General features: G+C 56.6%; 54 protein-coding genes and 1 pseudogene (2 of these 55 cut by a window edge). 26 read left to right on the top strand and 29 right to left on the bottom strand.

The window, feature by feature from the left end; translation table 11 throughout:
- The 4 genes in view from FN082_RS26005 to FN082_RS25990 are tightly spaced (at most 14 nt apart) and all read right to left on the bottom strand, a layout consistent with a single transcriptional unit that may run on beyond the window.
- Positions 1-514, bottom strand: the 5' portion of a protein-coding gene (locus FN082_RS26005; RefSeq protein WP_142982634.1) for an amino acid ABC transporter permease. It extends 170 nt beyond the left edge of the window; 514 of the gene's 684 nt are visible here — the first part of the coding sequence; the start codon lies at positions 512-514; its stop codon lies beyond the left edge, outside the window.
- Positions 504-1,256, bottom strand: a complete 753-nt coding sequence (locus FN082_RS26000) for an amino acid ABC transporter permease (RefSeq protein ID WP_185932162.1) — start codon at positions 1,254-1,256, stop codon at positions 504-506. The genes FN082_RS26005 and FN082_RS26000 overlap by 11 nt, the downstream gene beginning before the upstream one ends.
- Positions 1,253-2,071, bottom strand: coding sequence for an amino acid ABC transporter ATP-binding protein (locus FN082_RS25995; RefSeq protein WP_139541236.1), 819 nt, complete (start codon positions 2,069-2,071; stop codon positions 1,253-1,255). Before FN082_RS25995 ends, FN082_RS26000 begins: the two co-directional genes overlap by 4 nt.
- A gap of 14 nt (positions 2,072-2,085) precedes the next feature.
- A complete protein-coding gene (locus tag FN082_RS25990) occupies positions 2,086-2,895 on the bottom strand; it encodes an ABC transporter substrate-binding protein (protein ID WP_110273847.1) in 810 nt (269 codons plus the stop codon).
- A gap of 711 nt (positions 2,896-3,606) precedes the next feature.
- Here FN082_RS25990 and FN082_RS25985 point away from each other — a divergent pair.
- Entirely contained in the window at positions 3,607-3,783 is a 177-nt protein-coding gene (locus FN082_RS25985; RefSeq protein ID WP_142982633.1) for a hypothetical protein, read from the top strand.
- A 107-nt stretch (positions 3,784-3,890) separates the two neighbouring features.
- Here the strand turns inward: FN082_RS25985 and FN082_RS25980 are convergent, their stop codons facing one another.
- From FN082_RS25980 to FN082_RS25960, 5 genes are read right to left on the bottom strand one after another with little or no spacing between them, the layout of a single operon-like run.
- Positions 3,891-4,586, bottom strand: a complete 696-nt coding sequence (locus tag FN082_RS25980; RefSeq protein ID WP_139541237.1) for an ABC transporter ATP-binding protein — start codon at positions 4,584-4,586, stop codon at positions 3,891-3,893.
- On the bottom strand, positions 4,579-5,361 hold the full coding sequence (locus tag FN082_RS25975; protein WP_142464396.1) for an ABC transporter ATP-binding protein: 783 nt from the start codon (positions 5,359-5,361) through the stop codon (positions 4,579-4,581). Before FN082_RS25975 ends, FN082_RS25980 begins: the two co-directional genes overlap by 8 nt.
- Complete coding sequence (locus FN082_RS25970) at positions 5,348-6,397, bottom strand: branched-chain amino acid ABC transporter permease (protein WP_139541239.1); 1,050 nt, start codon at positions 6,395-6,397, stop codon at positions 5,348-5,350. The genes FN082_RS25975 and FN082_RS25970 overlap by 14 nt, the downstream gene beginning before the upstream one ends.
- Positions 6,397-7,296: a branched-chain amino acid ABC transporter permease gene (locus tag FN082_RS25965; protein WP_112214060.1), complete on the bottom strand. Its 900-nt coding sequence runs from the start codon at positions 7,294-7,296 to the stop codon at positions 6,397-6,399. Before FN082_RS25965 ends, FN082_RS25970 begins: the two co-directional genes overlap by 1 nt.
- 20 nt (positions 7,297-7,316) lie before the next feature.
- Positions 7,317-8,423: an ABC transporter substrate-binding protein gene (locus tag FN082_RS25960; protein WP_180349664.1), complete on the bottom strand. Its 1,107-nt coding sequence runs from the start codon at positions 8,421-8,423 to the stop codon at positions 7,317-7,319.
- A 180-nt stretch (positions 8,424-8,603) separates the two neighbouring features.
- On the opposite strand from FN082_RS25960, the pseudogene FN082_RS30285 reads away from it, so the two are divergent.
- Positions 8,604-8,684, top strand: a pseudogene (locus FN082_RS30285) (hypothetical protein); the annotation flags it as partial.
- 260 nt (positions 8,685-8,944) lie between these two features.
- Here the strand turns inward: FN082_RS30285 and eutC are convergent.
- The 4 genes from eutC to FN082_RS25935 form a co-directional block, all read right to left on the bottom strand.
- Positions 8,945-9,721: an ethanolamine ammonia-lyase subunit EutC gene (gene eutC / locus FN082_RS25950; protein WP_142982632.1), complete on the bottom strand. Its 777-nt coding sequence runs from the start codon at positions 9,719-9,721 to the stop codon at positions 8,945-8,947.
- The gene (locus FN082_RS25945) at positions 9,718-11,106 is read right to left on the bottom strand and encodes an ethanolamine ammonia-lyase subunit EutB (RefSeq protein ID WP_142982631.1); all 1,389 of its coding nucleotides are present in this window, start codon (positions 11,104-11,106) and stop codon (positions 9,718-9,720) included. Before FN082_RS25945 ends, eutC begins: the two co-directional genes overlap by 4 nt.
- Before the next feature lie 11 nt (positions 11,107-11,117).
- Positions 11,118-12,497, bottom strand: coding sequence for an ethanolamine permease (gene eat / locus FN082_RS25940; RefSeq protein ID WP_112214064.1), 1,380 nt, complete (start codon positions 12,495-12,497; stop codon positions 11,118-11,120).
- Positions 12,498-12,865: 368 nt separating this feature from the next.
- Positions 12,866-14,248 (bottom strand): glycoside hydrolase family 28 protein, encoded by a 1,383-nt coding sequence (locus FN082_RS25935; RefSeq protein ID WP_139541243.1) that lies wholly within the window; start codon positions 14,246-14,248, stop codon positions 12,866-12,868.
- A gap of 228 nt (positions 14,249-14,476) precedes the next feature.
- Between FN082_RS25935 and mmuP the strand changes: the two genes are divergently transcribed.
- Both mmuP and mmuM read left to right on the top strand, forming a co-directional pair.
- The gene (gene mmuP, locus FN082_RS25930) at positions 14,477-15,883 is read left to right on the top strand and encodes an S-methylmethionine permease (protein WP_142464425.1); all 1,407 of its coding nucleotides are present in this window, start codon (positions 14,477-14,479) and stop codon (positions 15,881-15,883) included.
- The gene (gene mmuM / locus FN082_RS25925; RefSeq protein WP_142466149.1) at positions 15,870-16,802 is read left to right on the top strand and encodes a homocysteine S-methyltransferase; all 933 of its coding nucleotides are present in this window, start codon (positions 15,870-15,872) and stop codon (positions 16,800-16,802) included. Before mmuP ends, mmuM begins: the two co-directional genes overlap by 14 nt.
- A gap of 505 nt (positions 16,803-17,307) precedes the next feature.
- Here mmuM and fbpC read toward each other — a convergent pair.
- The 6 genes from fbpC to FN082_RS25895 form a co-directional block, all read right to left on the bottom strand.
- Positions 17,308-18,345 (bottom strand): ferric ABC transporter ATP-binding protein, encoded by a 1,038-nt coding sequence (fbpC, locus tag FN082_RS25920; protein ID WP_142982630.1) that lies wholly within the window; start codon positions 18,343-18,345, stop codon positions 17,308-17,310.
- A gap of 11 nt (positions 18,346-18,356) precedes the next feature.
- Complete coding sequence (locus tag FN082_RS25915; protein WP_142464390.1) at positions 18,357-20,435, bottom strand: ABC transporter permease; 2,079 nt, start codon at positions 20,433-20,435, stop codon at positions 18,357-18,359.
- A 69-nt stretch (positions 20,436-20,504) separates the two neighbouring features.
- Positions 20,505-21,536, bottom strand: coding sequence for an ABC transporter substrate-binding protein (locus FN082_RS25910; RefSeq protein ID WP_139541247.1), 1,032 nt, complete (start codon positions 21,534-21,536; stop codon positions 20,505-20,507).
- Positions 21,536-22,861: an MFS transporter family glucose-6-phosphate receptor UhpC gene (gene uhpC / locus FN082_RS25905; protein WP_268887530.1), complete on the bottom strand. Its 1,326-nt coding sequence runs from the start codon at positions 22,859-22,861 to the stop codon at positions 21,536-21,538. Before uhpC ends, FN082_RS25910 begins: the two co-directional genes overlap by 1 nt.
- A 60-nt stretch (positions 22,862-22,921) precedes the next feature.
- The gene (locus FN082_RS25900) at positions 22,922-24,463 is read right to left on the bottom strand and encodes an MASE1 domain-containing sensor histidine kinase (protein ID WP_142464388.1); all 1,542 of its coding nucleotides are present in this window, start codon (positions 24,461-24,463) and stop codon (positions 22,922-22,924) included.
- Complete coding sequence (locus tag FN082_RS25895; protein WP_139541250.1) at positions 24,463-25,092, bottom strand: response regulator transcription factor; 630 nt, start codon at positions 25,090-25,092, stop codon at positions 24,463-24,465. Before FN082_RS25895 ends, FN082_RS25900 begins: the two co-directional genes overlap by 1 nt.
- A 252-nt stretch (positions 25,093-25,344) precedes the next feature.
- On the opposite strand from FN082_RS25895, the gene tauA reads away from it, so the two are divergent.
- The 4 genes from tauA to tauD are packed head-to-tail and all read left to right on the top strand — an operon-like array spanning position 25,345 to position 28,757.
- Positions 25,345-26,307, top strand: coding sequence for a taurine ABC transporter substrate-binding protein (gene tauA, locus FN082_RS25890; protein ID WP_142464386.1), 963 nt, complete (start codon positions 25,345-25,347; stop codon positions 26,305-26,307).
- Positions 26,308-26,317: 10 nt separating this feature from the next.
- Complete coding sequence (gene tauB, locus FN082_RS25885; RefSeq protein ID WP_139541446.1) at positions 26,318-27,085, top strand: taurine ABC transporter ATP-binding subunit; 768 nt, start codon at positions 26,318-26,320, stop codon at positions 27,083-27,085.
- Positions 27,082-27,909: a taurine ABC transporter permease TauC gene (gene tauC / locus FN082_RS25880; protein ID WP_142982628.1), complete on the top strand. Its 828-nt coding sequence runs from the start codon at positions 27,082-27,084 to the stop codon at positions 27,907-27,909. The genes tauB and tauC overlap by 4 nt, the downstream gene beginning before the upstream one ends.
- Entirely contained in the window at positions 27,906-28,757 is an 852-nt protein-coding gene (gene tauD / locus FN082_RS25875; RefSeq protein WP_142464385.1) for a taurine dioxygenase, read from the top strand. Before tauC ends, tauD begins: the two co-directional genes overlap by 4 nt.
- A gap of 171 nt (positions 28,758-28,928) precedes the next feature.
- Here tauD and FN082_RS25870 read toward each other — a convergent pair whose 3' ends face one another.
- Complete coding sequence (locus tag FN082_RS25870) at positions 28,929-30,647, bottom strand: lysophospholipid acyltransferase family protein (protein WP_142982627.1); 1,719 nt, start codon at positions 30,645-30,647, stop codon at positions 28,929-28,931.
- 261 nt (positions 30,648-30,908) lie between these two features.
- Between FN082_RS25870 and FN082_RS25865 the strand changes: the two genes are divergently transcribed.
- Positions 30,909-31,400 carry an REP-associated tyrosine transposase gene (locus FN082_RS25865; protein ID WP_142982626.1) on the top strand — a complete coding sequence of 164 codons (492 nt, stop codon included), beginning with the start codon at positions 30,909-30,911 and terminating at the stop codon, positions 31,398-31,400.
- An 85-nt stretch (positions 31,401-31,485) separates the two neighbouring features.
- On the opposite strand, the gene hemB is transcribed toward FN082_RS25865, so the two are convergent.
- A complete protein-coding gene (gene hemB / locus FN082_RS25860; protein ID WP_139541256.1) occupies positions 31,486-32,460 on the bottom strand; it encodes a porphobilinogen synthase in 975 nt (324 codons plus the stop codon).
- Between the two features lie 106 nt (positions 32,461-32,566).
- Positions 32,567-33,727, bottom strand: a complete 1,161-nt coding sequence (gene ampH, locus FN082_RS25855; RefSeq protein ID WP_142464383.1) for a D-alanyl-D-alanine-carboxypeptidase/endopeptidase AmpH — start codon at positions 33,725-33,727, stop codon at positions 32,567-32,569.
- 220 nt (positions 33,728-33,947) lie between these two features.
- Here ampH and FN082_RS25845 point away from each other — a divergent pair, with 220 nt between their 5' ends.
- From FN082_RS25845 to FN082_RS25835, 3 genes are all read left to right on the top strand, one after another.
- Positions 33,948-34,460: an isochorismatase family protein gene (locus FN082_RS25845; RefSeq protein WP_185932168.1), complete on the top strand. Its 513-nt coding sequence runs from the start codon at positions 33,948-33,950 to the stop codon at positions 34,458-34,460.
- A 117-nt stretch (positions 34,461-34,577) separates the two neighbouring features.
- Positions 34,578-35,798 (top strand): peptide antibiotic transporter SbmA, encoded by a 1,221-nt coding sequence (gene sbmA / locus FN082_RS25840; RefSeq protein ID WP_139541447.1) that lies wholly within the window; start codon positions 34,578-34,580, stop codon positions 35,796-35,798.
- Between the two features lie 18 nt (positions 35,799-35,816).
- A complete protein-coding gene (locus FN082_RS25835; protein ID WP_142982623.1) occupies positions 35,817-36,923 on the top strand; it encodes a DUF1615 domain-containing protein in 1,107 nt (368 codons plus the stop codon).
- Here the strand turns inward: FN082_RS25835 and FN082_RS25830 are convergent.
- Positions 36,920-37,222, bottom strand: a complete 303-nt coding sequence (locus tag FN082_RS25830) for a DUF2755 family protein (RefSeq protein ID WP_139541261.1) — start codon at positions 37,220-37,222, stop codon at positions 36,920-36,922. The genes FN082_RS25835 and FN082_RS25830 overlap by 4 nt on opposite strands.
- 381 nt (positions 37,223-37,603) lie before the next feature.
- Between FN082_RS25830 and FN082_RS25825 the strand changes: the two genes are divergently transcribed.
- Positions 37,604-37,807 carry a DUF2754 family protein gene (locus FN082_RS25825; protein WP_139541262.1) on the top strand — a complete coding sequence of 68 codons (204 nt, stop codon included), beginning with the start codon at positions 37,604-37,606 and terminating at the stop codon, positions 37,805-37,807.
- Between the two features lie 120 nt (positions 37,808-37,927).
- On the opposite strand, the gene ddlA is transcribed toward FN082_RS25825, so the two are convergent.
- Positions 37,928-39,025 (bottom strand): D-alanine--D-alanine ligase, encoded by a 1,098-nt coding sequence (ddlA, locus tag FN082_RS25820; RefSeq protein WP_142982622.1) that lies wholly within the window; start codon positions 39,023-39,025, stop codon positions 37,928-37,930.
- A gap of 335 nt (positions 39,026-39,360) precedes the next feature.
- Between ddlA and FN082_RS25815 the strand changes: the two genes are divergently transcribed.
- The 7 genes from FN082_RS25815 (at position 39,361) to psiF (ending at position 46,369) form a co-directional block, all read left to right on the top strand.
- Entirely contained in the window at positions 39,361-40,560 is a 1,200-nt protein-coding gene (locus tag FN082_RS25815; protein ID WP_142982621.1) for a multidrug efflux MFS transporter, read from the top strand.
- Positions 40,561-40,737: 177 nt separating this feature from the next.
- Positions 40,738-41,502, top strand: coding sequence for a gluconate 5-dehydrogenase (gene idnO, locus FN082_RS25810; RefSeq protein ID WP_061155606.1), 765 nt, complete (start codon positions 40,738-40,740; stop codon positions 41,500-41,502).
- Between the two features lie 96 nt (positions 41,503-41,598).
- The gene (locus tag FN082_RS25805; protein ID WP_139541266.1) at positions 41,599-42,888 is read left to right on the top strand and encodes an MFS transporter; all 1,290 of its coding nucleotides are present in this window, start codon (positions 41,599-41,601) and stop codon (positions 42,886-42,888) included.
- Positions 42,889-42,954: 66 nt separating this feature from the next.
- Positions 42,955-43,947: a DNA-binding transcriptional regulator IdnR gene (idnR, locus tag FN082_RS25800; protein ID WP_139541267.1), complete on the top strand. Its 993-nt coding sequence runs from the start codon at positions 42,955-42,957 to the stop codon at positions 43,945-43,947.
- Between the two features lie 230 nt (positions 43,948-44,177).
- Positions 44,178-44,438, top strand: a complete 261-nt coding sequence (gene iraP, locus FN082_RS25795; RefSeq protein ID WP_139541268.1) for an anti-adapter protein IraP — start codon at positions 44,178-44,180, stop codon at positions 44,436-44,438.
- Between the two features lie 88 nt (positions 44,439-44,526).
- The gene (phoA, locus tag FN082_RS25790) at positions 44,527-45,957 is read left to right on the top strand and encodes an alkaline phosphatase (protein ID WP_185932161.1); all 1,431 of its coding nucleotides are present in this window, start codon (positions 44,527-44,529) and stop codon (positions 45,955-45,957) included.
- A gap of 91 nt (positions 45,958-46,048) precedes the next feature.
- A complete protein-coding gene (gene psiF / locus FN082_RS25785) occupies positions 46,049-46,369 on the top strand; it encodes a phosphate starvation-inducible protein PsiF (protein WP_139541270.1) in 321 nt (106 codons plus the stop codon).
- 46 nt (positions 46,370-46,415) lie between these two features.
- Here psiF and proC read toward each other — a convergent pair whose 3' ends face one another.
- On the bottom strand, positions 46,416-47,225 hold the full coding sequence (gene proC, locus FN082_RS25780) for a pyrroline-5-carboxylate reductase (protein ID WP_139541271.1): 810 nt from the start codon (positions 47,223-47,225) through the stop codon (positions 46,416-46,418).
- Between the two features lie 117 nt (positions 47,226-47,342).
- Here proC and FN082_RS25775 point away from each other — a divergent pair, with 117 nt between their 5' ends.
- On the top strand, positions 47,343-47,801 hold the full coding sequence (locus tag FN082_RS25775; protein WP_139541272.1) for a YaiI/YqxD family protein: 459 nt from the start codon (positions 47,343-47,345) through the stop codon (positions 47,799-47,801).
- On the opposite strand, the gene FN082_RS25770 is transcribed toward FN082_RS25775, so the two are convergent.
- Positions 47,798-48,496, bottom strand: coding sequence for a DUF2076 domain-containing protein (locus FN082_RS25770; protein WP_142982619.1), 699 nt, complete (start codon positions 48,494-48,496; stop codon positions 47,798-47,800). The genes FN082_RS25775 and FN082_RS25770 overlap by 4 nt on opposite strands.
- 334 nt (positions 48,497-48,830) lie before the next feature.
- Here FN082_RS25770 and aroL point away from each other — a divergent pair, with 334 nt between their 5' ends.
- The 4 genes from aroL (at position 48,831) to ppnP (ending at position 50,926) form a co-directional block, all read left to right on the top strand.
- Positions 48,831-49,358 carry a shikimate kinase AroL gene (gene aroL, locus FN082_RS25765; protein ID WP_139541274.1) on the top strand — a complete coding sequence of 176 codons (528 nt, stop codon included), beginning with the start codon at positions 48,831-48,833 and terminating at the stop codon, positions 49,356-49,358.
- 70 nt (positions 49,359-49,428) lie between these two features.
- Positions 49,429-49,620 carry a YaiA family protein gene (locus tag FN082_RS25760; RefSeq protein ID WP_139541275.1) on the top strand — a complete coding sequence of 64 codons (192 nt, stop codon included), beginning with the start codon at positions 49,429-49,431 and terminating at the stop codon, positions 49,618-49,620.
- Positions 49,621-49,873: 253 nt separating this feature from the next.
- Positions 49,874-50,554 carry an AroM family protein gene (locus FN082_RS25755; RefSeq protein WP_180349667.1) on the top strand — a complete coding sequence of 227 codons (681 nt, stop codon included), beginning with the start codon at positions 49,874-49,876 and terminating at the stop codon, positions 50,552-50,554.
- Positions 50,555-50,641: 87 nt separating this feature from the next.
- Positions 50,642-50,926, top strand: coding sequence for a pyrimidine/purine nucleoside phosphorylase (ppnP, locus tag FN082_RS25750; RefSeq protein WP_112214097.1), 285 nt, complete (start codon positions 50,642-50,644; stop codon positions 50,924-50,926).
- Positions 50,927-50,968: 42 nt separating this feature from the next.
- Here the strand turns inward: ppnP and rdgC are convergent, their stop codons facing one another.
- Complete coding sequence (gene rdgC, locus FN082_RS25745) at positions 50,969-51,880, bottom strand: recombination-associated protein RdgC (RefSeq protein WP_142464378.1); 912 nt, start codon at positions 51,878-51,880, stop codon at positions 50,969-50,971.
- A 90-nt stretch (positions 51,881-51,970) separates the two neighbouring features.
- Here rdgC and mak point away from each other — a divergent pair, with 90 nt between their 5' ends.
- Positions 51,971-52,876, top strand: coding sequence for a fructokinase (gene mak / locus FN082_RS25740; RefSeq protein ID WP_142982618.1), 906 nt, complete (start codon positions 51,971-51,973; stop codon positions 52,874-52,876).
- A 48-nt stretch (positions 52,877-52,924) separates the two neighbouring features.
- Here the strand turns inward: mak and FN082_RS25735 are convergent, their stop codons facing one another.
- Both FN082_RS25735 and sbcC read right to left on the bottom strand, forming a co-directional pair.
- Positions 52,925-53,287, bottom strand: a complete 363-nt coding sequence (locus FN082_RS25735) for an NUDIX hydrolase (protein WP_139541278.1) — start codon at positions 53,285-53,287, stop codon at positions 52,925-52,927.
- Positions 53,288-53,553: 266 nt separating this feature from the next.
- A protein-coding gene (gene sbcC / locus FN082_RS25730; RefSeq protein ID WP_142982617.1) for an exonuclease subunit SbcC crosses the window boundary here: on the bottom strand, positions 53,554-56,209 show its 3' portion. It continues 479 nt past the right edge of the window; 2,656 of the gene's 3,135 nt are visible here — the last part of the coding sequence; the start codon falls outside the window, past its right edge; it ends in the stop codon at positions 53,554-53,556.

Here is a 56,209-nt window from a genome sequence, read left to right as displayed (position 1 = left end):
GCGAGGTGTCTTTGAGCAGGCCGATAAATATCCCGACCAGCGACGGCTGCACGTTGCGTAAAGCCTGCGGCAGTAAGATCAGGCGCAGCGTCTGTCCGGGTGCAAACCCCTGCGTCAGCGCGGCTTCATACTGCCCGTGAGGCAACGATTGCAGTCCCGCCAGCACCGAGTGCATCACCGAGGCGGCGGTAAACCACGCCAGCGCTACCGTGACGGTCACCGCCCCCGGCAGGTCGCTGCCGGTGAGCATCGGCAGCAGATACCACAGCCAGAAAATCACGAAAATCAGCGGGATGCCGCGAATAATCTCCGCCCACAGAAATAATAAGCGCCGCACGATCCCGCCGTAGCGCCAGGCGATACCCGCCAACAGCACCCCGCCGGGCAGCGCCAGCGCGGCGGCGCCGATAGCCATCAGCAGCGTCAGCACCACGCCGCCGGGAATACCGTCCGCCAGCCGTCCCCACAGCAGATAGTCGAGGTTATCGACAATCACCGCCAGATTAGCGTTCATACCCGGCTCTCCTTTGCTGATGTCTTCCCGGACCAAGGCGCGTCAGCGCCATTCCCATGACTACGCCAAGCGCCAGATACAGCACGGTGCCGACGGCAAAGGCCTCCAGCGCATGGGCGTTGTAGCTCTCGATTTGCCGTACCTGATAGGTGAGTTCGGCAAAACCGATGCCGCTTGCCAGCGAAGAGAGCTTCATCAGGTTCAAATACTGGCCAATAATCGGCTGCCAGGCGTTAGCCAGCCCCTGCGGCAGCAGAATGTGGCGCAGCTCCTGCCAGGGCGTGAACCCCTGCGACAGCGCCGCCTCCCGCTGACCGTGGCTGACGGCGCGCATCCCGGAGGCGATCTCCTCAATCAGAAACGCCGAGGTAAAGACCCCAAGCCCCCACATCGAGCAGAGAAACTCCGGCGTCAGCCACCACACGTTGCCTGGCAGAATCGACCAGCTATGATCATCGTTGATAAAATCCCGTGCCCCCAGCGGTAGCAGATTCCAGGCAGCGAAATACCAGAACAGTAGTTGGACCAGCAGCGGCGTATTGCGAAACAGCGAAACCCAGGCCGCCACCAGCCACCGTCCCGGTCGACCACCGCCGAGGCGCAGCGCCAGCAGCACGATAGCCAGCGCGGTTGCCAGAATCATCCCGGCGACGCTCACCCAGACGGTGGTGAGAAAACCGGAGATTATCCACTGCAGCGGCTGCCCGCTCAGCACGCCATGCCAGTCGAGATGCGGGATCACGCTTCACTCTCCTGGTGCAGCGGGTCGAGCACCTTTTGCAGAAAACGGCGGGTGCGGGCGTGCTGCGGTCGGGCGAAGAACTCGGCCGGCGGCGCGACTTCGAGAATATCGCCGCCGTCGATAAACACCACCCGGTCGGCAATCTCGCGGGCGAACTGCATTTCGTGCGTCACCACCACCATGGTGATCCCGCTATGGGCGAGGTTTTTCATGACCTGTAGTACTTCGCCGATCATCTCCGGATCGAGCGCCGACGTGGGTTCATCGAACAGGATGATCTGCGGCGAGGAGGCGAGGGCGCGGGCGATAGCTACCCGCTGCTGCTGACCGCCGGAGAGCTGCGCGGGCATCTGCTGCGCCTTATCTTCGAGACCAACCTGGCTGAGCAGCGCTAACGAGCGCTCGCGGGCGGCGCTTTTACCCCAGCCGTGCACCCGCTCCAGCGCGAGGGTAATATTCTCCTGCGCCGTCAGGTGGGCGTAGAGATTAAACTGCTGAAAAACAAAACCGACCCGGCTGCGCAGCTGGCGCAGGGCGCTGCCGGTGAGCTGGCGCGTCGGTTTGCCGTCGATCAAGATCTCGCCACCGCTGAGGGATTCAAGCTGGTTGATCAGGCGGATCAGGGTTGATTTGCCCGATCCTGAAGGGCCGAGGATTGCCACCACTTCGCCGGGGTCGACCTGTAAATTAACGCCGTTCAGTACCCGATGATCGCCATAGCTTTTGGCGACATCGCGGAACTCAATACTGGCGTGCTGCAGATGCGAAAAATCCGCGGACGATGCCGCGGAGCGTGAAAATAGAGCCGATAACATAATGGATTTTCTGCTTATTTAGCTTCGATAGTAAAGGCGCGCGGCTGCGGGGTTTTGGTGCTCGGGCCAAACCAGACGTCGTAAATTTTGGCCGCTTCGCCGGATTTCTCCAGGTTTACCAGCTCGTCGTTCACGGCTTTCAGCAGGGCCGGTTCGCCTTTCTTCACGCCAACGCCTATCTCTTCTTTGCTCAGCAGGTCGGGGATGATTTTGAAATTAGCTTTATCCGGCGCTTCCGCCAGCAGCCCGGCGAGAATGGTGCTGTCCTGGGTGATGGCCTGCACGTTACCGTTGCGCAGGGCGGTCAGCGCCAGCGGAATATCGTCATAAGAGAGCACGCGAGATTGCGGGAAACGCTGATGCAGCGCCTGCTCGCCGGTGGTGCCTTTTACCGCGCCGATGCGTGCTTTGCTGTAGTCGTCGAGTTTATCCGCTGATTTTGCCGGAACGAGGAACTGCTGGCCGGTCACAAAGTAAGGTGTTGAGAAATCAATGACCTGTGCACGTTCCGGAGTGATGGTGATGTCGGCGACGATCAGATCGGCTTTACCGGATTGCAGCAGCGGAATGCGGTTGGCCGGGTTAGTGGCGACCAGCTCCAGCTTAACGCCGAGAGATTTGGCCAGCGCTTCGGCGAAGTCCACGTCGTAGCCGACGATTTTATGCGTTTTCGGATCTACCGAGCCAAACGGCGGGTTGGCGTCGAAGGTGGCGACTTTGACCACCCCGGCGGCTTTGATATCGGCTAATTGATCGGCCTGAGCCTGCGCGGCGAGCACCAGAATGCCCAGCGCCAGCGCGATTTTTGTTTTTGCAATGCGCATAATTTATCCCCTGAATCCCTGTTTTGTTTTGTGTTAATCACGCTCCCACAAATTGACCGTCTGCGGCAAAGAAGAAAAAGTTCTTATCTATAACGAAAAAGAACTTAACAAAATTGTGGATATTGTTTATCCGGCTCTGTGCTACCAAACTGGGGACAAGTAGCCCGGACAGGTGCATAGCACCGCCTCCGGGAGATATTCCGTTAGCTATTGGTATCTTTCTGAAACCATAAGACTCGCAGCGATGCCCTGGAACCCGCTGAAATCGGCGAACCGGAGGTCGGAAGACAAGGGCTGGCCGCCAGGGATGGCGGACAGAGGCGAATCGAGACAGGCCGTCGAGTTGAGCCGACCGCAGGCTGAGGACCGGGAGGTGAGCGCAGTGCGCAGCACCGATTTCTTTGCGGGGCCGCGGGGATTGTAAAGGGGGAGGCGGTTTTCTCCCCCCTTTACCCGTTCACGTTCCACGGTGATGCATTTTCTGCTGATTGAGGATGAACGGAACTCTTGCGCATAGTCCCGGAGGCGGCGCTTGACGCGCCTGTCCGGGCTACTCAGCTGGGGACAAGTAGCCCGCACCGCCTCCGGGGAGATCCCCTCACCCCTAATATGCGTCCCACAGAATTACAAATCAGGAATTGATATTTCCCGCTCGCCGTCAACTGTGGTTGAAATAGACACAAGCAAAACGCTTCCCGACGGAGGAGAAAAATGAAAGTGGCACTATGGCAACGCATCACGGGCTGGCTGGCTTCTTTATCCAGCAGTGAAGCCGGGCAGCAGGATAGCCAACGGATCATGGAGGCAATATTACCGGTCGCCAGTCTCTACGGAATTGACCTCGGTAACGTGGAAACAAGGTGGTTTCGTCATGATAAAACATACTGAGCGGCGCAGGACGCGTGAAGCCTACTGGAATGAGGTGTGCTTTGTGTAGCGCGAGGCTGTTTGCGGTTGCGGCGACGCAGGAAGCGATGCCGCAGCCCTGAACAGCTTTATCCCCCCAGATACATCCGCTTAATTTCCGGATTCGCCAGCACCTCCGGGGCCGGGCCGGAGAGCATAATCTTCCCATTCTCCAGCACATAGGCGCGATCGGCGATAGTCAACGCCGCCGTGGCGTTCTGCTCTACCAGCAGCACGGTAATATTCTCCTCCCGCAGCTGCTTTATCGTCGCGAACAGCTCGCCGACAATTTTCGGCGCCAGCCCGAGGCTTGGTTCATCAAGCATCAGTAAAACCGGTTCGCTCATTAACGCTCTGGCGATAGCCAGCATCTGCTGTTCGCCGCCGCTCATGGTGCCCGCCATCTGATTACGCCGCTCTTTGAGGCGGGGAAACAGGCTGTACATGCGATCGCGCAGGCGGGTAAATCCGGCGAGATTGTTGTAAGCCCCCATGCGCAGATTTTCTTCGATGGTCAGATTGGTGAAGATGCGCCGCCCTTCGGGGACCAGCGCCAGCCCCTTGCGTACAATTTGATGTGTCTGGCTGCGGGAGATATCCTCGTTGAGAAAATTAACGCGCCCCGTGGAGCGCACGAGGTTGACGATGCCGTTGAGGGTTGAGGTTTTCCCCGCGCCATTGCTGCCGATTAAGGTTACGATCTCCCGGTCGTTGATATCAATATCAACGCCTTTCAGCCCCTGAATCACACCGTAAAACACTTTTAATTCGCGCGCGCTAAGCATAACGGACGTCCCCCAGGTAAGCGGAAATCACCTCCGGATCCTCAATGGCTTCGGACATCAGGCCGCTGAACAGCGGTTTGCCGTACTCCAGCACCATCACCCGCTCGCACAGCTTGTTGACGAACGGCATGTCGTGCTCAATCAGCAGCACGCTGAGCTGGTAGTCGTCACGCATACGGAAGATCAGGTCCGCCAGATCTTCCGTCTCTTTCGGGTTCATCCCGGCGGCGGGTTCGTCCAGCAGCAATAATTTAGGCGACGTCGCCAGCGCGCGGGCGATCTCGACCTTACGCTGGTTGCCGTAACTGAGGTTAGTGGCCTGCATCTCGGCGAAATGGGCGATGCCGATATCGTCCAGAATCGCCATTGCCCTGGCTTTCGCCGCTCGTTCAGCGGGGAAATAGCGGCCAATATGCAGCGCCGCTTCCAGCAGCGAATAGCGGCTGGCGCTATCAAGGCCGACCATCACGTTTTCTAATACCGTCATCGAGTTAAACAGGCGGATATTCTGAAAGGTGCGGGCGATCCCGGCGTTGACCACCCGGTTCGGCTTCAGCCCTTTCAACGACTTCCCCGCCAGGGTCACGCTGCCGCTGGTCGGTTTATAGTTGGCGGTGATGACGTTGAACATGGTGGTTTTCCCCGCGCCGTTGGGGCCAATCAGGCCAAAAATTTCCGCCTCGTCGACGTGGAAACTGACGTTGTCGATAGCCCGCAGGCCGCCGAACTGCATGGTGATGTCCTGCACCTGCAAAATGACCTTATTTTGCGCCATAGCTGCGGCTCCTTTTGCCCACCTGCCAAATCTCTTTTTTGCCTAGCAGACCTTCGCGGGCGAACAGCATGATGATCAGCAGCAGCAGCGAGAACACCACCATTCGCAGTCCCGGATACGCCCCGAGATCGTGACCGAAGAACTGGAGCGGCTGGTCGAGAAAGCGCAGCCACTCGCCGCTGCCGACTACCAGCACGGTACCGAGCAGCGCGCCGGTGGTGCTGCCCAGACCGCCGAGCACGATAATAATCAGCAACTGGAAGGTGAGCATAAAGTCGAACAGGTTCGGCGATATGGTGGTCAGCAACGATGCCAGCAGGCCGCCGCCGATCCCTTCAAAGAAGGCGCTGGTGGCAAAAGCACAGGTTTTAATCCGAAATGTATTTACGCCCATGGCGATGGCGGCGTCTTCATCGTCGCGCACGGCTTTCATCATTCGCCCGTATTTTGACCACACCAGCTGCAAAATCATCCCGGTCGCCAGCAGAGCGAACAGCCCGCACCAGAACAGCAGATGCGGCTGTTGGGGGATATCGTTGAGGCCAATCGCGCCGTTGGTGATCTGCGGATTATTAATGGCGAGGATTTTAATAATAAAGCCGAAGCCGAGGGTGACGATCGCCAGGTAGTCGCCGCGTACGCGGAATACCGGGAAGGCAAGGCACACCGCCAGCGCCGCCGCGCACAGGCCGCTGATAAGCAACGCGGGCAGGAAACTGGCGTGCAGCACGAGGATCCACGGGCTGGGGGCGGCCATCTCAAACATATCCAGTTTGCTGTCACTGGAAAGGATCAGCAGAGCGGTGACGTAAGCGCCAACCGCCACAAAGCCGTTGGGCTCCAGCGACAGCTGGCCGGTGACGCCGTTGATCAGGTTGTAGCTGACCGCGAGGATCATAAAGACAAAAATGGTGCTGATGACGCGAATAATATAGTCGTTGAAGACCACGTTGATCCCGGCCAGCAGCGCAATGCAGATAACAATAATGACCAGGTTGCGCAGCTGCGCCCCGGCGGTCGTTGTCGCGTTGAGCATCAGAAACGGCTCCTTTCCAGACGTTCATCGCCCATAATGCCAACCGGGCGGAATAAGAGGACCAGAATCAAGAACATAAAGGCGAAGGCGTCTTTGTAGCCGCCCAGTTCGGGGAATAGCGCAACCGCGACCACTTCGGTAAAACCGAGAATAAAACCACCTAATACCGCGCCGGTGACGCTGCCTATTCCGCCAAGCACCGCGGCGGCGAAGGCTTTCAGGCCAATCAGCACGCCCATCAGCGGGTCGATGGTCGGATAGCTAATCGAGTAGAACACCCCGCCCAGCGCCGCGAGGCTGCTGCCGAGAGCGAACACCAGTGAGATAATACGGTTGGCGTCGATGCCCATCAGACGCACGGTATTGACGTCGAAAGCCACCGCGCGGATCGCCATTCCGTAGCGAGTGCGGTACAGCAGCCAGAGGATCGCCAGCAGCAGCAGAACGGTAATCAGCGGTACGATCCACGCCACGTTGGTGATAATAACGTCGCCAAAGGCGCGAGTGTTGTTGAAGAATTCCGGCGCAGCGAAGAAGCGCGAGCTGCCGCCAAACAGCACGTTGAACAGGTTTTCGAGGAAGAAGCTGACGCCGATGGCGGTGATCAGCATCGAGATTTTTGATGCCTGGCGCAGCGGACGGTAGGCCACCCGGTCGATAAGCATCCCGAACAGGCCGCACAGCGCGAGGGTCAGGAAAACGGCTACCCCGAAGGGTAGCCCAATAGAAGAAAATAAAAACAGGGTGGTAAACGCCCCGACCATCATGACGTCCGCATGGGCGAAGTTGATCAGGCGCAGCACCCCATAAACCATCGTATAGCCGATGGCAATCAGGGCGTACATGCCCCCAAGGCTCATTCCGTTGACCACTTGCTGGAGAAAAATGGCACCATCCATCTGATATCCCTTATAAAAACTTAAGGATTGACTACGGTACGGAACGCCAGCTTGCCATCTTTCACTTCGTTGATGACCGCGCTGCGGATAGCGTCGCCGTTTTGCAACGTCAGGGTGCCGGTCACGCCCTGGAAGTCCTTGGTGGCGCGAATTTTTTCGTTAACACAAACCCGGTCATGCGGGTCGCTGCACTGGTTCATGGCGTTGATAATGACGTTATACGCATCCGCCGCCATTGCGCCCCAGGTATGGGTCGGCTGCTGGTATTTCGCTTCCCAGGCTTTGATAAACACCTCGCCCGCTGGCGTTTGCTCTTTGGCGTTCGGCGAGTAGTAATCGGTGGTCATATAGCCGTTGACCGCATCTTTGCCGACGTCAAAAAAGACCTGATCCGCCGCCAGACCGTCGCCGCCGACCACCGGTTTGCTCAGCCCCAGCTGTTTCGCCTGCACGGCGATAAGCGCCCCTTCGGTGTAGTAAATCGGCATATAAATCATGTCGACGTTCTTCGCCTTCACGCTGGCCAACTGGGCTTTAAAGTCTTTGCTGCCGCCGGGAGCCTGAACTTCGATAGGAATGGTGCCGCCGTTTTTCAGGAACTGAGTGCGGAAGGCCTTCGCCAGGCCGACGGAGTAGTCGTTGCTGCTGTCGAAGACGATGGCGGCGGTTTTGGCTTTCAGGTCGCGGGAGGCGAGGTTTGCGCCAACCACGCCCTGGAAGCTGTCGGAGAAACAGACCCGGCTAACGTAAGGGTGGTTGCGGGTGACGCGGTCGTTGGTGGCGGTCGAGGAGACCAGCGGCGTCTTGCTGTCGTCGGCGATTTTGGTCATCGCCAGGGTATTGGAGGAGGTGACTTCGCCGATCACCGCGTCGACTTTATCGCTGGAAACCAGGCGCTGCATGGCGTTAGCGGCTTCGACCTTGTCGCTCTTATCGTCAATCACGATAAGTTTGACGGTATCGCCATTTTTTAATGTCGGGGTAATGCTCTGAATAATATCCAGCCCTTTTTGTGATGGCTGCCCGTAGCCGCTCAGCGCGCCGCTCAGCGGTAATACCACGCCGATTTTAATTTCAGCCGCCTGTGCGCTATTCGCCCCGATCAACGCGGCAACCAGCGTGGCCATTAAAGACGCTTTCCCGGAAAACTTGTTCATTGTTACCTCACCGTCGGTCGATTATTTATACCCTTCATACTTCAAGTTGCATGTGCGTTGGCTTTCCTCGCTCACCCCAGTCACTTACTAGAGTAAGCTCCTGGGGATTCACTGCGTCGCCGCCTTCCTGCAACTCGAATTATTTTGGGTATATCTTTAACTATCAATGACTGCATAACATTGAGAAATAATTCGCCACATGAGTTGGCGAATTATTGGCTGTTATTTTGAATAGATAACGAGATATATTTGGTATGCAGATTTACCTTACAACGTTCGTTTCATTTTTACTCATGCAATATTCTTATTACCTACAGGGGAAGGATATGAGATTGATGACAAAACTATTTTGGCTACGGTGCTCGCATTTTGCCGGGTGGCGGCTGACGCCTTACCCGGCCTACAAAATTCGCAATTTCAGCACGTTCCATAATTTAATATTCAGCTGCGCCAGGAATATTAAAAATCTATTCTTCTGCTCGCGTGGCCAATTATTTTAATTGGCTCAAAGGTTTTATTTTTCCATGCAGCGCCGGGTTATCGCTTTCATCTTTCAGGCGCACCCCGGTTAGTCGCCGCAAAAATGCCTGCTCCAGTAGCCAGGCCAGCTTAAAGGCGGCGGCGTCATAGCTCAGCCCCTCCGGGCGAATATTGGAAATACAGTTGCGCTCCGACTCCAGCCGCTGACGATGTGGCTGCCAGGTCAAATAAACGCCAAGGCTATCCGGCGAAGAGAGCCCCGGCCGCTCGCCAATCAGAATCGCTACCGCTCTGGCCTTCAGCGTTTCGCCAATATCATCGCCCAGCGCGACCCGCGACTGGTGCGCGAGCACCACCGGAGCAAGGCTCAACCCAAGCGTTTCCAGATAGGGGAGAAGGGCGCGAATCAGCGGCAGCGCCTGGCGCTGCACGGCGTATGACGACAGTCCGTCGCCAATCACTATCAGCAAGTCGGCGGGACGCACGCCGCTGGCGTCCAGATCAGCGCGGCTCGCATCGTTCAGGCGTCGTCCCAGATCCGGGCGATTTAGATAAACATGCCGATCGCTGGCGGCGCTGTGGACGGTCAGCGAAGAGAGGCCCAAATCCGCCAGCGGTTGTTCTAGCTGGTCGCTGGCGAAAGGCTGGTGGATGGCGTCGCGCGCCCTGGCGTGGGCGAGGCCAAAATTGAGCACTTCTCGGGTCGGCAGGCTCGCGCCGCTACGGCCCAGCGCAATCCGCGCATCGGTAAATTCACGCAGCGGGTTCCAGGCGTCGGGAGGATTCATACCGGTTCTCCTTGCGGCAGGACGGAAAGTAGCGGATGGCGGGCATCGGTCAGACGCAGCGCGCCGTGGCGGTCAATAATCTGCATCTTCGCCAGCCAGTCGGCAAACTCCGGCGCATGTTTTAAACCCAGCAGACGGCGGGCGTAGAGGGCATCGTGAAACGAGGTGCTTTGATAGTTGAGCATAATATCGTCAGCCCCCGGTACGCCGATCAGGAAGGTCAGTCCGGCGGTGCACAACAGCGTCAGCAGGGTATCCATATCGTCCTGATCCGCTTCGGCATGGTTGGTGTAGCAGACGTCGCAGCCGATAGGTAGCCCCATCAGCTTGCCGCAGAAATGGTCTTCCAGCCCGGCGCGGATAATCTGCTTGCCATCGTAGAGATATTCCGGGCCGATAAAGCCCACTACCGTATTGACCAGCAGCGGCTCAAAATGGCGGGCAACGGCATAGGCGCGGGCTTCGCAGGTCTGCTGGTCAACGCCGTGATGGGCATTGGCGGAAAGACAGCTGCCCTGGCCGGTTTCAAAATACATCACGTTGTTGCCGAGCGTGCCGCGATTAAGGCTGAGCGCCGCTTCCCGGGCCTCCTGCAGCAGCGCCAGATTAATGCCGAAACCGCTATTGGCGGCCTCGGTCCCGGCCACCGACTGAAACACCAGATCCACCGGCGCGCCGCGTTCGATCAGCTGTAAGGTGTTGGTGACGTGGGTCAAAATGCACGACTGGGTGGGGATAGCGAAGCGCTGAATAATATCGTCGAGCATATGGTTAAGCTGCGCCAGAACCGGCAGGCTGTCGCTGGCCGGATTAATACCGATCACCGCATCCCCCGCGCCGTACAGCAGGCCGTCGAGCATACTGGCGGCGATCCCTTTCATATCATCGGTGGGGTGATTCGGCTGCAGGCGCACGCTGAGATGCCCCGGCAGGCCAATCGTGTTGCGAAAACGCGTGACGACCCGGCATTTGCTGGCGGCGAGGATCAGATCCTGGTTACGCATCAACTTGCTGACCGCCGCTGCCATCTCCGGGGTGATCGCCCTTGCGACCTGGCGCAGCGCTGCCTCGTCGGTGGCGTCGTCGAGCAGCCAGTCGCGAAAATCGCCGACCGTCAGATGGCGAATCGCCGCGAAGCCCAGGCTGTCGTGGGTATCGAGTATCAGTCGGGTCACTTCATCCTGCTCGTAGGGAATCAGCGGATTAGCGAGAATTTCCGTCAATGGCACCTCCGCCAGCGCCATTTTAGCCGCCATCCGCTCTTCGGCGGACTCGGCGATGACCCCTGCCAGCGCGTCACCGGAACGCGCCGGGGAGGCTTTCGCCATCAGTGTCTTCAGACTATCAAAACGCCATACCTGGCCCGATAGCGTGGTTTTATACATGTGTCGACTCCTCAGGAGACCGTGCGCAGTTGCGGATCCATCGCCGCGCGTTGGCGGGCACCTGCGGTCTTGCGAAACCACAGATAGCCGCCGAGCATCATGGCGGCGAAAATCAGCGCCAGCAGCGGGTTGTACCAGACCATCGCCACCAGGCAGAGTACCGCCATCGCCAGGGCAAAGGCGGGTGCCAAGGGATAGAGCGGCGCGCGGAACGGGCGAATCAGCTTCGGCTCGCTGCGGCGCAGTTTAAACAGCGCCGCCATCGAGGTGATATACATAACAATAGCGCCAAATACCGACATCGTGACGATACAAGCGGTCAGCGGCATCCCGCTAATGGTGATCAGCGAATCAGAGAAGATGGCGGCGATACCGACCACGCCGCCAGCGAGGATCGCCAGATGCGGGGTGCGGGTACGGCGGTTCAGCGTCGCCAGGCTGGCGGGAAGATAGCCCGCACGCGCCAGGGAGTAAATCTGCCGTGAGTAGCCCATGATAATCCCGTGGAACGACGCCACCAGGCCGAACAGCCCCAGCCACACCAGCATATGTAGCCAACCGCTGCTGTTGCCAACCACCATTTTCATCGCCTGCGGCAGCGGGTCGTTGATATTGGACAGCGTCCGCCAGTCGCCGACGCCCCCGGCAAAGACCATCACGCCAATCGCCAGTACGGTCAGGGTCAGAATGCCGCCACCCAGCGCCCGGGGAATGGTGCGCTGCGGGTCTTTAGCCTCTTCGGCGGCCATCGATGCGCCTTCAATCGCCAGAAAGAACCAGATAGCAAACGGGATCGCGGCAAACATGCCCGGCAGCGCCAGGCCGCTGAAGCTCTCCGCGCCCGCCCAGCCGTTAGCGGTAAAGTGGCTCCAGGAGAAGCCCGGCGCAACCACGCCCATAAACACCAGCAGCTCGAAGATGGCCAGCAGGGTGACCACCAGCTCAAAGGTGGCGGCAATGCCGACGCCGAGAATATTCAGCGTCATAAATATGAGGTAAGCGCCGCAGGCTACCCATTTCGGGTCCAGCGCCGGAAACTGCACGTTAAGGTAGGCGCCGATGGCCATGGCAATGGCGGGCGGGGCAAAGACAAACTCAATCAGGGTCGCAAAACCGGCAATAAAGCCGCCGGTCGGGCCAAAAGCGCGGTAGGCGTAGGCAAAAGGCCCGCCTGCATGTGGAATAGCGGTGGTCAGCTCGGTAAAGCTAAAAATAAAGGCGCAGTACATGGCGGCAATCGCCAGCGCGACAATCATAAAGCCCAGCGTCCCGGCCTGGGACCAGCCGTAGCTCCAGCCGAAATACTCCCCGGAAATAACCAGCCCAACGGCAATCCCCCATAAGCGGAAACTGCCGAGCGTTCTTTTTAGCGTTGTGGTTTGCTCTGTCATTGTCGATGCCTCGCCAGATAATGTTATCCAGATGACTGCAAAGAGAGTGCCAGGTCATACCACTTATAAACGCTGTGGTTTAAGAACCTATCCCATTAGGGCTATCTTATTTGCCAGTTTGGCCCTGGGCAGTGCTCAGACAACACTCACAGAGTGTTGAACGCCCTTCAGGGCGGCCCGCAGGGGGAGCGTAGCGAATCATCCTCACGTACTACGTGTACGCTCCGGTTCTTGCGCGCTGTCCGTGTCCAAACTGCCTGCAACGATTACGCCTACTGGGATAGGCTCTAAGCCAGTGACGATCAAAAAAAGGGCAGACCACACCCGGCGGGAGAGTCGCCGTGGTGCAGCTGCCCGCAAATGTGGCGTTACTGGTGAACGATGGCCCCCGCGTCTTTTTGAATCGCCGGGCCTTCTTTCACCTGCAGATTAAGCCCTTTGGTCTCCAGCTCGGCATTACGAATGCGCAGGCCGTGGGCGGCTTCGATATTGACGTTGGTAAAATGGAAACCGCTCAGCGGCGCTTCCGGGGTGCCGATAATGTAGGCTGCCGCTTTGCTGGCACCAGTCGAAGTTAAGTTCTCAACGGTGATATTGCTGAAGTGCGGGGTCTTGTATTTGTCGAACGGCTGTTTCGGATCGCTGTCCGGCGGATAGATCTGCTCGCCGAGGGTAAAACCGCCCGCCTGCAGCAGCTTATCGACTTCAGCCTGCACAATCGGCGCGGCTTTGTAATAGGCGGAGAAGACCAGCGGGACTTCGACGTTATGCATTTTGGTATTGCGATATACGATGTTTTTCACCTCGCCGCCCTTACCGCGCGGGCTTTTAATGCGGATGCCGTACATCGAACCTTCAAAGGTATTATTTTCCACCAGCACGTTGTTCACGCCACCGGCGCTCTCGCTGCCGATGGAGATCCCTCGCCCCTGCTTCAGGGTGTTATTGGCGATATAGATATTATCCACCACGCCGTTCGGGAAGCGTGAGTCGGCTTTCTCGGCCTTAATGGCGATATGGTCGTCGTTGCAGTCGATATAGTTATTGGTAATGCGGATATTCTGGCTATCGATAGGGTCGATGGCGTCGGTATTCGGCGCATGCCACGGTGAGAGTATGCGCGTTCCGTTGATATCGACATCGTGCGCGTAGCGGGTGACTACGTGGAAGCTGGGTGAATGGGTGAGGGTCACGCCGTCAATCAGCACGTTGCTGGAACGGGTGATGTAAATCAGCCGTGGCCGATCGGTGCCGCCTTTTTTGCCTGTCGCGCGGATATTCTCACGCCAGCGCTCCCACCACACCGCACCCTGACCGTCGATGGTACCTTCGCCGACGATAGCCACGTTTTGCGCATCAGCAATGCTGATAAACGGTAGCCAGCCGTTTTCCGCTTCGGCGTATTTAGTTTTGTCATCGCCACGGTAAGCGGTCACTTCGGTTGAGGCCACCAGGGTGGCGTCTTTCTCCAGCTTGAGCTGAATATTGCTCTTCAGGAACAGCGGGTTGGTCAGAAAGTTACCTTTCGGCACCAGTACCGTCCCGCCTCCGGCGGCGGCGCAGTCATCAATCGCCTTTTGAATCGCGTCGGTATTGAGCGCGATTTGTAGCCGATGGCCTTCAGCGCCGTACTGAGTAATGTTGCAGACTTTATCGGGAAACTTAACCGAGGTGGCGGCCTGCGCGGCGTGCAGCGGCAAAATGCCGACAGCTACAGCAGCGGCCCACAGAGGTAAGGTGCGGGTTGACATAGAATTATCCTTTTATGGTTTGTTGTTTTGTAAAATTAGCACCATTGTTTTGATTTTGTGGGTGCGGCGATCACGGTTTGCAATTTGTCGGTATTCTGCCCATACGCGGCATTGATGATTTGGGCGGATGCATAGATGGTGAATGAGGTCGCTTTGCAATTTGACGGTGGGCACGGTATAACGAACCTTCATTTGGATGTTTAGATGTCCATACGCTTAGAAGGTAATATGCAGACAACACAACAACAAGGTGGGCAGCTCAAGCGCACCATGAAGACTCGTCACCTGATTATGCTGTCGCTGGGTGGCGTTATTGGCACAGGGCTATTTTTTAATACCGGCTATATCATCTCCACCACCGGCGCGGCGGGGACGCTGCTGGCCTACCTGATTGGCGCGCTGGTGGTCTGGCTGGTGATGCAGTGTCTGGGCGAGCTCTCCGTAGCGATGCCGGAAACCGGCGCGTTTCACGTCTACGCTGCGCGTTATCTTGGCCCGGCAACGGGATATACCGTGGCGTGGCTGTACTGGCTAACGTGGACGGTGGCGCTGGGTTCCAGCTTTACCGCCGCCGGATTCTGTATGCAGTACTGGTTCCCGCAGGTGCCGGTATGGATCTGGTGCGTAGTGTTCTGCGTGGTGATTTTCGCCCTCAACGTGATTTCTACCCGCTTCTTTGCCGAAGGTGAATTCTGGTTCTCGCTGGTGAAAGTGGTCACCATCATCGCTTTTATTATTCTTGGTGGGGCGGCTATCTTCGGCATTATTCCGATGCAGGATGGTTCGCCTGCGCCTGGGCTTTCGAATATTACCGCCGAGGGCTGGTTCCCGCACGGCGGTCTGCCGATCCTGATGACCATGGTGGCGGTAAACTTTGCCTTCTCCGGCACCGAGCTTATCGGCATCGCGGCGGGGGAAACGGAAAATCCGCATAAAGTCATTCCGGTGGCTATTCGTACCACTATCGCCCGACTGATTATCTTTTTTATCGGCACCGTCTTCGTGCTGGCGGCGCTGATCCCGATGCAGCAGGCGGGAGTGGAGAAAAGCCCGTTTGTGCTGGTGTTTGAAAAAGTCGGCATTCCTTACGCCGCAGATATTTTTAACTTCGTGATCCTGACGGCGATTCTGTCGGCGGCTAACTCCGGGCTTTACGCCTCCGGGCGGATGCTGTGGTCGCTGTCTAATGAAAAAACGCTACCGGCCTGTTTTACCAAATTAACCAAAAACGGCGTACCGCTGACGGCGATTTCGGTGAGCATGCTCGGTGGAGTACTGGCACTGTTCTCCAGCGTCGTGGCCCCGGACACGGTGTTTGTCGCGCTGTCGGCGATCTCCGGTTTTGCGGTGGTGGCGGTATGGCTGAGCATCTGCGCCTCGCATTTTATGTTCCGCCGTCGCCACATTCAGCAGGGGAAAGCGCTAAGCGAGTTGCACTATCGCGCGCCGTGGTATCCGTTGGTGCCGGTGCTGGGATTTGTTCTGTGTCTGGTGGCCTGCGTGGGGCTGGCGTTTGACCCGAGTCAGAGGATTGCGCTGTGGTGCGGGATCCCGTTCGTGGCACTGTGTTATGGTGCGTATTATCTGACTCGTTCACGGAAACTCACCCAGGAGCCTCAACATGTCGCAGAATAATCCGTTAACCGCCATCCTTGACGTACAGCCCTTTGTCCTGCTGGACGGCGCAATGGCGACGGAGCTGGAAGCGCGCGGCTGTAACCTTGCCGATAGCCTGTGGTCGGCGAAAGTGCTGGTCGACAATCCGGAGCTTATCCGTGAGGTCCACCTCGACTACTTCCGCGCTGGCGCGCAGGTGGCGATCACCGCCAGCTATCAGGCCACTCCGGCGGGGTTTGCCGCCCGTGGGCTGGATGAAGCGCAGTCGAAAGCGCTGATTGGTAAAAGCGTAGAGCTGGCCCGCAAAGCACGTGAAGCGTATCTTGCCGAAAACCCGCTGGCGGGCACGCTGCTGGTGGCCGGTTCTGTTGGGCCGTACGGCGCATATCTGGCGGATGGTTCGGAGTATCGCGGCGATTACGTCCGCAGTCACGAAGCGTTTCAGGCGTTCCACCGTCCGCGCGTAGAAGCGCTGCTTGACGCCGGGGCCGATCTGCTGGCCTGTGAAACCCTGCCGAATTTTGCCGAAATCAAGGCGCTGGCTGAACTGCTAACCGCGTATCCACGCGCGCGGGCGTGGTTCTCGTTTACCCTGCGCGATGCGCAGCATCTCAGCGACGGCACGCCGCTGCGGGAAGTGGTTGCCGTGTTGGCAGACTACCCGCAGGTGGTGGCGATGGGAATTAACTGTATCGCCCTGGAAAATACCACCGCCGCGCTGGAGCATCTGCATAGCCTGACGGCGCTGCCGCTGGTGGTTTATCCGAACTCCGGCGAGCACTATGACCCAGAAACCAAGACCTGGCACCATCACGGCGAAGCGTGCGCCACGCTGGCGGGGTATTTACCCCAGTGGCTGGCGGCGGGCGCGAAGCTGATTGGCGGCTGCTGTCGGACGACGCCGAAGGATATTGCTGAACTGAACGCGCAGCGCTGAGGATTAACTCCCTCGCCCATTAGGAAGAGGGAGAAAACCGGCCTACCCAGCGCAGAGGAGCGATCCCCTCGCCCCTTTGGGGAGAGGGTCAGGGTGAGGGGAGTATGTGCGGCCTGATGCCCTCACCCCGGCCCTCTCCCACAGGGAGAGGGAGAAAACCGGCCTACCCAGCGCAGAGGAGCGATCCCCTCGCCCCTTTGGGGAGAGGGTTAGGGTGAGGGGAGCATGTGCGGGCTGATGCCCTCACCCCGGCCCTCTCCCACAGGGAGAGGGAGAAAACTGACCTGCCCAGCGCAGAGGATTGATCCCTTCGCCCTTTGGGGAGAGGGTTAGGGTGAGAGGGGAATGTGCGGGCTGATGCCCTCACCCCGGCCCTCTCCCACAGGGAGAGGGAGAAAACCGGCCTACCCAGCGCAAAGGATTGATCCCCTAGCCCCTTTGGGGAGAGGGAGCAAACACTAAAAAAGGCAGCTGAGCTGCCTTTTTGCTTTTACCTTACTTTTACCTAGGATAAAACAAACATCCCGTACGGGTGGATTTCGAGGTAATACTGCTCGCCGACATCCGGTTGCAGCCGCGTCGCATTCACCTGCAATAAGATTTCCTGTTCGTGCCACTCCACTGTCACCTCATACTGCGGCCCCATATAGGCCACGTGGCGAATCACGCAGCGCTGGCTCTCCTCGCCGCGATCGCTGAGCGTGATCGCCTCCGGACGTACGCCGACGGTGCCTTCGCCCTGGACGGCGAAATGCAGCGGTCTTGGCAGCCGATAGCCATAAATATCGACAAAATCCTCGCTGAAGGCGGCCGGGAACAGGTTGGCATCGCCCATAAAGCTCGCCATAAAGCGCGAGGCGGGCTGACGGTAAAGATCCTGCGGCGAGCCGATCTGCATGATATGCCCCTTGTTCATTACCAGCACGGTATCGGAAACCGCAAAGGCTTCGCTCTGATCGTGGGTGACGTACAGCGAGGTGATATCAAACTGCTTTTGCAGCTCGCGGATCTTATCGCGCATGCTACGCCGCAGGTTGGCGTCGAGGTTACTTAGCGGCTCATCAAACAGCAGCACCTTCGGCTTGAGGATCAGGGCGCGCGCCAGCGCCACGCGCTGCTGCTGGCCACCGGAGATCTGATCGACATAGCGGTCCTCGAATCCTTCCAGATCCACCATTGCCAGCGCTTCTTTCACCCGTGTCTTCACGTCGCTGCGCGACACGCCAAGCATCTTCAGGCCGTAGCCGACGTTGTCCCCCAGCGACATATGCGGGAACAGGGCGTAAGACTGAAACACCATGCAGATATCGCGCTGTTGAATAGAGCGATGAGTGACGTCTTCGCCATCAATGAAAATCTGTCCTTCGCTCGGTTTTTCCAGTCCGGCCACCAGGCGCAGAATGGTCGTCTTGCCGCAACCGGAAGGGCCGAGCAGGGTCACCATTTGCCCCTGCGGGATGGTGAGATTGATATTATCGATAACCGTATTGCTGCCGAATCGCTTAGTGACGTTGCGCAGCTCAACAAAATTTTTCTGGCTCATAGTGCGCTCCATTACGCCTGGTTTTTGGCTTTTGAACGGGAGATACGTGCTTCCCCGATCAGCCAGTCAAAGATGAAAATAATCGCCAGCATCACCACGATCAGAATCGAACCGTAGGCGATCGCCACGCCGTATTCGCCGTCTTCCACGCGGTTGAGGATGTAGGCCGTCGCTACGCGAGTATCCGGCGTGACGAGGAACACAATGGCGCTGACGGTGGTAATGGCGCGCACAAAGCTGTAGATCAGCGCCGAGAGGATCGCCGGGCGCAGCAGCGGCAGCAGAATATGCGTAATGGTGCGTAAGCTTCCGGCGCGCAGGCTGAGCGACGCTTCGTCCAGCGACTTGTCGATCTGCCCCAGACCGGCGATCCCGGCGCGAATGCCCACCGGTACGTTACGCATCACCATCGAGATAATGACGATGGCGGCGGTGCCGGTGAGGTACACCGGCGCGCTATTAAAGGCGAGGATGTACGACACGCCCGCCACGGTGCCCGGTACCGCGAAGCACAGCATGGTGGTGAACTCGATGGTCTTTTTACCTTTAAACTGCTGGCGCACCACGATCCACGCGATCAGTAGTCCGAACGCGGCGGTGATCGGCGCGGCAATCCCGGCGTACAGCAGGGTGTCGAGCAGCGAAGGCCACGCCCCGTCGCTCATTCCCTGGCCGAACAGCTTGATAAAGTTATCCAGCGTCAGGGTGTAATCCACGCCCCAGTTGACGGTGAAGCTGCCGTAGAAAATGCTGCCGTAGAGCAGGGCGTTAAAGGCGATCCACACCGCCAGAATAGCGATCACGCTCCATACCAGGGTCACCGGCAGCGGCTGGACGTCGCCGCGATAGGACTTACCGGAAACGGTGACGTAAGAGCGCTTGCCGATCCACATATACTGAATGCAGAACACCAGCAGCGAGAACAGCAGCAGGAACGCGCCGAGCGTGCTCGCCGCCTGATAATCGAGTTGCGAACCGGTGATGTAGAAGTAGATCTGCGTCGCCAGCACGTCAAAGTTGCCGCCGAGCACCAGCGGGTTGCTGAAGTCGGCCAGCGACTGGACGATGACGATTAAAAACGCGTTCGCCAGCGCGGGTTTCAGCAGCGGAACGAAGACGCCGTTAAAGGTCTGCCAGCGGCTGGCGCGCAGGGTGTACGATGCCTCTTCCAGCGACGGGTGAATAGTTTTGATCGCCCCGTCGAGGATCATAAACGCCATCGGGGTGAATGCCAGCACCTGCGCCAGCCAGATACCGGTAAACCCGTACAGCCAGTTGGTGTTGGTCAGCCCGAACCAGTCGACCATCAGTTCGGTAATGTAGCCGGAGCGCCCCATCATCAGCGTCACGCCCAGACCGACGACAAACGGCGGGGTCACAATCGGCAGAATGGAGAAGATGCGGCCAATAATCGCGCTGCGTTTAGCGATGCGGGTGGTGTAAATCGCCAGTACCAGACCAAAGAAGGTGCAGCCAACGCCCACCGCCATCGACAGGGCGATGGAGTTGAGGATCACCTGGACGATATGCGCCTGCGACAGCACGGCCATAAACGCCAGCGGGGCAAACTCGCCGGCGTCGTTGGTGAACATCGGGATGAAAATAGCGATGCTCGGCCAGACGATAAATACGCCGATTAACGCCACGATGGTGACCAGCGAACCAATGACAAAGCGGTCGCCGCCCAGCCATTCCAGGCGGGTGAGCGCCAGGGTCATGATGGCCCCCAGCGCCACAAATAGCACGATGGTGGCGTAGCCTAACCCGCGGCCTTCCACGGTGGCGCTGATGACGATAAACGCCATACACAAAAACGCCCAGCCAGCGTCGAGATAATGGCGGCTGCGCTGCTCGCGCCTGGCTTCCTGCCATGGACGAATCAGCAGCAGGCTCGGCAGCAAATACCACAACCAACTGATGTTGAACTGTGACCAGCCGTAGGCCGCGAGAATTTCATCGCTCGTGGACTCCAGCAGACCGTAATCAAGGCTCCAGCTCGGCAGCAGGGCGAATGCCAGCCAGCCGAACAAAACCCAAAGGAATATCGCATCCCGTTTTTTCACGGGATGGAGTGCAAGTGTGTGTGACATAGCGGTTCCGGTATTGTAGGCCGGGTAAGGCGTTGATGCCGCCACCCGGCAAATGAACGCAATGTGGGCTTATTTACCCATCTTCACTTCGCTAACCCATTTATTGATTAGCGCTTTACGCACATCGGTAGAGCCGTATTTATCCATGTCGTAATTGATGAGCTTCAGGTCGTCGAGCTTCAGCGAGTTCGGCGAGGTTTCGGCGGTGGTGTTAGTCAGGATCTGATAGGACTTGCCTTTCTTCCACGCCAGCTCCTGGGCATCTTTCGACAGCACCCAGTCGACAAACAGTTTGGCGTTGTCGAGGTTGCGTGCGCCTTTCAGGATGCTGACGCCGCCAATTTCATAGCCGGTGCCTTCGCACGGCGAGATCAGCTCCAGCGGCGCGCCCTGTTCTTTTTCCAGCGAGTAGTCGTGCAGGAAGCCGATACCAATAGCCGTTTCACCGCGCGCGGCGTTACGCGCCGGAGCGATGCCGGATTTGGTGTACTGGGAGACGTTAGCGTTGAGCTGCTTCAGATAATCAAAGGCCTGATCGTCCCCCCACAGCTGGGCGAAGGTGGCCAGCGCGGTGTAGGCGGTGCCGGAACTTTGCGGATCGGCAATCTGGATTTCGCCTTTATATTCCGGTTTGGTCAGATCTTTCCAGCATTTTGGCACCGGCAGATTCTTCTCTTTCAGGCGCTGGGTGTTCACGCCAAAGCCGAGGATGCCGACGTACACCGCCGAGGAGTAGTTGCCTTTCAGCTTCGCTGGATCGCGGAACTGCTCCATTACCTGCTCAAGGTTCGGTGATTTATAGGGTTGCAGCAGGCCCATTTCACCGGCCTGGGATTGCGGGTCGAGGGTACCGCCGTACCAGACGTCCGCCTGCGGGTTTTTCTTCTCCGCATCGACCTTCGCCAGCGTGCTGCCGGAGCCGTTGCGAATAAACGACGTTTTCACGTCATATTTTTCGCCGAAGGCTTTGGTTTCGGCTTCACACATTTCGTTGGTGGCGCTGCAGTAGACCACCAGTCGACCTTTGGCCTGCGCCGCGCCGCTTAACGTCGCCAGCGCAATGCCGGAAGCAATCAGGGTAGTGACCAGAGTTTTTTTCATTATTTGATCCTTTGAGCAGGAGAGGTAGTAATGCTCGCCATCAGCAGCGGCATCAGCAATAAACCCATCAGGACTGCGGCGACCGAGAGCAAACTGAACATACCCGACCAGCCGTAGCGTTCAATGACCAGCGACAGAGGCCAGCCCGCCAGCGCGGCCCCCAGATAGGCGAACAGGCCGAGAAAACCGGTGATTGAGCCCGCCGCCGCTTTGTGTCCGCACTCCACCGCCGCGAGGCCAATCAGCATTTGCGGGCCAAAAACGAAGAAGCCCACCGTAAAGAAACAGACCGCCAGTAGCGCGTAGTGATGCACCGGAGCGAGCCAGAGCGCGGCGACGGAAACCATCAGCCCTAGCGTGAACAGCAAAATCATCGGCGCCCGCTGGCCGCTGAACAGCAGATCCGAACCCCAACCGGCGAACAGCGCGCCGAGCAGGCCGCCCGCTTCAAATAGCATCACCGTGGCGTTGGCGCTGAGCAGATTCACGCCGTGGCTCTCCGTCAGCCAGATGTTGCCCCAGTCGTTAAGTGCGATGCGGATCAGATAGACCAGCACGTAAGAGATGGCCAGCAGCCAAATCATCGGGTTCTTCAGCATCGTGGTGCGTAGCATCTGCCACAGCCCCATCGGTGGGCTTTGCTGCTCCTGACGCAGCTCCAGCGGGTCGTTACGCCATGTGCCCACCGACGGCAATCCCTCTTCCTGGGGCGTTCCTTTCAGCTGTAGCGTTAACCAGATGCCTAATGCCATGCTGATAATCCCCGGTGCCAGCATCGCCGCCTGCCAGCCCCACCAGTGGGCGGCAAAGGCGCTAATCAGCGGGATAATCGCTCCGCCGATATTGATAGACATATTCCAGCAGCCCCACCAGAAGCCGCGTTCGTTGCGCGAATACCAATGGGTTAGCAACCGGGCGCAGGGAGGCCATCCCCAGCCCTGAAAAAATCCGTTCAGCGCCCAGACCGCCAGCAGCAGCGTCAGCGATTCGCCGAAGGCGAACACCACGTTTAACAGGCCGGTGGCGAACAGGCCAACGCCCATAAACCAGCGCTGTCCGTGGCTGTCGTGCCACAGTCCGGCAGTAAACTTCGACAGACCGTAGGTGAGGTAAAACAGCGACCCCAGCAGGCCGATATCGCCTTTATCCAGACCGAGATCCGTTTGCAGCGCTGGCAGCACGTAGTTGACGCTTTTGCGCGTCAGGTAAAACGCGGCATACCCGATGATCATGCACATCAGCAGTTGTGGACGTAGCGTCCGGTATTGTTGATTGATGTCGGTTGCTGAGCGTGCGTGCATAGCCGTCTCCGTTTTGCTGACTATAAGAAAGTGAAATCGAAAGGGGATGAGAGAAAGTCCGTAGTGGCTAAGACTTTTTCCTGGTTAGCAGGTTGTTTGTTGCAAATTTGTGGGCAGGTTAACAATTACCCGCGTCCCATGCTGCGACTCCAGCGTTAGCTCGCCGCCCAGGGCGCTGACGCGTTCGCGCATCCCCTGGATGCCAAATCCGGCAATTTTGTCGGCGCTGATACCGACGCCGTTATCCCTGACTTCCAGGCGCAACGACTTTCCCTGCTCAAGCAAGGTAATGGCAACCTCGCTGGCCTCGGCGTGCTTGCAAACGTTATTGAGCAGCTCCTGCAGCAGCCGATAGAGGGTAAAGCGTACCGTTTCGCTCTCCGGGGTGGCGCTAAGCTGATAGTCAAAGCGGCAGCAGATACCGCGCTCGGCGAAGGCAAATTCATTAAGCAGATGGTGCAGCGCCTCTTTAAACGACAGTTCATCGAGGGCCGGAGGGCGCAGCTGGCGCAGAAGCTGGCGGGTAGAGTGGTGAATACGGCGGGCGAGATCGTTAATCTGGCTGGCGGCGGCCTGGGTTTGCGCCGGATCGCGTGCGCGTTTTACTAACTGCGACTGGATCTGGATGGCGGTGATGTTCTGACCGATTTCATCATGCAGTTCGCGGGCGAGGCTTTTGCGCGTGTCCTCTTCGGTATGGATCAGCTTTTCGGTCAGCGCCCGACGCGCCGCCAGCTCCGCCTCCAGCCGCTGGCGATAGTGGTGCAGGTTTTGCGCCAGATGCTGCTGGCGGCTGATGGCAATCCCCAGACCGATGCCGAGCAGCGCCTGAGTTGCCAGAAAGATCTCCAGTTCAACCAGATTGTTGAACCCCACACCCACCTGGCGGGCAATAGTGATCATCATGCTACCCAGCAGGCCGGAGAGCACGCCGCCCTGCCAGCCAAACTTCCATGCCATCACCACGTTGGGCAGAAAGACGACGATCAGCAGCAGGCGTTCAATTTCCGGCGACAACACCATCTGGGTGCCGATACCGATAATAAAAAACAGGCTGCACCAGATAATTAGCGAGGTGCGCAGCGGCGGATTGGTCGTATCCAGACCCAGCAGATGATAGCGGTGCTGCTGGCGCAGGAATTCAAAAATCAGATAGACAAACGGCGTCAGCAGCACGCCGCCGGTAAACGAGGCCAGGCCGAGCATCATTGCCGGGCTTTTCACAAACGGCGAGAGCAGCGCGGTGTTGAGTAATGCGCTGACGCTGACCGTGGCCAGCAGCAGCGTCAGCCGCTGCCAGTAAAGAGGAAAACGGTGCCAGAACTGTTGCGCCAGACCGGCGGGGAGCAGGCTAATCAGCGGCGCGGCCAGCAAGGTATAACCGTTCAGCAACTGTTCGCTGTGCAGCCAGAACAGCATCAGCATGGGGGGGAGCACCAGCGCGGGCCAGTAGCGGCGGGAAAGCAGGATCAGCAGCGCCAGATAGACGCCGTGCGGCAGAAACAGCGCCGCCTGCTGGCCGTTATGGGTCAGGTAAAACCCAAGCGTCCACAGCATCAGCCAGCCGCTTCCCCAGGCCAGCACGATGAACAGCGAAATGACCCAATGACGAAGGCTGCGCGACATTAATGCCCTGCCAGCAGCTGGTGGTCGAGAGCGAAGTGCACCAGCTCAATCGTGCTCTGGCATTGCAGCTTGCCCAACACGTTGGCGCGATGGACGTGTACCGTCTTGTGGCTGAGGTCGAGCTTGAAGGCGATTTCCTTGACGCTGTCGCCTTTGACCAGCAAATCAAACACTTCGCGTTCACGCGGGGTGAGCACTTCCAGCACCTGCGCCGGTTTTGCGCCGCCGCGCAGCGCCCGTAGCGCATCGGCGCACAGGTAGTGTCCGCCCATCCCGACGGAACGTACCGCCTGCACCAGCTCTTCCGGGCCGCAGCGTTTAGTGAGATAACCGCTGGCCCCGGCATCGAGCGCGCTCTGCACAAAGGTGGGTGCGTCATAAATGCTCAGAATAATGGCGCGAAATTGCGGCTTTTGCGCGCGCAGGCGCTTGAGCAGGCTCAGGCCGTTTTCATCCGGCATGGCGATATCCATCACCGCCACGTTGACGTCATCGTGCAATAGCGTCGGCCAGGCTTCCGCCGCGCTGCTAAACTGGCCAACGACGTTGAGGTCTTCTTCGAGGCTGAGCAACTGTGCAAAACCGGAACGCACCACCACATGGTCATCGACCAGCACCACTCGAATCATGTTTCTACTCTCTTCGCGGATCATGGCCCTATGATGCCTGCCGCCGCTGCGCTGGCAATCGTTGGGGTGTGGATATGTAACGAATGTAACGAAATTGCAATAAAAGTGCGGTGGTGGTTTTTGTGAAGATTAACTAACTATTGCCGCTTTTTATCTAAAAACACTTTGTTCTTAGCAAGATGTTTTAATTCCTTTATCAAATTCAGGCGCAACGAAATACTGCCCCCATAACAAGACAGGGGAGCAGACAACATGGTTTTTTCATCGCGTATCACACTTATTGCCGCGCTGGCATTCACTGCATTCCAGGCGCAGGCGGTTAACGTCACCGTGGCATATCAGACCTCCGCTGAACCGGCGAAAGTCGCCCAGGCGGACAACACCTTTGCCAAAGAGAGCGGGGCCACCGTCGACTGGCGCAAGTTTGACAGCGGCGCGAGCATCGTGCGGGCGCTGGCTTCCGGTGACGTACAAATCGGCAACCTCGGCTCCAGCCCGCTGGCGGTCGCCGCCACTCAACAGGTACCGATTGAAGTCTTCCTGCTGGCCTCAAAACTCGGTAACTCCGAAGCGCTGGTGGTGAAGAAGAACATCACCAAACCAGAGGACCTGATCGGCAAACGTATCGCCGTCCCCTTTATCTCCACGACCCACTACAGCCTGCTGTCGGCGCTCAAGCACTGGGGTATCAAGCCGGGGCAGGTGCAGATCCTCAACCTGCAACCACCAGCGATCATTGCCGCCTGGCAGCGCGGCGATATTGACGGTGCCTACGTCTGGGCTCCGGCGGTTAACGCGCTGGAGAAAGACGGTACGGTGCTGACCGACTCGTCGCAGGTGGGGGAGTGGGGTGCGCCGACGCTGGATGTCTGGGTGGTACGTAAAGATTTTGCCGAAAAGCATCCTGACATTGTCAAAGCCTTCGCCAAAAGCGCCATCGACGCCCAGCAGCCCTATATCGCCAACCCTGACGAGTGGCTGAAGCAGCCGGAAAACATCAGCAAGCTGGCGCGCTTAAGCGGCGTACCGGAAGCCGACGTACCGGGTCTGGTCAAGGGCAATACCTACCTGACCGCTGCCCAGCAGGCGCAGGAGCTGAACGGTCCGGTCAATAAAGCCATTATCGATACCGCGAAGTTCCTGAAAGAGCAGGGCAAAGTACCTGCCGCCGGCAGCGACTATAGCCAGTATGTGACCGACCGTTTTGTGAAATAAGGAGGTCATGATGCTGCACATCTCGCACCTTTCTGCCGACTACGGCGGCAAACCGGCGCTGGCGGATATCAACCTGACGCTGGACAGCGGCGAACTGCTGGTGGTTCTTGGCCCTTCCGGCTGCGGTAAAACCACGCTGCTGAACCTGATTGCCGGATTCGTGCCTTATCAGCACGGCAGCATCACCCTTGAAGGACAGCGGGTTGAAGGGCCGGGGGCCGATCGCGGTGTGGTATTTCAGCACGAAGGGCTGCTGCCGTGGCGCAACGTGCAGGATAACGTCGCGCTCGGGTTGCAACTGGCGGGCGTCGACAAAACGCAGCGCCGGGCAACCGCTGCGCAGATGTTGAAAAAAGTCGGCCTTGAAGGAGCGGAAAAGCGCTTTATCTGGCAGCTCTCCGGCGGTCAGCGGCAGCGGGTAGGGATTGCCCGCGCGCTGGCGGCCAATCCGCAGCTGCTGCTTCTCGACGAGCCGTTTGGTGCGCTGGATGCCTTTACCCGCGAGCAGATGCAAACCCTGCTGCTCAATCTGTGGCATGAGAGCGGCAAGAAGGTGCTGCTGATTACTCACGATATCGAAGAAGCGGTGTTTATGGCCACCGAACTGGTGCTGCTCTCGCCGGGGCCTGGCCGCGTTCTTGAACGTCTGCCGCTCGATTTTGGCCGCCGCTTTGTTGCCGGAGAATCCTGCCGCAGCATCAAATCGGACCCGAAATTTATCGAACAGCGTGAATACGTCCTCAGCCGGGTATTTGAACAACGGGAGGCTTTCTCATGAGTATCGTCATTAACGACAAACCGCGTCAGCGGGCGCTGAAGTGGCGCTGGCCGTTCTCGCGCCAGTTCACCCTGAGCGTGGCAACCCTGGCGGTGCTGCTGGTTATCTGGTGGGCCGTCGCTGCTTTACAGCTGATTAGCCCGCTGTTTCTGCCGCCACCGGGGCAAGTATTGCAGAAGCTGATTACCATCGCCGGGCCGCAGGGCTTTATGGATGCCACTCTCTGGCAGCATCTGGCGGCGAGCCTGACGCGTATCGTGATCGCGCTGCTGGCGGCGGTGCTGCTCGGCGTGCCGGTAGGGATCGCCATGGGGCTGAGCCCAACGGTACGTGGGATCCTCGATCCGCTGATCGAGCTTTATCGTCCGGTACCGCCGCTGGCTTATTTACCGCTGATGGTTATCTGGTTTGGCATCGGCGAGACCTCAAAGATCCTGCTGATCTACCTGGCGATATTCGCGCCGGTGGCGATGTCGGCGCTGGCGGGTGTCAAAAGCGCCCAGCAGGTACGCATTCGCGCCGCGCAATCCTTAGGGGCCAGCAAAGCACAGGTGCTGTGGCTGGTGATCCTGCCCGGCGCGCTGCCGGAAATTCTGACCGGCCTGCGCATCGGGCTTGGCGTCGGCTGGTCAACGCTGGTGGCCGCAGAGCTGATTGCCGCTACCCGCGGCTTAGGTTTTATGGTGCAGTCCGCCGGTGAATTCCTCGCCACCGATGTGGTGCTGGCCGGGATCGCGGTGATTGCGATCATCGCCTTTTTACTGGAACTGGGCCTGCGCGCGCTGCAGCGTCGCCTGACCCCCTGGCATGGAGAAGTACAATGAGTGAACGTTTAAGCATTACCCCGCTGGGGCCATACATTGGCGCGCAGGTATCCGGCGTCGACATGACCCGCCCGCTGAGCGATAACCAGTTCGAGCAGCTGTATCACGCGGTGCTGCGCCATCAGGTGGTGTTCCTGCGCGAGCAGAATATTACCCCCGAGCAGCAGCGCAATCTCGCCCTGCGCTTTGGCGACCTGCATATTCACCCGGTCTATCCGCACGCTCCCGGCGTTGATGAAATTATCGTTCTTGATACCCACGACGATAATCCGCCGGATAACGATAACTGGCACACCGATGTTACCTTTATTGAAACGCCGCCCGCCGGGGCGATTCTGGCGGCAAAAGAGCTGCCGTCTACCGGCGGCGATACCCTGTGGACCAGCGGCATTGCCGCGTATGAGGCGCTCTCCGAACCTTTTCGTCAGTTGCTAAGCGGCCTGCGCGCGGAGCATGATTTTCGTAAATCGTTCCAGGAGTATAAATATCGCAAAACCGCAGAGGAGCATCAGCGCTGGCTTGAGGCGGTGGCGAAGAACCCACCGCTGCTGCATCCGGTGGTGCGAACCCATCCGGTAACCGGCAAGCAGGCGCTGTTTGTCAACGAGGGTTTTACCACCCGTATCGTCGATGTGACGGAGAAGGAGAGCGAGGCGCTGCTGAGCTTCCTGTTTGCCCACGTCACCAAACCGGAATTCCAGGTGCGCTGGCGCTGGCAGCCTAACGATGTGGCGATTTGGGATAACCGCGTTACCCAGCATTACGCCAACGCCGATTATCTGCCGCAGCGGCGAATTATGCACCGCGCAACGATCCTCGGGGATAAGCCGTATTACCGGGCGGGGTAATTCCTGTCGCCTGGCTAAGGCATCCGCCGCGAGCCGTAGAGAAAATCGGAAGCTGCATTGCGCGCGGCTTCCCGGAGGCGATGCTGCGCATCTGTCCGGGCTACCGGCCCGCAGAAAGCTGTAAACCCGTAGCCCGGACAGGCGCAGCGCGCCGCCTCCGGGAAAAGGTTTTTATGCCGATTTTTGCACGTCCAGATGCACGCCAATATAGCGCTGATATCGATTCGCCTTCAGATAGGTCAAATCTACCAGCACCAGACCATCGACGCAGTTATTGAAATCCGGGTCGCTGCCGAAATCGATAAACTGTACGCCGCCCGGTTCGCACACTTCCGAGTACTGCTTATACAGCGGCGGGATCGCGCAGCCGAGATTGCCAAGCAGGGACTTCAGTCGGGCCAGATCGTCGTTGTAATCCTCGCCGCCAAACTGCGCCAATACGTCCGGCAGCGAGGCCGGATAAGGACGACGCGACTCCGCCAGCGGATGCGTCGCCGGGAACCACAGCCGGTAAAATGCCACCAGCAGATCCCGCGCGGCAGGTGGTAACCCGCCGGAAATGGATACCGGACCGAACAGATAGCGATAGTGCGGATAGCGCGCCAGATACGCGCCGATGCCGGACCACAAATAGTCCAGACCGCGACGGCCCCAGTAGCGCGGCTGGATAAAGCTGCGCCCCAGCTCAATGCCGTGCTGAAGAATATCGTCCATGCGTTCGTCGTAATGGAACAGGCTGGAGCTGTAAATCCCTTCCAGTCCACGTTTTTCCAGCTGTATTGCCGTCGGCATAAAGCGGTATGCACCGACGATCTCGAGATCTTCTTCATCCCACAAAATCAGGTGCAGATAGTCATCGTCGTAACCGTCTACGTCGCGACGTTTACCGCTACCTTCACCGACCGCGCGAAAGGCAATTTCCCGCAGACGACCCAGTTCGCGCAGTACCGGGGCATCTTCCTGACCGTGGCGCTGCCAGAGATAAATCACTTTACCATCCGCCGTGCGCCCCAGCGTTTCTGCCTTGCTGAGCTCGCGCTTGAGCAGGGCGCGGTCTTCGGGGCGTGCGATAGCGCTTTCGGTTTTGAACACGCCCGGAAGTCCTTTTCCTAGCTGTTCCAGGTGATGGTAGCAGCGCTCGGTCAGCTCACGCGAAGAGCTTTGTGGATCGCACCAGGTTGACCAGGCTATCTGTTGGCCGATATTCACCGGCAGGCTGCTGTTGCGGCGGCGGAACATTTGCTGCATTAGCAGGAGCAGCGGAAGGTTGTCCGAAACCAGCGTGCTGGCGTAAAACAGCGCGCTGTTGTGTGCGCGGATCCATGCCGGGAGCAGCGGGGCGCGGTATTTGGCCGCTAGTTTAATAAATCCAGAGTGCCATTTTTTATCGCGGATCCCGCGGCGGGTCAGGCGTGACACCTCGCCCGCCGGGAAGAAAATCAGCACGCCGCCGTTTTGCAACTGCTGATCCATCTGCTGTAGGGCTGCTTTGGCGGTGCGGCCATTAATGTTATCGACCGGAATAAACAGCGAGCTCAGCGGCTCAAGGTGGGTCAGCATACGGTTGGTGACCACTTTGACATCGCGGCGCACGCGGGAGACGGCGTAGAGCAGCGCCAGACCGTCAAGCGTACCGGTAGGGTGGTTGGCAATAATGACCAGCGGGCCATGTTCGGGGATCTGTTCGAGATCGTGCGCCGGGATGGCACAGCGGATATTGAGATGTTCGAGCACCTGTTCGACCGTATCCAGTCCTTTCAGGTGATGATGACGTGCTGCAAACTGTTGAAACTCTTCCTCATGCAGGAGCTTTTTCAGCACCTTTTTCTGCCAGGGAGCTGGCTTTGCCTGAGGCCACAGGTCATCGAGTACATTATCGAGACTAAACATGGTGGCACCTCCTCCGTCCTGCCCAGACAGTAGAAGGCGCAGATGTCGCTCAGATTACAGTTGAGTGAAGATTTGGGGGGGGGCGAGCTGCGGGGGGCAGGAGCAGGTAGCCCGGACAGGCGCGCAGCGCCGCCTCCGGGAAGGCTATATGTGAAAAAGTTGCGAGCGCTTTTCCAGATTGATGTCCAGTTCATTGCCTTCTAACCTCGCCCTCTTTTAACCTGGTGGAACAGGCAAAAAATCTTTGGCAGGGGGCATCCGATGGTCGATTATCGTCGTCATTACATTAATGGAGGGACTTGGTTTTTCACCGTCAATTTACGCGACAGAGAGAGTCGGTTTCTGGTTCAGCGTATTGATGCATTACGCCAGGCGGTGGCAATAGTCCGCAAACAGAAACCTTTTCATATTGATGCCTGGGTTGTGCTCCCCGAACACCTTCATTGCGTCTGGACCTTACCTGGCAACGACAGCGATTTTCCATCGCGCTGGCGATCAATTAAAAAGCATTTTTCAGGTTTAACAGGCGCGCAAAACGTGTGGCAACCAAGGTATTGGGAACACGCCATTCGTAACCAAGAGGACTATCGTAGCCATGTTGATTACATTTATATCAATCCGGTTAAGCACGGGTGGGTAAGGCAGGTACGGGATTGGCCCTATTCAACCTTTCATCGCGATGTAAGTCGTAGTTTGTATCCTGTTGATTGGGGTGGGGAGGTGAAGGAATTATTATGCGGCGAGCGTCGTTAAGGTGACTTTCCCGGAGGCGGTGCTGCGCACCTGTCCGGGCTACGGGCTCACAGATAGCTGTGAGCCCGTAGCCCGGGGACCTGAATTAACGCAGGATTTTCTTTTCGGCCAGATCGAGAGCGAAGTAGCTGAAGATCAGATCCGCACCGGCGCGTTTGATAGCGCCAAGGCTTTCCAGCACTACTTTCTCTTCATCGATAGCACCGGCCTGGGCAGCGAATTTAATCATCGCATATTCACCACTCACCTGGTAAGCGCCCAGCGGCAAGTTGGTGCGCTCGCGCAGGTCGCGCAGAATATCGAGGTACGGACCGGCCGGTTTGACCATCAGGCAGTCGGCGCCCTGGGCTTCGTCCAGCAGCGATTCGCGAATCGCTTCACGGCGGTTCATCGGGCTCATCTGATAGGTTTTACGGTCGCCTTTCAGCGCGGTACCCGCGGCTTCACGGAACGGACCGTAGAACGAAGAAGCGAACTTGGTGGAGTAGGACATAATCGCCGTATCGGTAAATCCGGCAGCGTCCAGCGCCTGGCGAATCGCCTGTACCTGGCCGTCCATTGCGGCGGAAGGGGCGATAAAATCCGCGCCTGCGGCAGCGGCAACCACCGCCTGCTTGCCGAGGTTTTCCAGGGTTTTGTCGTTATCAACGCCGTGATCGCAAAGCACGCCGCAGTGGCCGTGTGAGGTGTATTCGCAGAAGCAGGTATCGGACATCACGATCATCTCCGGCACCGCTTGTTTGCAGATGCGGGACATGCGCGCCACCAGACCGTTTTCGTTCCAGGTATCGCTACCAACGGCATCGGTGTGATGAGAAATGCCGAAGGTCATCACCGAACGGATGCCGGCGTTGGCAATGCGCTCAATCTCGCGCGCCAGGTGTCTTTCCGGAATACGCATCACGCCGGGCATGGCTTCGATGGCTTTGTAATCGTCGATTTCTTCTTCAACAAAGATCGGCAACACCAGGTCGTTCAAACTCAGTGTTGTCTCTTCAAACATGGCACGTAGCGAAGCGGACTTGCGCAGGCGGCGTGGGCGAGTGATTAAATCTGTCATGGTTTGCCTGATTTTGTGAAATGAAAAAAGCTAGTTTACCTGAATTGGCGGCGGGATGTTTCGCCAAAACGATCCTTATCTATCATCGGCAAAACACCCCAAAAGCTTACTGGCTGGCGGTCTCAATCGCGGGACGAACGCCGCTTAATTCGCTGACCAGCTCGTTAATCCCATCGCTCATATTGTTGAAACGCGTCAACGGCGAGCGGGTCACCACCACAAAGGCGCCGACGTTAGCCTGCGGGTTCATCGCCATATAGGTGATAAAACCGCCGCCGCCGCCGGTCTTCTGAATAATACCCGGCTGGCCGTTTTTCGGCTTCATGTAGACCCAACCGAGGCCCAGCGCATCGGCTTTGCCCGGCACGTCCATCCCGATCACCTTCGTTAGCTGACTGCGCTGATAAATCAGCGTCTGCATCCGGTCCGCCTGCTGCCCGCGAGTGAAGAAATCGGAGGAGAGGAACTGCTGCATCCAGCGCATCATATCGCCTGGCGTTGAATACACGCCGCCGCTGCCGATAGCCGCGAGGGTATTGTTGCACGGGCTGGCCCCTTTCTCCGGGATCATCAGCCGTCGGCATTGATCGGGGGAAGGCGTAAAGGTGGTGTCTTTCATTCCCAGAGGACGGGTAATTTGCTCTTCAAACAGTTGCGGATAAGGCTTACCTGCAGCGGTAGAGAGGGCATCGGCCAGCAAATCGAACGCCAGATTAGAATAGGCTGCTTGCGAACCCGGTGCGGTTTTTAACGTCGCCGTGGATAGCCAGTTCCAGCGCTGCTGGCGCGTTGGCCAGACGAACACCGGACGATGCGCCGCGCCGCCGGGCTGTTCACGCGGCAGGGCGCTGGTATGGGTCGCCAGATTCACCAACGTGATGGGCGCCCCCTGGTAAGTGGGAACTCGAGCGCCCGGCGGGGCATATTTGCTCAGCGGGTCGTTAAGCTTAACGACGCCCTGGTCGAGAAGTTTTACCAGCATTTCGCTGGTCATCAGCTTGCTCAGGGAGGCAATACGAATCACCGAGTCGAGCTGCGGATGCTCATTATTGCCAGGGCGCGTTTCGCCGAAGCTGCGGAACACGCGCTGGTTACCATCGATAACCACTAGCGCCATGCCGGTCGCGCCGCTGCCATAGAAAATATGATTGGCGTAACGGTCGACAACATCAGCAGCAAATTCCGGGTCGACGCTCGGCTGCGCGGCCTGGACTGATGACCACGACGCTGCGCACAGCGCAGCAAAAATGAGCAGACTACGTTTCAACGGGGGCATCCATCATTGTGAAGAAAAATATAGAGCGTATTTATACTACGAAGCGACGCTGAGCAAAGCGGGAATAACGCGAATCTGTGCGGAAAAACGTAACCTGGCGTAAAAAATCCTTTTTTTGCTTTCGGATAGCGGCATTCGCCTGCGGGCGCGTATGATGATCGTTTTGGCTAATAGTGGGTAGTAAGAGACGATGGCAGCGAAACGTGTGGTCATGGTAGTGGATATGCAAAACGGCGTTTTCGCGACGCCGCGAATTGAGCGCGAGCGCTGCGCGGCGCAAATTAACCGCCTGATAAACGCTGCGGATACCGTAATCTTCATCCAGCACTGCGAAGCGGGCGGTCTGGAAGAGGGAAGCGAAGGTTTTGATTTGCTACCTGAACTTGAGCAACCCGCTGGCGCGCTGTACGTAACCAAGACCGCTTGCGATGCCTTTTACCACACTCGTCTGGAAGAGGTGCTGCGCGAACATCACATCACCCAGTTTGTAATTTGCGGCTGCGCTACCGACTACTGTGTCGATACCACCATTAAAAACGGCGCCAGCCGTGGCTATGCCATTACCGTCGCGGAAGATGCCCACACTACCGCCAACCGTCCAGCGGCACCGGCCGCCACGCTGATCGCCCACTACAACGATGTGTGGCGTACGCTGACGGTTCCCGGCAATCCTTTACACGTGAAACTCACAGAAACAATTCTTAGCGGATGGCAGGCGAACTAAGCTGCTGATATCCGGTCTCATCATCCGCCCACTTTGCTTCGCTGCGACGGCTTTGCGGCGGGCGTTTTTGTGGTACACAGCACAGCAAAATGAAAAAGAAGTTAGCAGGAGAGCATGATGTTTAAATCCTTTTTCCCCAAACCGGGGCCGTTTTTTATTTCTGCCTTTATCTGGTCGCTGCTGGCGGTGATCTTTTGGCAGGCGGGCGGCGGCGACTGGCTGCTGCGGATAACCGGCGCATCGCAGGATGTTGCCATCAGCGCGGCGCGTTTCTGGTCGCTCAACTATCTGGTGTTCTACGCCTACTATGCTCTATGCGTTGGCGTTTTCGCCGTGTTCTGGTTTATTTACAGCCCGCACCGCTGGCAGTACTGGTCGATCCTCGGCACCTCGCTGATTATTTTCGTGACCTGGTTTCTGGTGGAAGTGGGGGTCGCAATTAACGCCTGGTATGCGCCGTTTTACGATCTGATTCAGACCGCGCTGGCGACGCCGCATAAAGTCAGTATTAATCAGTTTTATCAGGAAATTGGCGTTTTCCTCGGTATCGCCATTATCGCGGTGCTGATCGGCGTGATGAACAATTTCTTTGTCAGCCATTATGTCTTCCGCTGGCGTACTGCGATGAACGAACACTATATGGCGCACTGGCAGCACCTGCGCCATATCGAAGGCGCCGCCCAGCGTGTGCAGGAAGATACCATGCGCTTTGCTTCAACGCTGGAGAGTATGGGGGTCAGCTTCCTCAACGCGGTGATGACGCTTATTGCTTTCCTGCCGGTGCTGGTGACGCTCTCCGCGCACGTACCTGATTTGCCGATTGTCGGTCATCTGCCGTATGGACTGGTGATTGCCGCAATCGTCTGGTCGTTAATGGGCACCGGCCTGCTGGCGGTGGTGGGGATTAAGCTGCCGGGGCTGGAGTTCAAAAACCAGCGCGTTGAGGCGGCCTATCGTAAGGAGCTGGTTTACGGCGAGGATGATGCTAACCGCGCCACGCCGCCGACGGTACGAGAGCTGTTCAGCGCCGTGCGCCGCAACTATTTCCGCCTCTATTTCCATTACATGTATTTCAACATCGCCCGAATTCTTTATCTGCAGGTGGATAACGTTTTCGGTTTGTTCCTGCTGTTTCCGTCGATTGTTGCCGGTACGATTACGCTGGGCCTGATGACCCAGATAACCAACGTCTTTAGCCAGGTTCGCGGGTCGTTCCAGTATCTGATTAGCTCCTGGACGACACTGGTTGAGCTTATGTCCATCTACAAACGTCTGCGCAGCTTTGAGCGCGAACTGGATGGCAAAGAGCTGTTGGAAGTTACCCAAACGCTAAGTTAACGATCGCAAGGAAGAAATATGGCTGTAGCATCATCCCGTTTTGTTTCGCTCTCCCTGATGCTGCTGGCCGGGATAGTCCTTAGCGCCTGTTCTAGCAAACCGGAACCGGTGCTGAAAGAGGGCGAAAAACCGATTGATGTTGCGGCCGTAGTGCGGCAGAAAATGCCCGCCAGCGTTAAAGACCGCGAAGCCTGGGCACAGGCTATTGCAAAAACCTTTGAAAGCCAGAAGCTGGCGCCGACGGAGGAGAATGTCTGTTCGGTGCTGGCGGTGGCGCAGCAGGAGTCCAACTATCAGGCGGACCCTGCGGTGCCTGGGCTGAACAAAATCGCCTGGCAGGAGATCGACCGCCGGGCGGAGAAAATGCACATTCCGGTTTTCCTGGTCCACACTGCGCTAAAAATCAAATCCCCCAACGGCAAAAGCTATAGCGAACGCCTGGATAGCGTAAAAACTGAGAAGCAGCTAAGCGCTATTTTCGATGACTTTATCGGCATGGTGCCGATGGGGCAGAAGCTTTTTGGCTCTCTGAATCCGGTGCATACCGGCGGTCCGATGCAGGTCAGCATTGCTTTTGCCGAGCAGCACACCGACGGCTATCCGTGGAAAATCGATGGTACCGTGCGCCAGGAGGTGTTCAGCCTGCGCGGCGGACTGTGGTTTGGCACGTATCACCTGCTGAACTACCCGGCGAACTACAGCGTACCGCTATATCGTTTTGCCGACTTCAACGCCGGATGGTACGCCAGCCGCAATGCAGCCTTCCAGAGTGCGGTTTCTAAGGCAACGGGCGTGAAGCTGGCGCTGGACGGCGATTTAATTCGCTACGATAGCGATGAGCCCGGAACCACCGAATTGGCAGTACGCCGTCTATCTTCCCAACTGGCAATGAGCGATGACGATATCCATCGTCAGTTGAAAAAGGGAGATACGTTGGCTTTTGAAAAGAGCGATCTCTACCAAAAGGTATTTCGCATTGCTGATAAGAAGACTGGTAAAACGCTACCGCGAGAAGTGCTGCCGGGAATTCAGCTTGAGAGCCCGAAAATTACTCGTAATCTGACCACCGCCTGGTTTGCTAAACGCGTCGACGACAGGCGCGCCAGCTGCATGGCGCGACGTTAGTGATGACGACGCCAGCGGAAAATCAGCCCTAATATTCCAATTAACACGCAGCCCGCCAGAAAGGGAATCAGGCCAAACAGGGTTCCGACCATCAGGCCAATCTCGACCCGCGGGTGGCTACTGTCCTGCATTTGAATCAGATGCTCAAAAACGCCGGGAGCGTGGATCAGCATGCTTAGCATTTGCGCGCCGGCCCAGAAGCAAAACAGCACAAACAGGGCGTAAGCGATGTTGCTGCTGGTGATAGAGAGCCTCTTTTTACCGCTGCTGGCGGACTTTGCAAAGGTGAACTCTGCCATATTTACCTCCGATACTTCGCTTTCCTGCCGATTTTTCAGCGATTTACATATACACAAAATCATTCAAGATGCATCGAGGCGGCAAGTCTGTGAATCCCCGGGAGCTTACTCAAGTAAGTGACTGGGGTGAGAAGACGTAGCCAACAAAGAGGCAGTTTGAAGGATGATGTGTATAGAGGCTATTCTGGCAACGAGGGGCGGTTTTCAATATAAGATTGCTGGTAATTTCCGTCCAGGAATGTTCCTGATTTCACCCGTTTGTGAGTTTGCTACAAATTTGTGAAATTTAGACCGATATCGCAATGTACGACAATTCTCAGCGTGGCTACAGACCCGCGATGGCGGCTATGCGAAGATGTTTTTTTTGTTGTCGGGGTGGTTATGAAGCTCACTGAAAAAATTCGGCGCGACTGGCACTACTATGCGGTTGCGCTGGGGTTAATTTTTATTATGAATGGCGTGGTCGGGCTGCTTGGCTTTGAAACCCAAGGCTGGCGCTCTTACGCGGTGGGGCTGGTAACGTGGGTGATTAGCTTCTGGATTGCTGGGTTTATTATCCGTCGCCGCCCGGTAGAGGAAGCGTGAGCCGCGTTGGATGTGGTTTCCCGGAGGCGATGCTGCGCATCTGTCCGGGCTACTGGCCCGCAGACGGCGGTAAGCACGTAGGCCCGGTAAGGCGCTAGCCGCCACCGGGCGATACCTTGATTAATTCATCGATGTCTTCAGCGCCCGATCGGCGGCGTGACGTTCCAGCGCCAGCTCAATCAGGCGGCTAATCAGGCTGGTGTAGTCCAGACCGCTGGCCTGCCACAGCTTCGGATACATACTGATATTGGTGAAGCCCGGCAGGGTGTTGATTTCGTTGATCACCACGTCGTTATCGGCGGTCAGGAAGACATCGACGCGCGCCATACCGCTGCATCCGAGGGTCTGATAAGCGCGAACGGCGATATCGCGAATTTTATCGTTCACCGCGCTGTCAATGGCTGCCGGGACCACAACCTTCGCGCCCTGATCGTCAATGTACTTGGTGTCATAGGCGTAGAATTCGCTATTGAGGACAATTTCGCCGCAGGTGCTGGCCCGCGGGTGATCGTTGCCCAGCACCGCACACTCTATTTCACGCCCTTTAATTCCCTGTTCCACCACGACTTTATGGTCAAATTCAAAGGCCAGCGCGACAGCCTGCTGATACTGCTCTTCGCTGTTCACTTTGCTGACGCCTACTGAGGAGCCCTGGTTCGCCGGTTTGACGAACAGCGGCAGGCCCAGCTTCGCCTGTACATCGGCAAAGCTCACCTGATTGCGGTTGGCGCGAGTCAGCGTGATAAAAGGCGCAATCGACAGCCCGGCATCGCGCAACAAGCGTTTGGTGACGTCTTTATCCATGCAGGCAGCGGAGCCGAGGACGTCGGAACCGACAAACGGCAGGTTGGCCATCCGCAGCATGCCCTGCAATGAACCATCTTCCCCGAGGGTGCCGTGGACGATCGGGAAGATAACGTCGATGGCCGCCAGCGGCTGGCCGCTATCGGCGTTAATCAGCTGCTGTGCTTCGCGCCCGGGAATTTGTGCCAGCGTAACATCGGATGGACGCAGGGCGATATGGGCGGGATCCTGCGGGTTTAGCAGATAGTTGCTGGCGTCGTTGATATGCCATTGCCCCTGCTTATCAATCCCCAGCAGAACCACGTCGAAGCGCGTTTTATCGATCGCTTCCACGATATTTTTCGCTGACTGTAGCGACACTTCATGTTCTGCCGACTTACCGCCAAAAACGATCCCAACCCTCATCTTAGCCATTTCAACTTCCATCATGATTACATCAAAGCGCATAACATAGCATGTCAAAGAGCCGCCTGGCTGCCATAATCTTTCATTGATACGGTAGGGGGATAAAAGCTGTTCGACCCGCTAAGTTTGTATGCTAAAAGGGAAACGCCGTGGACGTACTTCAGTGTGATAACCAGCACAATTCGCTGACGGTCAGGCAATTCATTCCTGGACTGCGTTGTAAAGCTTTAACTCATGAGATAAAACACCAAACTCGCCGTTAGCGCATCTCTGGTACTACGTCGGATAAGGGAAATTGCTAAGCTAGTTAATAATTGCCAAAAAATTAATGAATACGCGTAGTTATGGAATCCTGGAAGGTTAATCTTATCTCCGTCTGGTTTGGCTGTTTTTTTACCGGACTGGCTATCAGCCAAATTCTCCCCTTTTTGCCGCTGTACGTTTCCCAACTGGGCGTGACTTCGCACGAAGCGTTATCCATGTGGTCGGGACTGACCTTCAGCGTCACTTTCCTGGTCTCGGCGATTGTCTCGCCGATGTGGGGGAGCCTCGCCGACCGTAAAGGGCGAAAGCTGATGCTGTTGCGCGCCTCGCTGGGAATGGCTATCGCCATTTTATTACAGGCGTTTGCCACTAACGTCTGGCAGCTGTTTATCCTGCGCGCGGTGATGGGCCTGACTTCCGGCTATATTCCCAACGCCATGGCGCTGGTGGCGTCCCAGGTCCCGCGCGAACGCAGCGGCTGGGCGCTGAGTACGCTTTCGACGGCACAAATCAGCGGGGTCATCGGCGGCCCGCTGCTCGGCGGTTTTCTCGCTGACCATGTCGGTTTGCGGGCGGTATTTATCATCACCGCGGTTCTGCTGATGATGAGCTTTCTGGTGACGCTGTTTCTGATAAAAGAGGGGGTTCGCCCGCAGGTCAGCAAAGCGGAGCGGCTCAGCGGCAAGGCGGTGTTTGCGTCGCTACCCTATCCGGGGCTGGTAATTAGCCTGTTTTTCACTACCCTGGTGATTCAGCTCTGCAACGGCTCAATTGGCCCGATTCTGGCGCTGTTTATCAAGTCGATGGCACCGGATAGCAATAACATTGCTTTCCTGGCCGGGATGATTGCCGCCGTGCCGGGCGTTTCTGCGCTTATCTCGGCTCCCCGTCTGGGTAAACTTGGCGACAGGATTGGTACTTCGCGGATCCTGCTGGCAACGCTGTGCTGCGCGGTCGTCATGTTTTTTGCCATGTCATTCGTCACGACCCCATTCCAGCTTGGCGTGCTGCGCTTTCTGCTCGGTTTTGCCGATGGCGCGATGCTGCCAGCGGTCCAGACGTTATTGCTGAAATACTGCAGCGACAGCGTCACAGGGAGGATCTTTGGTTATAACCAGTCGTTTATGTATCTTGGTAACGTAGCCGGGCCGCTGATTGGCGCGTCAGTCTCGGCGATGGCCGGTTTCCGCTGGGTGTTTATCGCCACTGCGGTTATCGTCCTTATCAATATCTGGCAGCTGGCTATCATGCTGCGTCGTAGCCGCCGTACCGCCGCCTGACCCCTTTCTTTCTCTTAGACCGGCATTGACGTCACTACGTCAATGCCGGTTTTTGATCTTCCTCATCTGTAAATGCATCACCGATCACAAAACGATCATTTTCACCTCTTACCCCCTTCTATTTGTAACTGTTACGCGTATACAGTTACGCGTAACAGTTATGGAAAAAGAGGTTTTATGAGAAATTTATTCGATTTATCAGGGAAACGTGCGCTCATCACCGGTTCTGCTCAGGGGATTGGCAATCTGCTGGCCGGTGGCCTTGCAGAGTATGGCGCAGAGATAATCATTAACGACCGTACTCAGGAACGAGCGGACCAGGCGGCACAGGCGCTGGTGGCTCAGGGCCACCGCGCAGTAGGTTATGCGTTTGACGTGACTCAGGCGGCGGAGGTTGAGCAGGCGATTGCCCGTATCGAAGAGGAATTCGGTGCAATTGATATTTTAATTAATAACGCCGGGATCCAGCGCCGCTACCCTTTCACTGAATTCCCCGAAGAGGAGTGGGATCGGGTTATTGAAGTTAACCAGAAAGGCGTTTTCCTTGTCTCGCAGCAGGTGGCGAAATATATGATGACGCGCCGTGCGGGAAAAATAATTAATATTTGTTCAATGCAAAGTGAATTAGGTCGCAAAACCATTACTCCGTACGCCGCATCGAAAGGGGCAGTTAAAATGCTGACCCGCGGAATGTGCGTGGAGCTGGCGGAATATAATATCCAGGTCAACGGGATTGCGCCGGGCTATTTTGCCACCGAGATGACGACCGCGCTGGTGAACGACGAGGCGTTTTCCGCCTGGCTATATCAGCGCACCCCGGCAGCGCGCTGGGGAAAACCGGAAGAGTTGATTGGCGCGGCTGTGTATCTGGCTTCGCCTGCGGCAAACTTCGTTAACGGTCATTTATTGTTTGTGGATGGCGGGATGCTTGCTGCCGTTTAAATAACTTTGCGTCTTTCGGGAAACTGGCACGCTCGCGATACCTGAAAGACGATATATTAAACCCGTGTGATAATATTCATTATCTGAGGATTGCTTATGCAAATGCTCGCGAAATTACCAGCGCGTCGCTGGTGGTATTTAATGCCGATTATTTTTATTACCTATAGTCTGGCGTACCTTGACCGCGCGAATTATGGTTTTGCCGCTGCGGCGGGAATTGAAAGCGATTTGGGCATTACCAAAGGAACTGCATCGCTTATTGGTGCACTATTTTTTCTGGGTTATTTCTTTTTCCAGGTCCCTGGTGCTATCTACGCCGTTAAACGTAGCGTGCGCAAGATGATTTTCTTCAGCCTGATATTATGGGGTTTCTGCGCGGCGGCCACTGGGTTCGTCAGCAATATTCCGATGTTGATGGCGATTCGCTTTATTCTTGGCGTCGTGGAGGCGGCGGTGATGCCGGCGATGCTGATTTATATCAGCAACTGGTTTACTAAAACCGAACGTTCACGCGCTAACACTTTCCTGATCCTCGGTAACCCGGTCACCGTATTGTGGATGTCCATCGTTTCCGGCTACCTGATTCAGGCCTGGGGCTGGCGCGAAATGTTTATTATCGAAGGCATCCCGGCGGTACTGTGGGCGGTTTGCTGGTGGATTCTGGTGCGCGATAAACCCTCTGAGGTTTCCTGGCTCAACGACCAGGAAAAACAGGCTCTGCAACAGGCAATGGACCGTGAGCAGAGTAATATCAAGCCGGTTCGCAACTACGGCGAAGCGCTGCGCTCCCGCAATGTGATTATGCTCTGCGCCGTACATGCGCTGTGGAGTATCGGGGTGTATGGCTTCATGATGTGGATGCCGTCGATTTTGAAAAACGCCGCGCAGATGGATATCGTGGCGGTGGGCTGGCTGGCGGCGGTGCCTTATCTGGCGGCCATCTGCCTGATGCTGACGGTCTCCTGGCTATCGGATAAGTTTCAGAACCGCAAACTGTTCATTTGGCCGTTATTGCTGATTGCCGCTATCGCTTTCTTTGGTTCATGGATGGTGGGTAACCAGGCTTTCTGGTTCTCTTACGCGCTGCTGGTGATTGCTGCGGCCTGTATGTATGCCCCTTACGGTCCGTTCTTTGCGCTCATACCTGAATTGCTGCCGCGTAACGTTTCCGGCGTGTCGATGGGGCTGATTAACAGCTTTGGCGCGCTCGGTGCGTTCCTTGGCGCGTGGCTGGTGGGGTATCTGAACGGTATTACCGGAGGACCAGGGGTATCGTATACCTTTATGGCCATCGCGCTGCTGGCCTCGGTAGTGCTGATGTATAACGTTCGTGCCAATAACGAGCCTTCAGCGTCTTCAGTGACGGCAAAAAAGGTCACGGGTTAACATAAACCGCCGTCGCTGTGGTAAGGTTCTCTGCGAGCACATAAGTCGTATTTCGTAGAGAACCTGATGAAAAACAACCGGATGACATTGCAGGATATCGCCAACCTGGCGGGGTTAAATAAAATGACGGTGAGCCGTTATTTACGTGACCCCGGCCAGGTTTCTCAGCGCAGCCGTGAACTGATTTCAAAGGTCATGGAAGAGAACAACTATATCCCTAATCGGGCGCCGGAAATCCTGCTTAACGCCCGCAGTAAAACAATAGGCGTGCTTATCCCATCCTTTCGCAACCAGATTTTTGCCGACGTATTGGCCGGAATTGAATCGGTCACCTCCGCCCATCAGTATCAGACCCTGATTGCCAACTATGAATATGATCCGCAGCGCGAAGAGCGCGAAGTGCTCAATCTGCTCTCCTATAATATCGACGGGCTTATTTTAACCGGTAAGCAGCATAGCGATCGCATGGTGCAGTACGTGCGCGCCAGCGGCATTCCCGTCGCTGAACTGATGGATTTTGGCGGCCAGCAGCTGGATATCCAGGTTGGATTCGATAACGAAAAAGCAGCCTGGGACATGACCAATGCTTTCCTGGAGAGCGGCAAACGGGCGATTGCTTTTTTTGGTTCAATGGACGATCCCCGCGATTTGAGCCGTTTTCACGGTACTGAACTGGCGCTGGCAGTGCACGGCCTGAAGGCATATCACATGGCACCGCGGACAATCTCCTCAGTGGCTCTTGGTCGGCAGATGTTCTTGCAGATGCAGCAATCGCGCCCGGATATCGACGCGATTTTTTGTACTAACGACGATCTGGCCGTTGGCGTGCTGCTGGAGTGTCAGGCTCAGGGGAAAGATGTACCGCAAGAGATGGCGATTGCCGGTTTTCACGGCCTGGAAATTGGCCGCGCCAGACTACAAAAAATAGCCAGCGTCATTACCCCACGTTATGACATTGGGAAAACGGCAAGCGAAATACTTATTGCGCGGTTGGCCGGTAAAGACGCGCCGGACAGCGTTAATCTGGCCTATCAGATATATTACGGCGATACGTTATAGTTATCGATGGAATAGCAATATTCCATTTTATTCTTATCTATTAAATTTGGTTATGAGGCTTATTAATCAGTTGTTGAGTAAATTCCATCGTGGAAATACTCAAGGAGCAAAACGTTTCGCTTATTATTCATTGATGTCCGCCGCCACTTTTAAAAAAATAATTCTGGTATCCGACGGCTAATGTATGACATAAATAACAGTCTACGGACCTCGCATAAGGATAAAGCGCTGTGAAGAATCTCATTGCCGAGCTACTGGTAAAACTCGCCCAAAAGGAAGAAGAAGCAAAGGAACTGACAGCACAGGTTGAGGCGCTGGAGGTGGTGGTCACCGCGCTTCTGCGCAATATGGCGCAGGATGCCCAGCAGGCGCTAATCAATGATATTGAACAGGCAATCAATGAGGCTAGCCCCGGACCGCTGGTGGATGACCGGGACACACAGTTATTGCAGCAATATATAAAGAAGCTGTTACGGCATCCTCGTAGTTAGTTCTGTGACAAGGTATGGATGCTGTCATTTTACTGTCACATCGCTTTTATACAGTCTCCCTCGTTTTGTTTTTTAAAGTATTTTTTACATGGAGACGATAAAAGTGAAATTAAGCGCCCTGTTTATTGCCCTGATACCTCTGTTGGGCTCCCCGGTTATTCACGCAGAAACAACAACCGCATCGGTTCTGGAAAATCGTGCCGCTCAGGGCGATATCACCACGCCGGGCGGCGCGCGTCGTTTAAGCGGCGATCAGACCGAGGCGCTGCGCGCTTCGTTAATCAATAAGCCGGCCAAAAATATTATTTTACTGATTGGCGACGGGATGGGTGATTCTGAAATTACCGCCGCGCGAAATTATGCGGAAGGCGCAGGCGGTTTCTTTAAAGGGATTGACGCGCTGCCGCTGACCGGTCAATACACTCATTATTCTCTGAATAAGAAAACCGGCAAGCCGGATTATGTCACCGACTCCGCCGCTTCCGCGACGGCCTGGACCACCGGCGTGAAAAGCTACAACGGTGCGCTGGGCGTCGATATTCATGAAAAAGATCATCAGACCATCCTTGAGCTGGCAAAAGCGGCGGGTTTAGCGACCGGTAACGTTTCAACGGCGGAGCTACAGGATGCGACCCCGGCTGCGCTGGTGGCGCACGTCACTTCGCGTAAATGCTATGGCCCGAGCGTGACCAGCGAAAAATGCGCCAGCAACGCGCTGGAAAAGGGTGGTAAAGGTTCCATTACCGAACAACTGCTGAATGCCCGCGCCGACGTTACGCTGGGCGGCGGGGCGAAAACCTTCGCTGAAAGCGCGACTGCCGGTGAGTGGCAGGGTAAAACCTTACACGATCAGGCCGTTGCTCGCGGCTACCAGATTGTCACCGACGCCAGCTCTCTGGCTGCCGTTAACCAAGCAAATCAGGACAAACCGCTACTGGGCCTCTTCTCCGAAGGGAATATGCCGGTTCGTTGGGAAGGGCCGAAAGCGTCTTACCATGGCAATATCGATAAGGCGGCGGTGACCTGTACTCCGAATCCGAAACGTGACGCTTCGGTGCCGACGCTGGCGCAGATGACCGAAAAAGCTATTGATCTGTTGAGCAGCAATGAGAAAGGCTTCTTCCTGCAGGTGGAAGGTGCTTCCATCGATAAGCAGGATCACGCAGCGAATCCGTGCGGTCAGATTGGCGAAACCGTCGATCTGGACGAAGCGGTGCAGAAGGCGCTGGAATTTGCCAAAAAAGACGGCAATACCCTGGTTATCGTGACTGCCGACCACGCGCACTCCAGTCAGATTATCCCGGCTGACACCAAAGCTCCAGGCCTGACGCAAGCGCTGAACACCAAAGACGGTTCGGTGATGGTGATGAGCTACGGCAACTCTGAAGAAGAGTCGATGGAGCATACCGGCACTCAACTGCGTATTGCCGCCTACGGCCCGCACGCGGCCAACGTGGTCGGCTTAACCGACCAGACTGACCTGTTCTACACCATGAAGGCTGCACTTAATCTGAAATAAACCGCCGCCGGTAGCGAATTTACGTTACCGGCTGGTTTTTTCTCCATCAGCGACCAGACTTACAGAGATCCACTCAGAGAAGGATGGTGTGATGAAAATAACATTACTTGTGACCCTACTTTTTGGCCTGGTATTTATGACGGCGGTGAGTGCCGCGGAAAAAGAGTTGACCCCACAGCAGCAGAAGATGAGCGTCTGTAATAAAGAGGCATCATCGAAGTCGCTAAAAGGGGATGAGCGTAAAACGTTTATGAGTAACTGCCTGAAAAAAGATGGCACGACGCAGGATGGCAAGGGGCTGACGCCTCAGCAGCAAAAAATGCGCGAGTGCAACGCTCAGGCGACCCAGCAGTCTCTGAAAGGGGACGATCGCAGTAAATTTATGAGCGCCTGCCTGAAAAAACAGGTGTAAGAAATAAGCGGGTGAGGGAAACCTCACCCGCTATTCGGTATTAAAATCAGGAGCGGCTTAGCTTTTCTGATTTCTCCATGCATTTCACCATTGCTTCGATAACGGCGGAGCGGAAACCTTTCTCTTCCAGAACGCGCACGGCTTCGATGGTGGTACCGCCGGGCGAGCACACCATATCTTTCAGCGCCCCCGGATGCTCGCCGCTTTCGAGCACCATTTTGGCCGAGCCCATTACCGCCTGCGCCGCGAATTTATAAGCCTGAGCGCGCGGCATTCCACCGAGCACGGCAGCGTCGGCCATGGCCTCGATAAACATAAAGACATAGGCTGGCGCGGAGCCGCTGACGCCTACGACCGGGTGAATCATTGGCTCAGCAATAATTTCTGCCTGGCCAAAGCAGCGGAAAATGGTCAAGATGTCCGCTGTTTCTTCGGGGCTGACCAGCGCATTTGGCGTGACTGAGGTCATGCCCGCGTTGACCAGCGATGGCGTGTTGGGCATTGCGCGAACGATTTTACGATCGTGGCCTAGCGCGCGCGCCAGCTGGTCGAGCGTCACGCCAGCGGCAATCGAAACGACCAGCGAGTCTTTATTCAGGCTGGAGGCGACGTCGCTGAGGACTTTAACCATCACGCCAGGTTTGACGGCGCCGAAAACGATATCCGCCACCTGAGCAACTTCCTGCGCGCTTTGCGCCGCGTTAATGCCGTACTGGTCATGCAGGGCCGCGACTTTGTCCGGCGACGGGGTGTAGACCCAGATTTGCCCCGGCTGTACCTGTCCGCTGGCGATCAGGCCGCCCAGAATGGCCTTGCCCATGTTGCCGCAGCCGATAAAGCCGATTTTCTTCTCCATCACCAATCCCCTTTGTTTGTTCTATCGTTAGCTACATAGCTTATCATCTTGTCGCTTTCGCGAAAGGCCAAAGCAGGTGACAATACGCCATCTCTTTTTTCGTCGACAGGAGCCGCAATGGCTATTTGGGTTGATGCGGACGCATGTCCGAACGTTATCAAAGATATTTTGTTCCGCGCCGCCGAACGCACGCAAATTTCGCTCACGCTGGTGGCTAATCAGCCGCTGCGTGTCCCGCCGTCGCGCTTTATCCGCACGCTGCGCGTGGCGCAGGGCTTTGATGTGGCGGATAACGAAATCGTGCGTTTATGTGAGCCGGGGGATCTGGTGATTACCGCAGATATCCCGCTGGCGGCGGAAGTGCTGGCGAAAGGCGGGGCCGCGTTGAATCCGCGTGGTGAACGTTATAGCGAGGCGACCATCCGCGAGCGCCTGACGATGCGCGATTTTATGGAGACAATGCGGGCCAGCGGCGTACAAACCGGCGGCCCGGATAGCTTATCCCAGCGCGACCGACAGCAATTTGCCGCCGCGCTGGAGAAGTGGCTGTTAGATATGAAACGTCAGCAGGGTTAAACCCAGCTGTCGTCGTCGCTGCCGAAATCATCATTACCGAAACCGGCGTCAAAGTCGGAATCGTAGTCGTTGTTGTCGGCAAGGAACTGACCGTCATCCTGATGGAAGGTCTCGTCGGCTACGTTATTGTCCTGCGGCTGGCTCAGGTCCGGCTGCGGCTTCTCTTCGATAATATTGACGATCTCCTGCGGGTGCGAGCCGCTAAACATGTTGGTCAACATATTTCCCAGCACCACCCCACCCGCTACGCCCGCCGCCGTTTGTAATGCTCCAGCCATAAAGCCGCCGCCGCTGCGTGCCGCCTGAGGGGCATAATTCTGCTGCTGTGCCTGCGGGGTATACTGCGGCTGGGCGCTGGCCTGCGGTCTGCCATACTGCTCTGCGCCGGGAATGGGGTCGGAGCCGCGGGACTGGCCGCCGCCAAACAGTCCTGAGAGAAAACCACCGCTGCTCGGTTTTGCGGCCCGAAGCTGCGTGGCCTGATTTTCCAGCGCCTGAATGCGGTCGTTGAGCTGTTTGATAGCCGCTTCCTGAATCAGAATGGTTTGCGCCATATAGTAAGGGGCGAACGGCTGCTCTTTAACGTGCCCGGCAATCCGCTCCTCGGCGCTGGAATCGCGTGATGCGCTGCGGGTCTCGGCCTCTTTTAGCCGGGAAAACAGTCCATCAATAAGGCGTTGCTCTTCAGATTGCATACTACATTCCTCTGTCATACTGATTAATGAGCATCAGATTGGCTCTGAACCACTCGTGTTGTAAATATGTTGCTGCGTAAAGCTATGCGGAAATGTGTTACTGTTTACGCCAGACTGCGAACAAAAAATAACTTTTGTATAAAAGTAAAGCTGGCATAACACCAGATGCAATGATAAGTTTACATGTAAAGTCCTTTCGAATACTAAGGTGAAAGGGTTTGCAGATGGTGTGTAACGTTTATTTTACGGTTATCGTTGAGTAAGTTTGCGGTACCATTGTTTCTCTTTTCGCTTTCATTTATCCGCAAAACGCGGAACCAAGGGGTCTTCGGTAATGACACAGCTAATATTTCTTGTCGGGCCTCGCGGCTGCGGTAAAACAACGATTGGTCATGCGCTGGCGAAGGTGCGCAGTTTTGAGTTTGCCGACACCGACCATGAGCTTCAGGAGCATGAACAACGCACGGTAGCCGCTATCGTCCAGCAGGAAGGCTGGGAGCGTTTTCGCGCTCTGGAAACGCAGGCTTTAGAAAGAGTCGCGCAGCCAGCAACAATCATCGCCACCGGCGGCGGCATTATTCTCAGCGAATACAACCGTCAATTTATGCGTGAAAACGGCGTAGTGATTTATCTTGAGGCCTCGGTTTCAGCGCTGATTGATCGTCTTGAAGCCTATCCGAAGGCTGAGCAACGCCCGACGTTAACTGGCAAGCCTATCCGCGATGAAGTCGGTGAGGTGTTGGCGCAAAGGGAAGCGCTGTATCGTGCGGCTGCGCATCATATTATTAATGCCACCGTATCGCCGGATGAAGTCGTTGAGCAGATTATGGCGACAGTCTGCGGTGTGACCTACACCAGTTAAGATTTTACTTAAGGTAAACGGATCGGCAGCACCTATACTTTTAACTTCTTAAAGTAAAAAAGGAAATGCTATGCCGACCAGACCTCCATATCCAAGGGAAGCGCGTATTGTCGCCGTTGAAAAAGGTCCACAGGGCCAAACGGTGACCTGGTATGAACTACGCGCTGACCACCCGGCCCCGAATTCCCTCATCAGTGAACACCCCTCTGAGCAGGAAGCGTTGGACGCTAAACGGCGCTACGAAGATCCTGACAAATCATAATTCCCCTATTAATGTCCGGGACTGGCTCTGAAAAGGTCGTTACCGGGCATCTATCACATTTTTAATCTATTAACAGTACTAATGATTACCTAAGTTACGGATTTTCAGGAGCGTTTTTAATCCTTCTGGAATCTTTACATTCCATAATGGCCGTAACCTGCTACGCTTCTCGACGGTTGATTTTTAGCCACCAGGGGCAGAAGGCGTAAATAAAAGCCTGTTTTGAAACAGCGGTAGTGAAAAGGTACACGATATGAGTAGTGCAACGATGGCAATTTTGACCATTGGGGTGGTACCGGTGGCGGAGATGTTGCCGCTTTTAACCGAACATATCAGGGAAGAACAGATCGCCCACATTAGCCTGTTAGGCAAAATGACACGCGAAGATGTTATGCAGGAGTATGGTGTTGAGTCCGGCGATGAGATGCTGCTGACCCTGCTCAGCGATAATCATATCGCCCAGGTCTCACGGCAGAAAGTTGAGCGTGATTTACGTAGCGTTATTACCATGCTCGACAAACAAAATTACGACCTTATTTTATTGATGAGCACTCATCCATTTAGCGGTTTTACGGCGAATAATGCGATTCTGCTTGAACCGCAAAGGATTATCCCACCGTTGGTCGCCTCGATTGTTGACGGTCATCAGGTCGGCGTGATTGTTCCTGTTGAAGAGATTTTGCCTGCGCAGCGGGAGAAATGGCGGGCGTTAGAGAATACGCCGCTATACGCCATCTCTAACCCGGTTAGCGGTAGCGATGGAGATCTGCTCGCCGCAGGCAGGGCGTTGATGGAGCAAGGGGCTGACGTACTGATGCTGGATTGTCTTTGTTACCACCAACAGCATCGCGACGTGTTACAAAAGGCGCTGGATATCCCGGTTCTGTTGTCAAATGTGCTGGTATCAAGGCTGGCGGCAGAACTATTAGTCTAACCTGATGTAACGCGTTAATTTTGCGTGACAGGGGCAAGGAGCGCCCCCTATATTGTGCCTTCAACACAAGATCATAAGGGCGAGTTTATGCTTCAAAGCAATGAATACTTTGACGGAAAAGTAAAATCTATTGGCTTCACCAGCAGCAGCACCGGTCGTGCAAGCGTGGGCGTGATGGCGGAAGGGGAATATACCTTTGGCACCGGGCAGCCAGAAGAGATGACCGTAGTCAGCGGCGCGCTGAACGTACTTCTGCCGGGTGAAACCGAGTGGAAAGTCTATGCCGCCGGTGAAGTATTCAACGTTCCGGGGAATAGCGAGTTTAATTTGCAGGTGGCCGAGCCAACGTCTTATCTGTGCCGCTATCTGTAACGCAAATTTCCTTCCTGCTTTAGCAGGAAGGAATTCAATAGATTAGCGCTGCGCTTCGCCGCCTAACCCTTCAACCAGATTCTGAATCAGCGCGGCCAGTTCGCCGGTCATCAGAATAAAGTCCGCATCAAAGCGCTGAGCGAAATCTTCCCGGTCGATATCTTCGTTCTGATCGCGCAGTTCATCACTGAACTTCAGGCGTTTAATCGAACCATCATCGCACATCAAGAACTGAATACGCTGCTGCCAGTCGAGCGCCAGCTTGGTCACGACCTTACCGGCTTCAATGTGCACGGCGATCTCATCGCTGACCAGATCCTGTTTTTTCGCGCGGATCACGCCGCCATCTTCCAGCATCGCTTTCAGCTCGGCTTCGTCCAGCAGCTGGAAGCCCTGAGCGACGGTACCTGAACGAACCCATTCGGTCAGCGTCAGCTCAATCGGGTTTTCCATTGCCAGCGGGACGACCGGCAGCGAGCCCAGGGTTTTACGCAACAGCGCCAGCGTATCTTCCGCTTTTTTGGCGCTGGCGCAGTCCACCATGATCAACCCGTTGACGGTATCGATCCACATCATGGTCTGGCTGAAACGGCTGAAAGCGCGCGGCAGCAGAGAGTGCAGCACTTCGTCTTTCAGCGAGTCTTTTTCGGTTTTCTTCAGCTTGCGGCCCTGCTCGGCTTCCAGCTTGAAGATCTTCGCTTCCAGCGCCTGTTTGATGACCGGAGACGGCAGGATCTTCTCTTCTTTACGCGCGCAGATAACGATCTGGCCATTTGCCGTATGCGTCAGCGCATCGCTGTGCGATCCCATCGGCGAAACCCAACCGGTTTTGGCCATATCCTGGCTGCCGCAAGGGGTAAATGTCAGCTCGGCCAGCTGTTTTTCCATCTCCTCGGCGCGCAGGGAAATGTCGCGGCTGAGACGATAAACCATTAAATTTTTGAACCACAGCATGATAATTTCCACGGCTTTGTCGTTAAATCCAGCGGGCATGATAGCGAATTGTCGCTATGCTTGCATTGTTAATCGGGAGAGGAATTCACAGTGCGCATTGGGATTGATTTGGGTGGGACAAAAACGGAAGTCATCGCGTTGAGCGGCCAGGGAGAGCAGCTATTTCGCCATCGCCTGCCTACGCCAGGGGGAGATTATCATCAGACGATAGAGACCATTGCCGCGCTGGTAGAGATGGCTGAGCGGGCTACCGGACAGAGCGGTACGGTCGGCATCGGCATTCCAGGTTCGATCTCGCCCTACACCGGCGTGGTCAAAAACGCCAACTCGACCTGGCTCAACGGCCAGCCCTTTGATAAAGATCTCAGTCAGCGCCTGAATCGGGAAGTGCGTCTGGCAAATGACGCCAACTGCCTTGCGGTATCGGAAGCGGTAGACGGCGCGGCCGCCGGGGCGCAAACGGTATTTGCGGTCATCATCGGCACCGGTTGCGGTTCCGGCGTGGCCCTTAACGGTCGCGCCCATATTGGCGGCAACGGTACGGCGGGCGAATGGGGGCACAATCCGCTGCCGTGGATGGATGAAGACGAACTGCGCTATCGCGCTGAAGTGCCGTGCTACTGCGGAAAGCAGGGTTGTATTGAGACCTTTATTTCCGGCACCGGCTTTGCGACTGATTACCAACGATTGAGCGGTCATCCGCTGGAAGGTAGCGAGATTATGCAGCGCGTCGGTGAGCGGGATCCGGTAGCGGAACTGGCGCTGGGCCGCTATGAAATGCGGTTGGCGAAGTCTTTGGCCCATGTGGTGAATATTCTCGATCCGGACGTGATTGTGCTGGGCGGGGGAATGAGCAATGTTGACAGGTTATATCAAACGATACCAAATCTGCTGAAACCGTGGGTATTCGGCGGCGAATGCGAAACGCCGATTCGTAAGGCCGCGCACGGTGATTCCAGCGGCGTACGCGGCGCGGCCTGGCTTTGGCCGCTGTAAATCATGAACCCGCTGCGCGGTCGGCGCTGCGCAGCGGGTGCTGGTTGATTACAGGTCCGGGATATCTTCCAGACTATAGTAAATCGTGAGCCCCAGTTTTTTCCCTTCCTCAATATCCAGATCCGCTCCCCGGGATTCGCCCGGCATCCGTAAAATGGCGTCACAGCGGCTAATTAAACGATGGGCGACGGGGTAGAGATACTCTTCGCTAATCGGATCGCCAATTTCCTTTGAGCCCGCGGCTTTGGCTACAGGTAAAGCCAGCCATTCGCCAACGACCGGAACATGACCTTTTCGGTAAATGCTAAGTGCAACCTGGGCCATGTTGTCCAGGTTGGCCTCGATGAGTTCCGGGCGGTTATTGGTGCCGCTGCGTACCGGACCGGCGATCAGAATAAGAGAACTTTTCATGTTTAATGCCTTCTTGATGCGTGAGAGGGAATGCTGTTGAAGGTTTCCTTTCCTGTGGCACTTTCCATCAGTGAAAACTGTTGATGCACGAATTTGCATGAAATGCATGATTAACAGTCTTTATTGAGCTCTCAGATAAAATAACATGCATATTCGTGCGGTATCAAGATTAATCGTGAATGGAATGGTTGTGAGTAATGCGCCGAACGGCAATATGCGGCCTCTGCCAGGAGAGAGGCCTTCAGTGAGGGAATTGGCGGGGAGAATTACTCGACGGAAAAAGTTTTATCCAGGCGGCTATAGCCCAGTCCGTTGATTTTTTTTACTTTAATTTGTACTGGAATGCGTTCTTTCATTGCTTCGACGTGACTGATGACGCCGATAATTTTGCCGCTGGCGTTAAGCGCATCCAGCGCATCCAGCGCGGTATCCAGGGTTTCGCTGTCCAGAGTACCGAATCCCTCATCAAGAAATAGCGAATCAATCCGCGTTTTATGGCTCACCAGGTCGGACAGCGCCAGCGCCAGCGCGAGGCTAACGAGGAAGCTCTCGCCACCGGAAAGGGTTCGCGTGTCGCGCACCGCGTCTGCCTGCCAGGTATCGACCACTTCCAGCTCCAGCGCTTCGCTGGCTTTGCGTTGCAACAGATAGCGGCCATGCAGGCGGTTGAGCTGATGGTTGGCCAGCCACACCAGATTATCCAGTGTCAGACCCTGCGCAAATTTACGAAATTTATCGCCCTCTTTGGAACCAATAAGCGAATTCAGCCACGCCCAGTCTTCCACCTCCTGAGCGGCGCGTTCCATCTGCTGGCGTAACGACTGCTGACGCTGCTGGTTTTCGGCGTTTTGCTTCAGCTGCTGACGAATCTCTCCCTGACGAGCGCTGTTTTCCCGCAGCAGCGACGTTAGTTGCTGGAGTTTTTCCTGCACCAGTTCAAGCGGTTGGCTGATGTCCGTTTCTGCTGGCGGCTGCTGGCTGTGAATCTCCAGCGCTTCACGAGCGCGCAGCGCCAGCGCCTGATTTTGCTGTAGCGTATTTTCCAGCGTCTGCTTCAGATGTTCGAGGCGCAGGCGCGTCTCTTCATCGAGCAGAGCAGCGAGGAACGCCTGCTGGTCGGCGAACGGGCTGGCGGCCAGCGCGGCGCTGAACTGGGCTTCGGTTTCCGATAACAGGGTCTGCTGCTGGCTTTCCTGTTGCCCCAGCGTTTGCCACTGGCTCTGCAGCGCCAGACAGTCGTCGTGCACCTGACGCCATCCGTCCAGCGGCGCGGGCTGTGCCTGAAGTTCTGTCTCCGGCAAGGATTCGAGTAGCGGAATCAGCTGCTGGATCTGTTCCTGCAGGGCGGTCAGTTCGCTCTGTTTGCTGTGCCAGCTGCGGGTTTCGGCTTCCCGCTGCGCCAGCCAACTGGTGGCCTCATCAGCAGTGGGTAAACTCAGCGCGAATGCGGCCAGTTCGCTCTTCAGCGCGGCGCTACGCTGTTCCTGTTCCAACTGGAACTGCTGGATCTGCTGCTGGCCTTCCTGCTGCTGAGCCTGCCAGGCTAAGCGCTGTTGATGCTGATAAAGCCGCTGTTCATGCTCCTGCTGCGCGTTTAGCCAGCCGGGAATATCATCATCTGGTTTCAGGTCAATATTTAAGCCGGTGATCGTCTCTTGCCAGCGTGAGGTAAGCGCTTGCTCCTGCTGGAGAAGCGATGCTTTCTCGGCCGCTTCTTTTTGCTGCTGTTTCAGGAGTGCGTCCAGCTCGCCGCGCACTTGCGCGCCAGCTTCCGCCAGCTGTTTGACTTCGCGCTCAAGCGCATCGCGCCGCGCCTGATTCACGCCGGGAACCAGCGCCTGATACTCGGCGATGGCCGGATGCTGTTCAGAACCGCAGAGCGGGCAGGGGGAGCCTGGCTGCAGCCGGGATCGCTCCGCCTCAAGACCAGCAATGCGCGCTTCCATTTCGCACAGGGCTTTGACATCGCTGAACTGTTGATTCTTCTCTTTATACGCCTGGCGGCGCTGTGCCAGGGTTGCTTCCAGCTTCTCCTGCTCCTGCTTATTGGTCAGCTCGGCAGCATTGAGCTGCAAAAGGCGCTGGCCGACGGGTTGGAGCTGACTGTGCAGGGCCGAAATCTGCTGGCGCAGGGAGCGAGTCGCGGCGTGCTGGGCGAGCCCGGCGCTAACCTGGTCAGCATCCAGCGCTAGCTCGGCGGGCGGCAATTCGGCCAGCCTGCGGCTGGTTTCCGCCAGGCGTTGCTGCAAAACGGATTGCTGCTGTGCATCGCGAGCCTGCTGTTGGAAAGCCGCCCGCCATCCCGCCAGCGCATTTCCCCACTGCTGATAACTGTCGTGCTCTTTAAGCCATGCAGAGATCGCTTGCAACTGGCCATGCAGACGCTCTGACTGCTGCGCCGCCGCGAGGCGAATGCCTGCCCGCAGCCGTAGCCGTTCATGTAAGCGAGTGTTTACTTCTTCTCTCTGGCGGCGAGTTTGCGCCAGCGCAGCGGTTTGTTCCTGCTGACGCATCCACTGCGGGCGCAAATGTTCTGCGGGCTGCGCATTCAGCAGCGCGCTAAGCTGCGGCTGAGCCTGTTCAAGCGCTAGTTGGGCTTCCTGCAGAGCCGTTTGGGCTTTTTGGTCTTCCACCGTCAGCTCCTGGCGGCGTATCAGCCACTGACGAGTATTTTGCAGGCGGGTTTGTTCGCTAACCTGCTGTTTTTCTTCATCAGTAAGCGCTTGCAAACTTTGCTGGAGCGTCTGCTGCTGCTCGTCGCTCAACAGCAGGACGCCGGAAGCCTGGGCCTGAAGTTTTTCCAGCTCAATGCGGGCAAGCTTATGCTTTTCAAAGACCTGTGCTGAAATCTGGCCGTAAATTTCGGTACCGGTTAGCTCTTCCAACAGCTCGGCGCGCTCTTTGGGTTTGGCATTGAGGAAG

Origin of the sequence: Klebsiella spallanzanii (assembly GCF_902158555.1) — a bacterium.
Lineage (GTDB): Bacteria > Pseudomonadota > Gammaproteobacteria > Enterobacterales > Enterobacteriaceae > Klebsiella > Klebsiella spallanzanii.
Note: the sequence above shows the minus strand (reverse complement) of the source record. Positions and strands in the feature narration are given on the sequence as shown.

What these genes read in the sequence shown, in the direction of transcription:
- psiF (WP_139541270.1), top strand. Translation starts at nt 46,049, where the DNA reads ATGAAAATAACATTACTTGTGACCCTACTTTTTGGCCTGGTATTTATG.
- FN082_RS25815 (WP_142982621.1), top strand. Translation starts at nt 39,361, where the DNA reads ATGGAATCCTGGAAGGTTAATCTTATCTCCGTCTGGTTTGGCTGTTTT.
- hemB (WP_139541256.1), bottom strand. Translation starts at nt 32,460, where the DNA reads ATGACAGATTTAATCACTCGCCCACGCCGCCTGCGCAAGTCCGCTTCG.
- FN082_RS25995 (WP_139541236.1), bottom strand. Translation starts at nt 2,071, where the DNA reads ATGTTATCGGCTCTATTTTCACGCTCCGCGGCATCGTCCGCGGATTTT.
- idnR (WP_139541267.1), top strand. Translation starts at nt 42,955, where the DNA reads ATGAAAAACAACCGGATGACATTGCAGGATATCGCCAACCTGGCGGGG.
- FN082_RS25980 (WP_139541237.1), bottom strand. Translation starts at nt 4,586, where the DNA reads ATGCTTAGCGCGCGCGAATTAAAAGTGTTTTACGGTGTGATTCAGGGG.
- tauC (WP_142982628.1), top strand. Translation starts at nt 27,082, where the DNA reads ATGAGTATCGTCATTAACGACAAACCGCGTCAGCGGGCGCTGAAGTGG.
- FN082_RS25870 (WP_142982627.1), bottom strand. Translation starts at nt 30,647, where the DNA reads ATGTTTAGTCTCGATAATGTACTCGATGACCTGTGGCCTCAGGCAAAG.
- sbmA (WP_139541447.1), top strand. Translation starts at nt 34,578, where the DNA reads ATGTTTAAATCCTTTTTCCCCAAACCGGGGCCGTTTTTTATTTCTGCC.
- FN082_RS25770 (WP_142982619.1), bottom strand. Translation starts at nt 48,496, where the DNA reads ATGCAATCTGAAGAGCAACGCCTTATTGATGGACTGTTTTCCCGGCTA.
- aroL (WP_139541274.1), top strand. Translation starts at nt 48,831, where the DNA reads ATGACACAGCTAATATTTCTTGTCGGGCCTCGCGGCTGCGGTAAAACA.
- FN082_RS25915 (WP_142464390.1), bottom strand. Translation starts at nt 20,435, where the DNA reads ATGTCACACACACTTGCACTCCATCCCGTGAAAAAACGGGATGCGATA.
- ddlA (WP_142982622.1), bottom strand. Translation starts at nt 39,025, where the DNA reads ATGGCTAAGATGAGGGTTGGGATCGTTTTTGGCGGTAAGTCGGCAGAA.
- FN082_RS25825 (WP_139541262.1), top strand. Translation starts at nt 37,604, where the DNA reads ATGAAGCTCACTGAAAAAATTCGGCGCGACTGGCACTACTATGCGGTT.
- FN082_RS25910 (WP_139541247.1), bottom strand. Translation starts at nt 21,536, where the DNA reads ATGAAAAAAACTCTGGTCACTACCCTGATTGCTTCCGGCATTGCGCTG.
- phoA (WP_185932161.1), top strand. Translation starts at nt 44,527, where the DNA reads ATGGAGACGATAAAAGTGAAATTAAGCGCCCTGTTTATTGCCCTGATA.
- FN082_RS25945 (WP_142982631.1), bottom strand. Translation starts at nt 11,106, where the DNA reads ATGTATAAAACCACGCTATCGGGCCAGGTATGGCGTTTTGATAGTCTG.
- FN082_RS25735 (WP_139541278.1), bottom strand. Translation starts at nt 53,287, where the DNA reads ATGAAAAGTTCTCTTATTCTGATCGCCGGTCCGGTACGCAGCGGCACC.
- FN082_RS25960 (WP_180349664.1), bottom strand. Translation starts at nt 8,423, where the DNA reads ATGGCCACGCTGGTTGCCGCGTTGATCGGGGCGAATAGCGCACAGGCG.
- FN082_RS25760 (WP_139541275.1), top strand. Translation starts at nt 49,429, where the DNA reads ATGCCGACCAGACCTCCATATCCAAGGGAAGCGCGTATTGTCGCCGTT.
- FN082_RS25865 (WP_142982626.1), top strand. Translation starts at nt 30,909, where the DNA reads ATGGTCGATTATCGTCGTCATTACATTAATGGAGGGACTTGGTTTTTC.
- tauB (WP_139541446.1), top strand. Translation starts at nt 26,318, where the DNA reads ATGCTGCACATCTCGCACCTTTCTGCCGACTACGGCGGCAAACCGGCG.
- FN082_RS25845 (WP_185932168.1), top strand. Translation starts at nt 33,948, where the DNA reads ATGGTAGTGGATATGCAAAACGGCGTTTTCGCGACGCCGCGAATTGAG.
- FN082_RS25835 (WP_142982623.1), top strand. Translation starts at nt 35,817, where the DNA reads ATGGCTGTAGCATCATCCCGTTTTGTTTCGCTCTCCCTGATGCTGCTG.
- FN082_RS25900 (WP_142464388.1), bottom strand. Translation starts at nt 24,463, where the DNA reads ATGTCGCGCAGCCTTCGTCATTGGGTCATTTCGCTGTTCATCGTGCTG.
- proC (WP_139541271.1), bottom strand. Translation starts at nt 47,225, where the DNA reads ATGGAGAAGAAAATCGGCTTTATCGGCTGCGGCAACATGGGCAAGGCC.
- FN082_RS25895 (WP_139541250.1), bottom strand. Translation starts at nt 25,092, where the DNA reads ATGATTCGAGTGGTGCTGGTCGATGACCATGTGGTGGTGCGTTCCGGT.
- FN082_RS25965 (WP_112214060.1), bottom strand. Translation starts at nt 7,296, where the DNA reads ATGGATGGTGCCATTTTTCTCCAGCAAGTGGTCAACGGAATGAGCCTT.
- FN082_RS25805 (WP_139541266.1), top strand. Translation starts at nt 41,599, where the DNA reads ATGCAAATGCTCGCGAAATTACCAGCGCGTCGCTGGTGGTATTTAATG.
- FN082_RS25985 (WP_142982633.1), top strand. Translation starts at nt 3,607, where the DNA reads ATGAAAGTGGCACTATGGCAACGCATCACGGGCTGGCTGGCTTCTTTA.
- rdgC (WP_142464378.1), bottom strand. Translation starts at nt 51,880, where the DNA reads ATGCTGTGGTTCAAAAATTTAATGGTTTATCGTCTCAGCCGCGACATT.
- FN082_RS25990 (WP_110273847.1), bottom strand. Translation starts at nt 2,895, where the DNA reads ATGCGCATTGCAAAAACAAAAATCGCGCTGGCGCTGGGCATTCTGGTG.
- FN082_RS25935 (WP_139541243.1), bottom strand. Translation starts at nt 14,248, where the DNA reads ATGTCAACCCGCACCTTACCTCTGTGGGCCGCTGCTGTAGCTGTCGGC.
- eutC (WP_142982632.1), bottom strand. Translation starts at nt 9,721, where the DNA reads ATGAATCCTCCCGACGCCTGGAACCCGCTGCGTGAATTTACCGATGCG.
- FN082_RS25970 (WP_139541239.1), bottom strand. Translation starts at nt 6,397, where the DNA reads ATGCTCAACGCGACAACGACCGCCGGGGCGCAGCTGCGCAACCTGGTC.
- tauD (WP_142464385.1), top strand. Translation starts at nt 27,906, where the DNA reads ATGAGTGAACGTTTAAGCATTACCCCGCTGGGGCCATACATTGGCGCG.
- FN082_RS25975 (WP_142464396.1), bottom strand. Translation starts at nt 5,361, where the DNA reads ATGGCGCAAAATAAGGTCATTTTGCAGGTGCAGGACATCACCATGCAG.
- FN082_RS25830 (WP_139541261.1), bottom strand. Translation starts at nt 37,222, where the DNA reads ATGGCAGAGTTCACCTTTGCAAAGTCCGCCAGCAGCGGTAAAAAGAGG.
- mmuP (WP_142464425.1), top strand. Translation starts at nt 14,477, where the DNA reads ATGCAGACAACACAACAACAAGGTGGGCAGCTCAAGCGCACCATGAAG.
- mmuM (WP_142466149.1), top strand. Translation starts at nt 15,870, where the DNA reads ATGTCGCAGAATAATCCGTTAACCGCCATCCTTGACGTACAGCCCTTT.
- tauA (WP_142464386.1), top strand. Translation starts at nt 25,345, where the DNA reads ATGGTTTTTTCATCGCGTATCACACTTATTGCCGCGCTGGCATTCACT.
- fbpC (WP_142982630.1), bottom strand. Translation starts at nt 18,345, where the DNA reads ATGAGCCAGAAAAATTTTGTTGAGCTGCGCAACGTCACTAAGCGATTC.
- ppnP (WP_112214097.1), top strand. Translation starts at nt 50,642, where the DNA reads ATGCTTCAAAGCAATGAATACTTTGACGGAAAAGTAAAATCTATTGGC.
- eat (WP_112214064.1), bottom strand. Translation starts at nt 12,497, where the DNA reads ATGACAGAGCAAACCACAACGCTAAAAAGAACGCTCGGCAGTTTCCGC.
- FN082_RS25775 (WP_139541272.1), top strand. Translation starts at nt 47,343, where the DNA reads ATGGCTATTTGGGTTGATGCGGACGCATGTCCGAACGTTATCAAAGAT.
- idnO (WP_061155606.1), top strand. Translation starts at nt 40,738, where the DNA reads ATGAGAAATTTATTCGATTTATCAGGGAAACGTGCGCTCATCACCGGT.
- FN082_RS25755 (WP_180349667.1), top strand. Translation starts at nt 49,874, where the DNA reads ATGAGTAGTGCAACGATGGCAATTTTGACCATTGGGGTGGTACCGGTG.